Raw genomic sequence first — 57,671 nt, 5'->3', positions numbered from 1 at the left:
TGCATGAGTTGGGCGAACGCTGGGCGAGTCACGCTTTGGAATTAGGCCCTGGTTTGGCGACTTTAAACTATCTCGCGACGACATGCCGCAAAGAGCAAAAGCTGGATGTAGAGTTATCTGAAAAGCAGCAAGGCTATCGCGAGCTGAATATGCTGCTAGCAGATTTAGTGGAAGCGCAGATCGCCACTTACGAAAACGGCATTCTTACCTTTGCCAATGAAGACGCTCGTCGTTTCTCTAATGGTGAATGGTTAGAGACACTGGTTCACAGCACCGTCAAACAGATCCAAGATGATATGCCCACCATTCAAGACCACTCGCTCAATGTTCAGGTCTATCGTCAACTTGGCGAGCGTGAAGTGCGTAATGAGCTTGATGTCGCCTCTGTGGTTAACAATAAACTACACATCATCGAATGTAAGACGAAGGGCATGCGTGACGACGGTGACGATACACTTTATAAGCTTGAATCACTGCGTGATCTACTCGGTGGCCTACAGGCAAGAGCCATGTTGGTGAGCTTCCGTCCACTGCGTCACAACGATATTACCCGTGCAGAGGATCTTGGCTTAGCGCTGATCGGCCCAGATGAATTGAAAGATTTGAAAAAGCATCTCACAGATTGGTTTGCACAAGCAGGTGGTAGCGACGGGATCTAATTCCCGTTTTACTTGAAAGAGGCTCAACGGCCCACTTGCTTTTCAACCGACAAACAAAAACCCCGAAGCCATTGCCTCGGGGTTTCTTTATTCAATCAGCGTAATGCGATTACAGCATTTTACGTGCAGACTCAACAACCACTTTGATAGAGCGAGCTTCTGTCTCTTTTAGCGTTGCGTGATCTGGGATCTCTTTTTGTGTACGGTTGATGATAACACCCGCAACACAACCTGCGCGTAGGCCAGAGCTTGCACACATGGTCAACAACGTCGCTGATTCCATTTCAAAGTTCAGTACGCCCATTTCCTGCCACTCTTTCATCGAACCTTGGAAACGGCTCACTACGCGACCAGTAAAGGTGTCGTAACGCTCTTGACCTGGGTAGAAGGTATCACTTGACGCAGTAACACCGGTGTGAACCGTTGCGCCACTCTCTTGCGCAGCCGCTTTCATTGCCGTTGCCACGTCAAAGTCAGCCACTGCTGGGAACTCCATTGGCGCAAAGTGCAAGCTCGCACCATCAAGACGAACAGAACCTGTCGTTACGATCATGTCACCCACGTTAACATGCGGCTGGATCGCACCCGTTGTACCAACACGTAGGAAAGTACGCACACCCAATTGAGCCAACTCTTCAACCGCAATAGAAGTAGAAGGACCGCCGATACCCGTTGAACAAACAACCACTGGTTTGCCATCTAGCTCTGCACGGTACAAGGTGTACTCACGATGGCTAGCTAGAAATACTGGGTTTTCCATTTCTTCAGCAATTTTTTGTACACGCGCAGGATCGCCTGGGATGATCGCTAGCGTTGCACCGTTAAGATCTGCTTCAGTAACACCTAAGTGGAAAACAGCTTGAGACATAAGTCACTCCTTATTGCGGCTTACTTGAAAATAAGCTCAGATAAATTTGTAGGGGTCTAAAAATGCACTTTACTCAACCTCCTCATAACTTGGAGTGATCGTTGTCACAATGAAAGAATGTAACAAAAACTTATTACCTAGAAAAACCGGTTTGCATCACACTTTGTCTGCAATTTTCAGCCAAATTGCATAAGAAATGCCAACAAAAAGCCCGCATCATAAATGCGGGCTCTATAGATTCACACTGTCTATTATTCATTTGAGGAACGGAATCTTAACAATCGCAGTGCATTTAGTGTGACCAATGCCGTTGCGCCACTGTCCGCTAATACCGCCACCCATAGCCCGGTGATGCCTAGCAAACTGGTGATAAGAAACACCCCTTTTAGACCCAATGACAACGCGACATTTTGACGGATGATGCTCATGGTTGCGCGTGAGAGCTCTATCATGCTTGGCAACTCAACCAAGCGATTATGCGTAAGCGCAGCATCCGCCGTTTCAAGGGCGACATCGGTTCCTCCGCCCATGGCGATACCAATACTCGCCGCTTTCATGGCTGGCGCATCGTTGATGCCATCTCCGACCATGGCAACGGTTTTGCCTGCGGCAAACTGCTCCACATAGTGCACTTTGTCTGCTGGCAATAAGCTCGCTTGGTAATCAATGCCAATCTGCTGAGCGATGGCTTGCGCACTGCGAGGGTTATCACCTGTCAACATCACCGCAGAAACACCCAGTTTACCTAGCGCAACCACCGCTTGAGCTGCGTCTTTGCGCAATGTATCTTGCCATGCGATGAGCCCAATGGCTTCACTATCATGACGCACAATCACCACGGTTTTCCCTTGCCCTTCTAAGCGGACAAATTCTCTTTCTAATTGCAAGGAGAGAGGAAACTGGGCTCGCGAAGGGGCCACCAGCTCGACACTTTTGCCATCAACGAAACCGGAAACGCCCGCCCCGACTTGAGCCATTTTGTCTGTGGCTTCAGGAATGGTGTAACCCAAACTCTCGGTGTGATTAATCAGCGCGATCGCTAAAGGGTGACTAGAGCCCACTTCCACCGCAGCGCTCAAACTCAACAAGGTTTCATCGTCATGGAGGAACGACACCACATCTGTCACTTGCGGTTTGCCTTGTGTGAGTGTGCCGGTTTTATCAAAGGCAACCGCTTCGACTTTACCAAGCTGTTCTAACGCCGCGCCACCTTTGATCAAGGCGCCACGTTTGGCTGCCGCAGCAAGACCAGAAGTAATTGCCGCCGGCGTTGAGATCACCAAAGCACAAGGACAAGCAATCAGTAGCAAAGCCAAACCGCGATACACCCACGTTTCCCAAGGCTGAGCGAAAAACATTGGCGGTACGACGATCACGGCCAGCGACACCAACATCATTAATGGTGTGTACCAGCGGCTGAATTTGTCTAAGAAACGCTCTAGTGGTGCTTTGCGCGACTCCGCTTCTTCGATGAGATGCAAAATACGATCGATCGCATTTTCACCTTGTTTTGAGGTAACTTCGATACGAACGACTTTATCCACTGCCACCACGCCCGCCATCAGCTTCGCGCCAGAGGTATGCTCTGCGGGTACCGATTCTCCCGTCAACGCACTTTCATCAAAACTGGCCGTTGGGGTAAGGAGTAAGCCGTCCGCAGGCAAGCGAGAACCGGGCGCAATTTCAACCACATCGCCTAGCATCAACTCACTTGCCGCCACTTCCACTCGTTGACCATCGACAATTTTAATGCTGTTTTCCGGCACTAAGGCCATCAACGCTTGAACGCCACTTCTTGCTCTTGAGGCGGCGTACGCTTCCAATTTCTCACCAATTAAAAACAGCAATAAAACCATGGCCGCTTCCACGCTTTCACCAAGATAAAGCGCACCAATGGCCGCAACGCTCATTAGCGTCTCAATGGCGAAAGGGGTTCCGCTGCGCGCAAGGCGCACGGCTTTTTTCGCCACTGGGTATAAACCCGCTAAACAGGTTAGAACAAATAGACCATTACTTAATGGCTCGGAAACCGTCGCCAATAGAGCAGCGATAGCCATAGATAAGGCAATGGCTAAAATGTGCCAGTTGGCGTAAACAAAACCGAGCCAACCTTGAGGTTTCGGCGCCGCAGTTGCTTTCGCTGCCGATGAGCCAACAAGCGTGATTGGAAAGCCTGTTTTGGCCGCGACTTGTTCAATCTCTGTCAACAATGATGCAGAGGCGAAATCCACCACTAGCTTCTCGGTAGCAAACAACACTTTCGCCTGTTGAACTCCGGCCACACCCAAGACGGCTTTTTCTAATTTTTGAGCACAAGACGGGCAATCCATACCAGAGATGAGCCAGCTTTGTCGCTCCGACGCGCTTTGAGTTAAGGTCGCCTCTCGCCGTTCACTCTCTTCATTCGGCTCCGAGCTTGGGCACGCATCTGAGCTGCAGCAACTGTCTGATACCGATGAAATCGCGGTCATTTTGCTAGCCGCTAAACTCGGGCTGCAGCACGATACAGCAGCCGGTTTGGTCATGATTTTATTTGACTGACAAGCAGTATGTTTTGAGCACATAACATTTTCCTTATTGGTGAGTACAGCGTAAGCATAAACCTTAGAGTCAGCTCCAAGGTCAAGCGTTATTTCACTCCGCAAGGAATCGGCTATAAAAGTAAGCCCTCGTTAGAGGGCTCAGCGTCAGGAGGAAGGTTAAGATGAAGGTTAAACCGGATGCTTGAAGCAATCATCGAGACTTTGACCAATCGCTTTTAACACGTCGCGACGAGTGATCACCCCTACCAATTTTTTGTTGTCGACCACCGGATACATCTTCGGTTTGCCAACTTTCATCATGTCGGCCAGTTCGATGATCGACATGTCAGATGAAACCGATAACACATCATTGTGCATGCACTCACCAACGGTGTACGAATCTTGGCAGTGATAACTGGCTTTCACCAGTTTATCCAGCAAGTCTTGCTCTGAAAGGAAACCTATCACTTCTTCTTTTTCATTGATCACCGGACCACCCATGACCACGCTTTTCATGACTTTGTTCAATGCAGCACTTAAAGACATGTCAACGGTGAAGGTGACGGCTTGTAGGGTCATGTAATCTTTTACTTTGAGTGAATTCATCGCGTGCTCCTTTGCGGTGTCATTTTGCCCTTTCTTTAAGTGTCGTCTAATTTCTTGTTTTTACTAAATAGGAATCGGCAATTTTATGTATTGCCCCTGCCTATCAAGCGATTCTCGTCACTTGTAGCAAAAGTAAGACAAAGAAATGCACTCCCACCTACCCTAAATATTCACTATTGAGCTATATGTTAATCAAATGGTAGGAGTCGTCTGCATGGTAGAACAATCTATTTTTTCTCGAGTTATCGCCAACAACCCATCGGTTGTACATCACATTTTTGAAGCGCTACCTGAACCTACTTTTTTGATTGATGCCGAGGGTTACTATATCGAAGCATGGGGCGGTACCGATAGTAAGCGACACCATGACCCAGCCAACCTTATCGGTTTGAATCAATACCAAGTGTTACCGCGAGAAAAAGCCATATGGTTTTCCGATGTGATTCAACAGGTCATCCAAACGCAAAGACCTCAAGAGTTGGAGTATGAGCTGCATCCTAAAGATCTTGGTTGCTTTGAAGGAGTCGACGGCCCTACTGAGTTGCAATTTTTCAGCGCATTCGTCATTCCTCTAATGGGCGAGAAAAAAGTGCTTTGGACCGTGCGTAACATCACTGAATACAAAATGGCGCTGCGGCGATTAGAGTCTCAACAACTGGAGTTGGAACGACTTTCCTGCCTTGACCATCTTACCCAACTCTTCAATCGTTACGCGCTAGAGATTCATCTCCCCCATGCGCTCTCCAAGGCTGCCCAATCTGGCCACAGTGCCGCGCTGTTTATGGTCGATATTGATTGCTTTAAAGATCTCAATGATACCTTTGGCCATTTAACCGGTGACAAAGCGTTGAGAATGGTTGCCATGACGCTCAAGCAGTGGAGTGGCGAGCAAGGTATCGGCTTTCGTTATGGCGGCGATGAGTTCCTGATTTTTATTCAAGATATCTCAAAGCAAGCATGTGAACAGAAAGCGAACGAACTGCAATCGGCGGTTGCTCGGTTAGCGATTCCCAATCCACAATCACAAGTGGCCAATGTTCTCACCGTGACCATTGGCGTTCAGTTTTACCCTTCGCTCAGCGAGCAGTGCCAAGATCTTGAACAGTTCATTTCCAAAGCCGACAAAGCGCTCTTCAACGCGAAGAACACCCAGCGCGGCACCATACAGTTCTTAAGTGCATAGACATCGACAGACAAACCTCTAGGCCGGGGCTTAAGAGAAAAGCGAACGCTAACGGTTGGAGACAAAAAAAGAGAGCCGTTTGTTTGGCTCTCTTTTGGGTCACGCGTCTATTGGGGTAGTCACGTTGCGTTAAATCATTGGCCTGATTTCAGGTAAATCAGTCTTTCAGTACTTTTACGGTGTAGCGGCCATCTTTCTGGCGGTATAGGCCGTGGATGTCGGTCTCGAAGCCTGGGTAATGCGCGCCGATTTCACACAACATTTCCAAGAAATCCAGTACTGGACGAGAACTTTCTGTCACCACTTCACCTGGTAGTACTAGAGGCACACCTGGAGGGTAAGGAAGAATCATGTTGGCACTCACGCGGCCCACCATATCGTTCAGCAAGATCTCTTCAGTTTGACCACGAAGCTCTTGTTGCCAAGCCGCGTGTGGTGTGACTTTCATCTCTGGTAGCACATCGAATGCTTTGTACATCAACTCTGGTAGACGGTACTTACGAGTCAGATCGTGAATACCTTGTGCCAGCTCTTGAATACGCATGCCTTCGTAGAACGCTGGATCTTCACGGTACAGCGCAGGCAACATAGTGCGAATCGTTAGGTTTAGATCGTAACCACGTTTGAACTCAGTCAAACCACGTAGCAATTGCATTGCTTTTGATTTGTCGATACCAATTGAGAACAAGAACAACAGGTTGTAAGGGCCTGTTTTCTCTACCACAATGCCACGTTCATCAAGGTACTTGGCCACCAATGAAGCAGGAATACCACTGGTTTCCAACTCACCATCTTTGCTCATTCCAGGAGTGAGCAAGGTGATTTTGATTGGGTCAAGATACATGTGGTCATCGTCCATGTTCTTGAAGCCGTGCCAATCTTGGTTAGGGTCAAGCTTCCAACATTCGGTTGTCTCAATGTTCTCTGGTTGCCACACATCGAAGAACCAACCGTCACTTTCACCTTTTAAGCGTTTGATCTCTTTACGGAAACGAATCGCACGGTCAATCGAATCTTGCATCAACTTACGACCCGTGTTGCCACGCATCATTGCTGCCGCGGTTTCTGTTGATGCCACAATGCCATATTGAGGCGAGGTGGAAGTGTGCATCATAAAGGCTTCGTTGAACGACTCACGGTCAAACTCACCTTTTACATGAATCATTGACGCTTGAGAGAACGCTGCCAACAGTTTGTGAGTGGACTGTGTTTCGTAGAACACTTTGCCTGGCATCGCTTCGCCACTCATGCCGCATTTGCCTTCGTAAATACGGTTGAAGTTAGTGTAAGGCACCCACGCACTGTCGAAGTGGATGTGTTTACAGTCGAGAGACTCTTTGATGAATTGTGTGTTGTACAGCAAACCATCGTAAGTTGAGTTGGTAATCACCGCGTAGCTTGGCGCGCTCGCACCTGGTGTTTTAGCCACTTTTTCTGCGATCACTTCACGGCTGAATTCACTTTGTGGAATACCACCAAGAATGCCGTAAGCGTTACGGGTTGGGCGGAAGTAAATGGGTGTCACGTCCGTCATCATCATTAAGTGAGTCAACGACTTATGACAGTTACGGTCAACCAGTACCGTGCTGCCCGCAGGCGCTGAGAACATGCCGACAATTTTGTTTGATGTCGAAGTACCGTTCGTCACGATGTACGATGCGTCTGCGTTGAACGTACGCGCAATGTACTCTTCCGCTTCTTTATGTGGACCTGAATGGTCAAGCAGTGAGCCTAGCTCTGGCATCGAAATCGACACGTCCGCTTTGAAAGTATTTGGACCGTAGAAATCGTAGAAAATACTGCCGACTGGGCTTTTCTGGAAAGCAGTACCACCCATATGACCTGGAGTACAGAAGGTGTATTTGCCTTCTTCCACATATTTAAACAGCGCTTTGGTGAATGGCGGTGTAATCGCGTCTTTGTATTCTTGTGTTGCTTGGTTGATCTTGATGGCGATGTCATCTGCCATGCCCAACGCGTATTCAAAGAAATGCACGTTTAGGCGTAGATCGGTCAGCGAAATATCCAGCGTTGATTGCTCGTTAGCAAACGCGTGTACTGGCAGTTTTTCGTTGATTTGGCTAATACGCTCACAAAGCTCAAGCGAGTATTTATCCCAGTCAAACAGCACACCACAAATGCGTGGGTTCATTTCGATCATCTTGATCAAATCTTTGTCATCCACTGGATAAACAACTTCATAACCGGCTTTTTCAAGTGCTGCGTGCAATTGGCGAACTGGCTCTTCTTTAAAGAACACACCCATGTGGTTCAAGATAGCGAAAATATTCATTTGGACATCTCCAAGACGAAAAAGGGCGCTCTCTGTGATGGTTCACAGTGAGTAAGACGAGCGCCGTGATGAAATTAGGAAGCGCTGGCGTGGCAGTCCGCCAGCGGAATCAATCAGTGTTGAGCCGAAGCTTCTTCAGGATGGGCAGCCATGTATTGGGCCAAGCCTGTTTTCTTGCTGTAGAACATCAAGATGATGAGAGACATGATGAAGGTTGCGGTGAGGGTTGAACCCTCTGCACCGGCTAGGGCAACCATACAGAACAAGCTGGCAATGCCCGAGAACAACATCACGAATGTATTGCGAGTTGTCATACCTTCGAAGCGAATCAAGTTAATGCTTGAGTAGAAGTAAGGCAGCATAGTGAGTAGTACTGCGTCAGTGGTTAATTGGTTAAACATATCTGAAGCGTGAGCCGTTTCTGAACTGAAGAACATCAGCACCAACATCAACATCGTCATCATGCTAGAGGCGATAACCAAACCTTTCTTAGGCACGCCGTTTTTGTCGGTTTCACCAAACACTTTAGGGAAGTTGCCGTCGTTTGCGGCACGTTTACCCGCTTCGCTCACCAACATCATCCAAGAACCAAGAGAGGTGAAACACGCCAACGCAGTAAACGCAGAGACAAATGGCGCTGTCCAGCTACCGAACAGTTCAGTGGTCGCCAACGCAAATGGTGCACCGGATGCAGCCACTTCAGAAGCTGGGAACATACCGCTGATCATTTGAGTAGAAAGCACGTAAATCACACCGGCAATCGCAGTACCTAGCATGGTCGCAAGTGGTACCGTGCGTTTTGGGTTCTCAACCATGCCTGATGATACCGCCGCAGATTCCACACCCACGAAAGACCAAAGACAGATAAGTACCGCGGTGATGATCGCATGGCCATCGCTACCTGCAGAAACGTTCCAGTTCTGGCTGTAAATTGCGCTGTCGAAGTGCGTCCAACCAAATAGCGCTGTACCTAATACAGGCACCAAAATCAGCACCAAACCAACAGTACAGAGTCGGCTTACCCAGCTACCACCAAGTAAGTTAACCAGCGTGAACACCCAAACAGAAGCGATGGTCGCAAGGCCTGCTGGAATCGGGTCATTCAGTACTGGGAAGAAAACCGATAAGTAAGAAACACCGGTAATGGCAATGGCTAAGTTACCAATCCAGTTCGCGTGGTAGTAAAGCACGCCCGTTTGGAAACCAAACACCGGTGACACCTCACCTGCATACGCAATAGGGCCACCCTCTTGAGGGTTTTTGGTTGCCAAACGAGCAAACACGAATGCCAGGCTCAATGCACCAACAATACAGATCGCCCAACTAAAAATAGAGATAGAACCTACACTCGCCAGTGTAGAAGGAAGTAAGGCAATACCACTGCCCATCATGTTACCAGCCACGACACCTGTACAGGCAATTAGGCCGATTTTCTTAGCATTAGATGACATAACATCTCCAACTCGATTCAACTTAAGTTACAAAACTCAAACGAACAAATAACCGCAACGCGAAGCAACCTTGTCGCTGCTCTTTTGATGTTATTAACGCGATAAAGAGAAAACGTTCTCCGTGACCCCGTTAATGTTCGAAGTGGAGATTACGCCCAAAGCAGATAAAAAAAATAAACTTACGATTATCAATAAAATGATGAGACAAAAATGAGTTTCTTGATATCAAGGTGATAAAGGACAAACATATAAACCAACATTTTCAGATAGTTAAGAAAAAACCTAAAAACATAAACTCATGACAATAAAGTTATCAACCTGCTCTTTCATTCGCCCTCAAGCACATCAACTTGCGATTGAGGGGGAAGTTGATAATGCGTTGATAATGCGTTGATATCGAATTTATCCAGCGAGCGCACCCTCGCGCTATTGAAGCCGAGAAGCGAGGAAGCAAGTAAAAGAGTAAAAGAGAGTAAGAGAGTAAAAGAGAATAAGAGAGTAGACGATGGAACAAGACGTGCAACTCACAATGAGGTTCACACACAAAGAAGGAAAAGATAAGAAAATGAAACGCTCTCAGACACAGCGATGTCTGAGAGCAAAGGTGAATGGCAAACCCAAACTGGGTTGTTACATCAAACGCACCACCGAAGGATGCACTGAGCGATACATGGCGTAGTCAATCGATTTTAGATTTGACTGAAATACCAGCCTCTCACACAACAAATAAGTTTCTAGTGACGTGTCCATATAAAAAGCTTCGCTGTAACCATCACTAGCACCATCAAGATCACCCCGCAGTTCCGCGTGTTTGCCTTGCAGTACATAAGAGAGCACCGACTCACGCAATTGCTGCGCTTTGGCTAAATACCGCTCAGCCGAGGGCAGATCTTCATCCACCGTCGCTTGCAGCGCTAACGCTTCGTAAATTCGGGGTTGAACCACCGCATCCAGTGCATCACTGGCGTTTTGCAATTTGCTGCTCAACAATAAAATGCGTTCTTGGTTTAGCGTCGGCATGTCAGACAAGGCTTGCTGAACATGGTACGCAATCAGGAGCTCGGCCTGAACGTAATGATTGTTCGGCTCTAAGTTAAGCACCTGTTCAAGCAAATCAATCCCCTTTTGTACCTGCTGCCGATCAGAGAGATTGAGGTAATGATTCGCTCGCACATACAAGGCCAACGCCGCTGGCTGCTTAGGAAAATCCACCAGTAAAATCTGCGCTTGTTGCTCTGCATTTGGCAAGCGTAACGCCTGCATAATATCGACTTCCGCTCGGTGCAAAACCGACGAAAGATGCGATGTATCCAAAGGGTATTGGCGGCTAAACAACACCGCGCCCGAGGAGTTGTTTTTTAACTCCAGTTCAATAAAGGCGTGACCGTCTTTATCGCTCACTCGAACCATGATCGATTTACCCGGCAAAATGCCAGAAGTAAACGCGGTTTTACTCAACATCACGCGATAGTCGGTCACTTGAGTGATGTCGGCCATCAGCTTCTGTGCAATACCATCGGCCAGATCGTGACTTAACGCTTGGGCATGATAATCATCTTGAAACATGAATTCGATCAGATGGGTATCCACCACTTGCGTAATGCGCACTTGTGATTGTTTGATGGTAAAAAAGCCCATGGCAATGATCACCAAACCAATCCATAGCGCATTGAATGCATTCACGCGCCAACGAGAAATATTGGGCCGCTTCGGCTTTTTCTGTTGCTGGCTTTGACACATAGCGCGTGTGAGTGGCCCTGCTGGAAAAACCATTTCATTTGCACTCGGGGCTTCGGCTTCTGGCGTCACGATCGATGGCTCAGTGATTGTCGGCTCCAGCAAATCAACCTCAGCAGGTTCTGCCTGGCGCAACAAATAAGGATTGGCCGTTAGGCGCTCAACATTGGCCACCAGCTTGTAACCGCGCTTTGGTACAGTAACCACGTAGCTGAGATTTTCTTCTCGCCCATCACGCAGTAACTTGCGGAGTTCAAAAATGGATTGCGTCACCACTTGGTCGGTGACAATGGCCCCATCCCAAACGTGCTGGATCAGTTCCTCGCGACCAAACACTTCTCCAACGTGTTCAGCAAGGAAATGCAGTAAATTTATTAGACGTGGCTCGACGGAGACTTCCCTATCTTGTCGATACAGCTTGTTCTCATCAATGCACAAAACCCAGTCATTGATTTGAAAATAGATTCCAATCATAGAACGCTCTTTGTATCAGGCAGATAGCATTGGATAAAGAGCGGTTCTCTCACCCAATGAGGGCGAGATTATAAGCCCGATACGCCTGTTCGCCTAAGAATGATAGCCGCGAAAAACGTAAACTAAGTTTCGCGGTTTAATCAGGCAAAAAAGAGATGTAGCGCAAAGACGGGAAGAGAAAAGGCTTAGCTGTTGCTAAGCCTAAACAGATTACGGTCGAACGTTGCTAAACGTGACTTTGATTTGCGGCGCCGCGCTATTGGATGATATCGATTCAACGCTGACGGCATCTCCTGAAAAATAGTAAGGGTTCAAGTTGTCAGCCCTTTGCGCTGACATCGCGTAATACAAAATGGCGGGCTGTTTTGCTAAAGCTTGGCTTGCAACGTACCCAACGAGTGCATGTTCAAATTGATGATAAGCATTGCCCCAATGAAACGCTTTGGTACTTTGCGGATCTAGCCCAACGCCACCGTGTTTTGGATCCACCCAAATTTGCAGGTAACTCGGTAAGGTGTAATACAACACTGGCTTTGGCTTACCCTCCAGCATCGACACCGTGAGCGCAGCTTGATCTAACTCTGCCCATTCCCACGAGGAGATGCCATTACTGTCAGGTCGGCCACGCCAAGTAGAGATGTCATGCCCTTGCCAACGCGCTTTCAAATCATCCGGAATCCAGGCTGCAATATCAGGCCAATAAGGAACGTACTCCGCGCGTTGCAAGGTCACTTGCATACCTTGTTTACCGAACGCCTGCCAATCAGATCGGTTCAATTTTTCACCAGCCAGATACGTCATCCAATACGCTTTAATGGTGTGACCGAAGTCATTGTGTTTCGCCTCTTGCATCATCATCGCTTTGTGATGAATCGCCCCATAAAAACGTTGTTCCTCTTTGGAGTGGTACTGGTTAACCATAATCTCGGTTAACCAAGAAAGATCCTTCAACCAGCGCGTTTTGTGCGGCTCTGGCAGTAAAGGGGCCACCAACAATAAGTAGCCATTAATTTGGTCAAGCTGCGCCACCAACTCGCGTTGTTTGGCACTTTGCTCATCACCATCGGCCAGCACCCAAGCGAGACCTTGCCCATCTGACAATCGGTATTGGTCAAAAATAAACCGCTGCTGCTCTACCAATACGGCTTGCAATTCTTCATCGCGGGTTAGGTAATAAAGCATCGCCAAACCCACCAAAGCATACGCTTGATCTTGCGATGTACGTTGCTGCCACGCCAAACCTGGTTTGCCTTGCTCTGTATAGCTGACAAAACCACCATGCTCTTGGTCTCGCAGATGGCGAATCAGATAGTCAGCCCCTTGCTTGGCCAGTTTTAGCGCTTCAGTATCGCCCGTAAGATGGTACAGCACGCTATAACCATAGATCTGTCGCGATTTCATTCGCGTGTAGTCCCTCGTAAAGTAGGGAGAAATCCAACTTCGATCTAACTCCGGACAAACACTGTCCCGCTTTAATACCGAGCCATCATCACAGCGAAAGGTTGGGAAATTGCCCACAGGTACACCCTGCGCGCTTTCCATCATCCAATAAGGCGCGAGCCCCTGCGCGGCATGCGTTAGCCATTCCTCACCACTGGGCAAAGAAAGAGGCTGAGAATCAGCGTAAACACTTGATGTATTCACCACAAGGCAAAGCGCAAAAGAAACTTTAGACAACACTTTGTTTTTAATCATTTTTATTACTCAACAACTGAACGAGAGCTGACTATAGCCAAGACCACCTGCACATATCATTGCCGTTGTCACACTCTGGCATGCTCAGTAAATACAAGACAAAAAAAGCCCAGCCGCTATGGGCTGGGCATATCTTCAAAAGAGTGATTCAGAATGACATCAAACTATAAACTTATTCAACAGGGCATCTTGCTGGCGCACGTACACCGTTTGCTGCGCCATGGCGTCGTTCGATTGAGCCGCCAACTGAGACACTTCGGTTGAAAGATCTTTGATTCTCACCGTATTGCTGTTGATCTCTTCCGCAACAAGGCTTTGCTCTTCTGCGGCAGAGGCAATTTGCAGGTTCATATCAGTAATGCGTTGCATGATCTCTCGGATCTCTTGTAAGGCTTGATCTGCTTGCTGTGCGTGCGTCACTGCCACATCCGTGGTGGCTTTACTCTCGCCCATCACAGAAGAGACTGAACTCGCCCCTGCTTGCAACTGCTCAATCATGCTGCGAATTTGCGTAGTGGATTCTTGCGTGCGTGACGCCAACGTACGAACTTCATCAGCCACCACCGCAAAACCGCGTCCCGACTCACCTGCACGTGCAGCTTCAATCGCAGCGTTTAGGGCTAAGAGGTTCGTTTGCTCGGCAATTTCATTAATCACTTTCAAGATGGTTTCGATATTGGTGGTCGCGCTTTCTAAGCCCTGCACTTCCTCTACCGCTTGATCGATTCGCAGTGACAGTTGGCTAATGGCATTGGTCGTATCACTGACCACTGTCGACCCGGCCGACGTCACTTGATCTGCTTCTTTCACGGCATGCGCCGCGCTTTGTGCATTGTTTGCCACTTCAAGCGCCGTGACCGACATCTCATGCATGGCTGTCGCCAGTTGTTCAAGTTCTTGAAGCTGACTACCAACCGCGGAAGAAGCTCGCTCAGCCCCCATCACCGACATTTCGGTTCCATTGAGAATCTCGGCACTGATCGCTTTCGATTGAATCACCTGCTGCTGAAGATTTTCAGTAAAGCGGTTAAAACCACGCGCCATTTCCGCAAATTCTGGATCAGTATTGGTATCAAGGCGCTTAGTTAAATCGCCATTGCCACTGGCAATATCCTGAATGGCGGCGTTCAACGCTCCCAAAGGACGCATTAACGCTTTCATTAACACAGAAAGAGCCAGAACACTCAGCACCACTGCGATTACCACATAGATCAAAGAGCTGCTGCGCATTTCGCTGATCGCTGAATAAACCGTCGACTCATCGAGCACAGCGCCAACAAACCAACCTTCGCTGCCAACCTTAGTTAAACGCACGAGATAGGACACGCCTTCTTTTTCAAAGCGTTGCTCTCCTTCTTGAATACGAACCTGAGGAAGATAACTGGATACATTCTCACCATTTTTGTTGACATCTGGGTGCGCAATAGTGGTGCCGTCTGGGGTAACAATAAAGAGATAGCCCGCATCAAACAAATTGGTTTGATTGACTAATTTTGCTAAGCCACCTAAATCCACGTCGTAAAACAAGCTACCAATGAACTGCCCCTGAGATCGCACTGGGGCACCGATAGAAATCACCACTTGTTTTGTGGTTGAGTCCACATAGGGCTCTGTGACGACTAAACGATTTTGTGCTTTTGCCTGTTGATACCAAGGGCGAGTTCTTGGGTCATAGCTGGATTCCACTTCCCATGCGTCGTCATTTTCAACCACCAAACCGTCACGCTCGTAGCCAAGCCCCACGGCGATAAAACCTTGTTTTACCACGGAGGTTTCAAGCACATCCGCCACATAGCCTTGATCAAGTGGCGAAAGCTCAATAATTTCTTGCGTAGATTTTGCCAAAGCGCGTTTACTTTCCATCTGCGCACTAACGGCATCTCGCACCCCTTGCTCCAGCTCCATCAGGCTGCTTTCAACCAATTTTTCGACTTTGTCTTTGACCAATAGCGATTGTTGAATGGACAGCAATACGATACTGATAAGCAACAACACAGAAGAAGCCAGTATGACTTTTTGACTAAACTTCATAACTTACCCCATATAACAGACACTTAGAAAACCTTGTTATCGGCACCAAATGCAAAAGATTTAATAACCAGACATAAAAAACAGTAGGAATAACAAACAAAAGCGACGGAATGCGACAGAAATAACCTCTTCGCCTATAAACTCTGAACCTATGGCCTCTTTATCGTAGATAGAAAAAACCCAAGCACAAAGCTTGGGTCTGTAGACGAGAGCGTCGAATTACTTGGCTGAGCAGTTGCCCTTGATCGCCATTTTTGTTTTGTAAACGTCAGATTTACCCGTTGACTCATCGACAACCACTAAATCCGCACCGCCAACAAATGCCCCCATTTTGATGTATTGCTGAACAAAATAGAGACGTCCTTGCTCAGTAAACAAGGTGACTTCATTTGGAGAAAATTCAGATTCGGTACTGACAATGTGCTCTTTATCGCCATCCACTTCGTGGTAGAAGAAAACACCCGGTGCCGTTTCACCAATGCATTCACCATCAATATGCACATCTTTTTTCAGTGCACCACCAATGCCAGATTCTGGACGATATACATAAACGCCCGCTTTCCCTTCGGTTGGCGCTTCAAACTGTTTCGCTTGATCGGAGAGTTCAGAATCAACCATAGGTACTGACGCACAACCAGAAAGTACTGCTAGTACCGCTGAACATAAAATGATTTTAGTTTTCATAAAGTTACTCTAGCCAAATAAAGCTGGAGAATAGCTTATGCAATCAATCCATAACAATTTCATATTTTATAAATGAGACGCATCGCAATTATTTATAAAATAATCGACTAAAAAAACAACAAACAACCCAAATTTGTTCAACAAAAATATTGGAGAACAAGATAAATCACTACGCCATTCGCTAAAAATTAGCGCAATACACTAACTAACTCTGGCAATCACATCGTAAACAAAGCTGTTTTTCCCTGCTTTTTTGGCTCGATAGAGTGCTTCATCCGCTTGACGAAACGCCTTGCGATAATGTTTAGGCTGATGCGGCGCCCCGCCACAACTGAAGGTGATCGGGCTACGTAAACCAAACTCAAACGTCGCGATCTCTTGCTGCAGACGGAAAATCTTGTCCTCTATGACGTCAATCTCTTGCAGATAAAAAGCCATGAGAAACTCCTCTCCTCCCCAGCGACAAGCCACGCCATTGCCACCAACACAGCTTTCAATTTTCTGCGCCACAATCTGCAACACCTTGTCACCAACATCGTGCCCATAGCGATCGTTGATTTTCTTAAAATCGTCGATATCGAGAATCACAATCCAATGCACTTGGTTTGAGTTGATGAGAAACTCTTCAATATACAAACGGTTAGGTAGTTGAGTGAGTGCATCCGTTACTGAGAGCTGCTGCAGTTTTGCATTGGACTCTTTGAGCAACGCCATGGTTTGCCTGCGGCCAGAATCGTAAAAGTAGGCGATAGCAAACAAAGTAAAATAGATGACCGTTAAGTGGATAAAGCTGATGTTGTCGAAAGGCACTGCAGTCCAGTTCGGCATTTGGCTAAAACAGATCCAAGCGATGACAGCAAAATTGAGTACGCTAAACGTCGCCCCTAAGCGATAACCGACAACAAAAATGGAGATCACCGGAATGCTTAAAGTAAATGCGAGGGCAAATTCCTCATTTCCCGTATCAGCGATATAAAGCAAGCTGATCACCATCATCACAACCACCGCAATGATGCACGCTAGACGGGAACGCCGATTATCTTTAAGCAAATAGAAGCCAACCAAACAGCCCAACACACCTAGGCCATCGAGCAAAATCATCGGAGGAAAAGGGACAATAAAAATGTTGTAGTAGAGAAAAAACGAAAATATCGCCGTTAAAAAAGAGAGTGCAATAAAAACAAATGAGCTCTCCCTAAAATCTTCATGCCAGCGGCTTAGATTAAGCCACTTCTCAATTACTCGAATGATCACGCGTACGTCCAGGTTGTTACATCAAGCTAAAGTAGTTAAGCCAATAATCTACTCAACTTGATGCAACATTCCTATTAACCGTGCAAAATTTGTCGAAAATTCAGAAAAAACTCAATCGTTGCACTGGTGTTTGGTCGTTAACCCGCAGCAGGCAAATCCAACAACATGCTTGCCACAGAGAAATAGATCATCACCCCAATCGCATCTGCAATGGTCGTGATTAATGGGGCACTCGCAGAGGCTGGATCAAATCGAAGTTTGCTGAGCAGAAACGGCAGCAACATGCCCACCACGGAACCAACAATCACCACAATCTGCATGGTGATCGCCACCACAAGCGCGATGTGATACCCCCCTCTCACAAAACCCAGCAGTGACACCGCACCAGCCATAGTGATACCAAGAAGAGCGGCAATGCAAAGCTCTTTACTGAGCATTTTCGCCCAATCTTTCGCCATCACTTCTCCTGTTGCTAGCGCGCGTACCATTAAAGTGGCCGATTGCGAACCCGCATTACCGCCACTGTCGATAAGCAAGGGTAAGAAAAACACGAGTGCCACATGGCTTTGGATGATCTCTTCAAAATAAGCAATCCCAGCGCCTGAAAAAACGTTGCCGAAAACCAGCAGCACCAACCAGAAAACGCGTTTGCGATACATCATCGAAATAGACGCATCTTTCAAGTTAGTGTGAGTATCGATGTGCACAGCGTGGCCGCCACCAACGTTTTGTGCGTTCGCGTTATCGATTTTTTGTGTCTGTAATAGAGTCATGGTTATCTCTCCTGAGTGTCGCTCAGGACAAAGAAACCCACGCAGTCACCTCCGCCCTTTCATCGGACGAAAAGTTGTACGCATGACATGTCGTCGCTTATTGTTCTAGACGCGACAAAGCATCTAAGGAAAATCAATAAACATATCGTTCCCGCGGCAAACGGCCGAAGGCATATATCAATAGAGAGATGGTATTAACGAGGAAAAGCAGTATTCGCTTATGCCAATGGGTATCGACTACCCAGCACAAGCTAACAGTGTAGATTGGCAGGCTAGCAGAAAACCGTTGGCATTTTCGAAGGCTCGAAAAAACCATTTTGTGATATTCGACTACTCGACGAGTCCATAGGTTTCTGTTGTACCTCAATAAATGAAAAGGAAACGATGAGTGCTGCCCATCGCGCTTTAAAAACGAGCGGCATGCTATTTTTTGGACGCAGCAAAGTCAAGATGAGCAGGCCGCTTTGACACCATCGTGACATTGCTAACAAAGCCCGGACAATCCAAATAAAGGGAAAGATGACCAAAACGAAAAAGCCCCAGCACCATGAGATGCTGAGGCCTTAGAATAAATGGCACGCCCTGTAGGATTCGAACCTACGACCACATCCTTAGAAGTGATGTGGTTTTATGGTTTCAAACGATAACACAAGATTAACCAACAAAATAAAATCAATCACTTACAGCAAACCCAGATAGTAATCATACTACTTAAGATTACATACAACTACACTAAATCACTTCCTTACTTGACTAGTTACTTGACTAACTTTACTGTTAGTCAAGTTGCGCTAGTTCGTGAGTTGAGGTGATGAAATGTTAACTGTAAAAGAGATAAAGGGATTACAGCCGAAGAAAAGTCCATATTACGTGTGGGACAAAACAGGAGAACGAGGAAAAGGTCGGCTCGGAGTTCAAGTCATGCCCTCAGGTTCAATCAACTTCAAATTCCGCTACTTCAAAGGCCCTAATAATGCTCAGTTTATACCTCTCGGGAAATTTCCAGGTATGACCCTTTCCCAAGCTCGTGACCTTTGCAAAGAATATAGTGACCTATTATCTCAAGGAATCGATCCAAAAACCGAACGAAAGAAACAAGCCGAAGAAAAAGCCAAGGAAGAGCGTGAACAAAAAGAATTAGGAACGTTTGAGCAACTCATCAATTTTCATACGCAGCACAAAAAAGATAAAGGTAACCGCTCATATCAAGACGAATATCAAAAAATCGTTGCCAACGTATTCCCTTATGTCGACATAAATAAAAAAGCTAAGGACTTTGAAGCCGAAGATTTTCTCGACGCTTTAGCAATCCCTATAGACCAAGGTTACGATTCGAAAAGCAACAAAATCCGTTCAATTCTTCATGCTGCTTTTAACTTTGCTTTGGAGTATGACAATGACCCCAAATATCGCAATCGAGGCGCAAAATTCGGAATAAAAAGCAACCCTATATCTAATATCCCAACACAATTCGAAAAAGTCGGAAACCATTACCTGTCATGGAAAGAAGTAATTCACCTTCTTTATGACATGGAACATCGGTATGACGATTTAAACCTCGCATATCAAACTAGGCAGGTATTAAGGCTTTGTTTCTATCTCGGAGGACAGCGCCCACACGAAGTAGTAACGATTAAGTGGGCGAATATCAATTTTGCTCAAAGAACAGTTCTAATCACTGAAGCTTTCCAAAAAACTAAGAAGAACCACATGGTTCCACTCACTGAATCTGCGATCAAAATACTAGAAGAAATTAGAGAACAAACAAGCAGTACTAATAGCCCATTTGTTTTCTATAAGAAAACAAATACTGATGAACATATGCCAACTAACACAATTGCTCAAGCGCTAATTACGTACAAAAAAGTGACAAAAGTGAGGTCGTTTGTCGCTAGAGACTTTCGTAGAACGGTAAAGACTTTAGGTGGCGAAATCAAAATCTCAAAAGAGTATCGTGACCGTATACAGGGACATGCCATTAATGATGTGTCAGGCAGACACTACGACATGTACGAATACATCGATGAAAAGCGTTCAGGGCTAGAGAAATGGGAAGAGGCGCTCAATTCACGCCTTGAGGATTATAAGCTCATATACTTTGAGAAAGAGCTTCCTTGGAAGAAGGAGAACCTAACCTCCTAATACAACTAATTTTATCTACGAAACCGCCAAAAAAGACTCGATAGCTCAGCCACTGTACCAAGCCTTTGCCCTTTTCGAATTACAGGCGTGGCTGACAACTAACAAAGCGAGCGGTAGCTTGACCATCCCCAAAAATATCAAAACAGTCGTGCAATAACTTGCACGACTGTGAGGCTTTTCTTTAAATACTGATTTATTTTTTTGTCAATTGAATCTTCTTGACGGTCTTTAAGACACCGTTAAATATCTTATCTCTTACGCTTTCATTGATATCAGTTGGTAGCGAGTTTCCGACAGAATCAATCACCGCCCTTGCCGTCGATTCGAACTCATCAAGCAATAAGCGAACCTTTTCTCGCCTAATGTTCGGGACGTTCATAGTGTGAAAGGTATCTTCGAAATGGCGCGGTTGAAGTTGGTGCCACTTCCATTTTCGACCACTAGTACCACGTAAGCTCATTGCCATCTTGATCTTACGCTCACTCAAACCACGCCCACCTGCCAGTGGATGTGCCGAAATAATGTCATACAGTGGTGCAAGCTGATATCGACCAGATGCGGCTATACTTACAGAGAAATTCTTTCCATGCCCGTCAATGGCAGCTAGTAGCCAAAACAATATCTGAGAACGTGCAAAAGTAACGGTATCGTTGATTTCGTATGAGTATCGCAAAATATCAATAGATTCTTCTATGCCGATACCACCGTCAATTTCATATTTTCTAGCTGAGGGAATCCCTTTTGCCTGGCAAAAATCCTCATGGGGCAAGCGCAAGTAATAGCTGTTATCAGAAGATAATTTTCGGTCAAATCGCTCAACAGACAAGGCACGAACATCACCAGCACGAATAATGTCACAGTTTGCCGTTTGAATGCCGAACGCCTTTGCTAGCCTCATACAAATCAACTCATTATCTACACTAGCAGACAAATCAATAACATTGTTCTGAGAAACAATTTCACCTATTGGCAGCTTGATAATATGCGTAGTTGGAGTCATTCCCTGTGGTAGCATCCATCTTCCATCGTGAAACAGTAAGGCTGTCTTTTCCTGCGCTCCCGCTATCGAAATCCTAAAATCATCTTCCTCTTTCAGCATCCCCAGAGGAGCGCCCTCCATATATCCCTTTAGGATTCTAACCAATTCCTTATCGGATAACGCCTTTGCGGTTATAACTCGATGATCGTCTACATCAAAGCCTTCTGGAACTAGCGTGATAGCACCTACAGCATCTCGACCAACCTTAGCTAGTAGGTCAAATGGCTGTTTAGTATCTGCTTTATAGCGAGCGGCTATTCTATCTCGTATCTGCTGATTATCTGGCAGTAAGTTATCAAAGAAGTTAATAACCTCACTGCCAGTATACGCACCCTTCCTGAGAGGCATAGAAAGCGAGATAGGGCGACTATTTGGTGCTGAAATCCAGCCCGAATCGTAAGTGAAAACATGTGCGCCGTTTGTGCGCTTTTCAAGTACCCCAACCTTCAAGCCATTCATGTAAGCATGAAGTCGACTCACCATTCGTCAACAGCCCCTTTAGTTTCAGTAATGTGCTTGCCTTTAGGCACAATATGCATTTCTAGCCCATTGATAGACAGGAGCTTGAATAATGTGTCTATCGTAGATTTTTCAGGATTGCTTTCAAAATTTGATACCGTTGCTTGCCGCAGACCAAGATCTGTTTGCTTTAGGCCGTTGTCCTTTCGGGCTTCGCGTAACGCATTGCCGAGGGCTGTCGGTGTGTTAACTAGCATTATGATACCCTTAGTTAGATATGGAGATAGCGTGCATTATATACCCCATAAAGTATATTTCGCAAATATACCCTACGAAGTATATTAAAGCAATATACTTCACAGAGTATATTTGACATTTATACTCTAAGCAGTATATTAGCAGAAGTTAGTCAGAAATCTGTCCAGAGCACATATCATCCAAGAGTTTTAAGTAAAACGACTTAGTGAAATAGACCAGTCGTAAATAGCTCAACTACATTGTTTGCGATATCTGGTGTAATGCTAAAACTCAAGAGCGCACTATCGTTCGCAACTCAGAAGAGATCCTTCTTAGTTGCCTAAATCACCTTTGCCCCAAACTTTCTTAGGACTACATTGGTACACCGTTAGTATGGCTGCAAAACACTCTGAGCCAATCCTCTTGAAATAAACTAGCGTGCTTGAGCATACCTATTGCATAGACTCATAGTTTTCATGTTGCATTCGCACTATATGCATTAGTGAGAATATGTATTAATAATCGGTTTAACACGTAATGTTAGATTTTTCAGTGAATAATTTTCTCTAAATCACAATGATTTAGTTGTAACTGATTGATAAAAATGCAAAATGGCGAGCATAGAAATGAAGCTATTGGGCTAGTCGCCCGAGTATTAAATTTTTGAGGTTTATATTGAAAGTCCTAAAACAAGAAGCATGGGATAAACTACCTTTCCCTGATTGGAGAGCAAGGTTTTTTCTTGAGTGTTTTTCTGAATCTCTATCAGTGGAAACACCACATTTTCATCAAGCCAAGATGATGGGTGTACTTGACTTAGCAAAAGAAGTATTAGAAAACATTAAAGTTTATGAGGAAAATGACAAGGGCAAAGGGTATTTAACTTCATCATTAAAAGAACTTAAGTTAGCTCTTGAGCGAGACGTTGTATCCAAAAGTATTTTTGGTGATATTTTAGATGTTTTCGATGATTGTGCCAAAAACTTTAGTTCTGATAAATTTTCTAGATCGCTTATTATTCAATTAAGTATTCTATGTAAAAGAATTATTGAACAGCATGATTTGTACTTTGATACGATTAAGGCACTCTTAATTGAATCTATTTGTGATAATCGTGATATAAGTGAAAAGGGAAGAATTACAGAAGAAATATACTCATTAACAAGAGCATATGTTACATTTCTTTTGAGTTCTGGGTACTCTCCAACATATTTATTTAATAAGACACAAGTGCTTACTAGAGTGTCCAATTATAATAACAGAATATATAAAGACCAAGTTGATTTTTTCTTTAACTCTTTGGACTGTAAGGTTAGACCGTTTAAGGTATTTTTTGGCATTAAAACCAATAAAAAAGAAACCATTAAGAAATACACTCCAGTTAAAGGGGTTAAGATATTAGATAGTATTCCTGATAAGCACTATACAATATCGACAAAGACGTTTTCAAAATTCTCCCCTGATTTTTATTTTCAAATATCGATTGAGACTTTAGATTATGTTGGTGCATCGCTATTAGCTAATGAAAAAATAGAATCCGAAATTGATCTTTTAAAAACATTACTATCTAAGACTAACTTATCAATCCACGATAATTGCTATGTTGATTATAAAGCTAAAGGGCATACTTACCAACGTGATGTTAATGTCAAGTTGTTAAACAGCTTATTAACTTACGATTTGAGGAATAGTCAATTTAATCAGTATGTTAACTATGATTTTAGAAGCCGATTTGAAATTTCTTCTCAGAAAAAAATTGAGGGTGTTCTTAAAAACTTAAGACAGGTTAAGGAATCCGCACGTTTAGAGCAGAAATTGTTAAGTTTATGGATTGGCCTTGAGTCACTATCTTATTCAGGGGATGAGAAAAGTATAATAGCCTCCGTAATTAACTTCTTGCCAAAATTATATGCAATACAATCAATAAGGCAACGTGTAGAATATGTTCTTATACTGCTGGAGAGTTATCACGTTAGCATTCCAGATACGGTTAAAAAACGTCATAATATTAATGATGATATTTTTTCTAGGAAAATTTCATTGGATGACTTCTACAAAATAGTAACTTGCGAGTCAAGTGCTAAAGAGGTATGTGCATCAATCATTAGTTTAGATTTTTTATATTTTAGGTTTTTCGCTCTTTATAACATTGTTTCCAATAAGAAGGAGATAAGAAAGAGAATTAGTTATACCCGAGAGGATATCGAGAAACAATTATACAGAATATATCAAAAGAGAAATAATATAGTACATGTTGGGTTTTCTGATAGTTTAAGTCACTATGCAATAAACCACCTGTCGGATTACGTAAATACTCTTCTCTTAATTGTGCTTGACACAGTGAAAGGTGCAAATTATTTATCTAACTTAACCTTGGACGACGTAATTCTTTCGAATCAATTAGTTGTTGATAATAAAATAAAATCTATTGATAAGAATCCATTTGATAAAATTGGCGACTTAGAGTTTTCTGTGATTATTTAATATGACAAATAATCAAGATTTCAAGGTGCCTTTCAACCTTTTTTAAACGATTTAGAGCAAGAGGCCAATCACATTCTGTCCAAACACGAGTTTGGATTAACTGACTAAGTAGAGCACTGGTCACTCTTAATAGAAAAGCTACAGAGCTAAGCTCTGTAGCCTAGCTAACTCTGCACCAATAGATAGGTCACTCTGAACAGGTGGGGAAATAGGCACTACAGAGCTTCTAGTGAGATCAATACAAAATTAATCGTTATCAGTATTATCAAGAACACTGTTCTCGTAAATTTATAAATAAAATCGCCATTAATTTTTTGTTTTTTGTTTTTTGTTTTTTGTTTTTTTAATATGAAAAAACAAGTTATGTTTGAACACTGTTCTGAAAATTTTCAGTCCTAAACTTACCTATTTACATCCCTAAAATAATACTAGTCACCCTTATGGATAAGGCTTTCTGGAAAAATAAATTGCTTTAGTTATCCCTAAAAATCCGATGAAGAACAAAGCGGATTTTTTTAATGCACGAAAAACCGCTTTACGTGCAAACCCCAATGCACGAAAGTTCACTTTACGTGCGAAGAAATAAAAAATGTCACACGAAGCACTAAAACTGCCGTTTGCGACACAGCAATTGCGCTCTGCGACAACGAAAAAAAAATCAACAAGAGCAAGTTTTGCTCATTTGTTTTTAATTTTTCGGTCTTGCTCCTTATATTAAAGCTATAACCGTTATAATAGTTATAACAGTCATAATAGTTATAACATATTTTTTTGAGGGAATGTAGATTTAATTTGGTCCTTGTATGACAATAAAATTTGAAAGCCTATTTTAAATATAAATAAATCATACCGAAAGAGTGCTAAATCATAATATTAACTCATAACATACTGTCACGAATAAGCATGCTATTTTAATAGCATGCATTAACAAAATAACACCATTTAAATCTCAATTATCAACATATTTTATTTTTTAATTTATAAACAGCAGTGCGAGATATACCCAGGGTCTTCGCAATCTCATTCATTGTTATGTTGGGGTTTACTTTTCTTTCTTCAAGTAACGCTTTTAGACGATCACGTTTCTCAATATCCATATTTGTTCCTTTGATAACTCCCGTTTCAATTGGAAATGAACAAACAATCATAAAAGCTTCGTATCTGCTAATACAATTCAATAACGTCATCGACTTTTGCATATTACTAGATGTTTCTAACCAAATGTCGGCATCTTTCAATCTCCATAAATTGCCTTCAATTTCTCCACCTAAAGATCTAGCAATTTCGACAATCCAATCTTCGTAACTAGCCCTATTAATTTCGAGATCTTTAATCATCTCATAGGCTCCCCCTCTGGCAGGATAGTTGTCACTGTTAAAATTTAACCAGTTTGGGTGGTAATGAGTGAGTTTTGAATCGCATTCCAACAGAAAGAAAAGAAGCCATATTGAAGAAGCTACTGCCTCCTTATTCAATGTCTGTAAGCCAAGTAGCAAAAGAGGAAGGTATTAGCACAGCCACCCTGTATCATTGGCGGCAGCAACTTAGACGTTCAGGAGCCGCTGTGCCAAATAGTCATACTTCATCAGAGCAGTGGTCTGCTCAAACTAAACTCGCCATTGTCGCTGAAACTTACTCGATGACGGAGAATGAACTCAGTCAGTATTGTCGCGAGAAAGGCTTGTTCCCTGAACAAGTGCAAGGTTGGCGAAGTGAGTGTATGCAAGGGTTTATGTCTGCCAAAGAGCGTGAGGCTGAAGCCAAGAAACAAGCTAAAGCTGACAAACTTGAAATTAAAGAGCTGAAAAAAGAGTTACGCTTTAAAGAAAAAGCGTTAGCGGAAACGGCGGCGCTATTGGTGCTTCGAAAAAAGCTGAGAGCCTTTTACGGGGAAGAGCCAGAGGAAGATTAACCTCAACCGATGAAAGGCAATACTTGCTCACTCTTATCCACGATGCCAAGCGAAGTGGCTGCCGTCTAGAGTACGCCTGCAATGAAGTTCAAATCGACTTGAGAACGTATCGACGCTGGTATCAGCGAGGTGAAATACGGACAGACAAAAGACCGACCTGCGTTAGACCTGTGCCTGCTAACAAGCTATCACCGCAAGAGCGCAATGCGATTATTGAGGTGTGCAACCGCCCTGAATACGCAAGTTTACCACCAACTCAAATTGTCCCGACGTTGCTTGATAACGGTGAGTATATTGCTTCAGAGTCGAGCTACTATCGGGTTTTGAAAGCAGAAGGTCAGCTTCATACCCGAGGTCGTCAGCGAAGTCGACAAAGGCAGGCCAAGCCAACAAGTTATACGGCAACAGGTCCCAATCAGGTGTACACATGGGACATTACGTACTTGCCATCTGTGGTTAAGGGACAGCACTATTACCTCTACGTGATTGAAGATATCTATAGCCGAAAAATCGTTGGCTATGATGTCTACGAATGTGAATGCGGTGAGTTAGCGTCACAGTTATTGCAGCGGACGCTGATGCGCGAGCAATGCTTTAATCAGCCACTGGTACTTCACTCGGACAATGGTGCGCCAATGAAGTCACTGACGTTCAGAGCGAAAATGGATGAGCTTGGTATTACTTCATCATACAGTCGCCCGAGAGTCAGTGATGATAACCCGTATGTTGAGTCGCTGTTCCGCACAGTGAAGTACATGCCTAGCTGGCCAACAAAAGGCTTTGAACAACTCGATGCAAGTCGTAGTTGGGTTGAGGCGTTCGTACGTTGGTACAACACCGAGCACAAGCACAGTAAGTTAAATTACGTTACGCCATCAGAGCGTCACAGTGGTAAAGATAGCGAGATTTTAAGACGTCGTTCGGATGTGTTGTCGGTAGCAAGAGAGCGACACCCAGAGCGTTGGTCAGGCAAGATAAGGAACTGTGAACCCGTTGGTGAGGTTCATCTAAATCCAGAAAGAAAAGCCGCTTAATAACTAAGCGAATGATGACAACTACCTTGAAAAACGCCGGGCTTTTGGGTAATAACTTTTGCTAAACTCTAAAATCACTTTTGCGTAACCTGTCCAATCAGGTTCAGTTTTATCCATTTGATTTAACCGACTAATTGCCATCCGAGGTTGCACTGAAAATAAAGCTAACCATCGGTATAGTAGTTCTGCTGTAAGTGTCAGTTCCCCTCTCTTATAATCATTCAGATTACATTTCTCTGATTTGTCGTTGGAGTATCGATAAACAGCAGAAACCAACCTTCGTGTAGCTTTCTTATATGCTAAGGCATTTCGAGAAGAATGGTGTTCTCGACAGAAGCCCCCTCTGGCAGGATAGTTGTCACTGTTAAAATTTAACCAGTTTGGGTGGTAATGAGTGAGTTTTGAATCGCATTCCAACAGAAAGAAAAGAAGCCATATTGAAGAAGCTACTGCCTCCTTATTCAATGTCTGTAAGCCAAGTAGCAAAAGAGGAAGGTATTAGCACTGCCACCCTGTATCATTGGCGGCAGCAACTTAGACGTTCAGGAGCCGCTGTGCCAAATAGTCATACTTCATCAGAGCAGTGGTCTGCTCAAACTAAACTCGCCATTGTCGCTGAAACTTACTCGATGACGGAGAATGAACTCAGTCAGTATTGCCGCGAGAAAGGCTTGTTCCCTGAACAAGTGCAAGGTTGGCGAAGTGAGTGTATGCAAGGGTTTATGTCTGCTAAAGAGCGTGAGGCTGAAGCCAAGAAACAAGCTAAAGCTGACAAACTTGAAATTAAAGAGCTGAAAAAAGAGTTACGCTTTAAAGAAAAAGCGTTAGCGGAAACGGCGGCGCTATTGGTTCTTCGAAAAAAGCTGAGAGCCTTTTACGGGGAAGAGCCAGAGGAAGATTAACCTCAACCGATGAAAGGCAATACTTGCTCACTCTTATCCACGATGCCAAGCGAAGTGGCTGCCGTCTAGAGTACGCCTGCAATGAAGTTCAAATCGACTTGAGAACGTATCGACGCTGGTATCAGCGAGGTGAAATACGGACAGACAAAAGACCGACCTGCGTTAGACCTGTGCCTGCTAACAAGCTATCACCGCAAGAGCGCAATGCGATTATTGAGGTGTGCAACCGCCCTGAATACGCAAGTTTACCACCAACTCAAATTGTCCCGACGTTGCTTGATAATGGTGAGTATATTGCTTCAGAGTCGAGCTACTATCGGGTTTTGAAAGCAGAAGGTCAGCTTCATACCCGAGGTCGTCAGCGAAGTCGACAAAGGCAGGCCAAGCCAACAAGTTATACGGCAACAGGTCCCAATCAGGTGTACACATGGGACATTACGTACTTGCCATCTGTGGTTAAGGGACAGCACTATTACCTCTACGTGATTGAAGATATCTATAGCCGAAAAATCGTTGGCTATGATGTCTACGAATGTGAATGCGGTGAGTTAGCGTCACAGTTATTGCAGCGGACGCTGATGCGCGAGCAATGCTTTAATCAGCCACTGGTACTTCACTCGGACAATGGTGCGCCAATGAAGTCACTGACGTTCAGAGCGAAAATGGATGAGCTTGGTATTACTTCATCATACAGTCGCCCGAGAGTCAGTGATGATAACCCGTATGTTGAGTCGCTGTTCCGCACAGTGAAGTACATGCCTAGCTGGCCAACAAAAGGCTTTGAACAACTCGATGCAAGTCGTAGTTGGGTTGAGGCGTTCGTACGTTGGTACAACACCGAGCACAAGCACAGTAAGTTAAATTACGTTACGCCATCAGAGCGTCACAGTGGTAAAGATAGCGAGATTTTAAGACGTCGTTCGGATGTGTTGTCGATAGCAAGAGAGCGACACCCAGAGCGTTGGTCAGGCAAGATAAGGAACTGTGAACCCGTTGGTGAGGTTCATCTAAATCCAGAAAGAAAAGCCGCTTAATAACTAAGCGAATGATGACAACTACCTTGAAAAACGCCGTAGGCCTGTTCCATTTGTTTTATCATTTCCAAGTTGCTTAGCTCGAACTTATAAAAACGACTTTGCTTATCCTCTCGCTTTTCTTCATTTGACCGAGCATCGATATACCACTTTTTCTCAACAATCCATCTAAATGCAGCTCTCTCTGTAACATAAACCTCATCTTTATCTTCAGGTATACCAAAGTCAGTTCTTACTTTTTGCTTGTCCACCTCTGACAACGAGGGGTGGAGTTTTAAGATCAAAGGTAACCTTAAGTTCCACAACTTATCTTGAGCTAAAGCCTCATGATCATGCTGCCTAGACTCCTTAGATTCATGTTCTTCAACCACATTCCTAACACGAGCAAAATGGAAGTTTTTAAATTTATTCTTTTTGACTTCTGAACGATCAAATGCTCTGAACATCCAACTGGTTCCATCATACATAATTGCCAACGGAACCAAGGTTCTAGTTTGATGATTAGAGCTGTTTTCAGAAAGATAGTTGCAGGAAATCGCATACTTACCCGATATCGCCCTAGTAATCATAGCGACTTCATTGGTATTCATTTGGTTGGGAAACTTGCCAATCTTTTCATAGGCAAGCTCAGTCACACCGAAGATCTTGTTGCTATTAAATCCATTGGCAAGCATGCCAAGCGCCAATTCACCATCTATATCTGTCAATGGTTCGAAGGATTTCCTGATAATCGTATTCGTTTTTTGAGTTTTGTTGTTTGGCCTACGTTTGGAGTATTCAGTAAGAACTCGGGAAGCGGCTGCTTCTGCAATTCCAAACGCATCTTTAAGATCAGCCCGACTAACACGCCCTGTAAAAAACAACTTAAAGTCAATATAAGCTAAACGAGCGTTAATAGAGGTTGTCTCTGATGTGATGTCTGCTTGAGAACTGTTTTCCATGATGCGTATCCATTGTTCAATCTAGCCAAATCGTAGCAAAAAAATTATTACGTGTAATTACAATACACAACAAATACATAAAAAGATCATTGACACGTATCATTTCGATCTATCATAATAATCTCAATCGGTATAATAGGTTATTAACCAACCAAAACCACTAGGAGATAGCTGTGCAAGATCAAGGTTTCAAATCACTAAGACAACTAAGTGCAAGCGATAAAGAATTTTGTTTCGAGATGATCTCTCATATCACATCGAACCTAGACTTGACCGAGACACAGTTGTCTCAATTGAAGACGGCTTACCGAGCAATCGGATCCTACTTGGCAAACCAAGGGGGCGAGCTAGCGGAATGCCACATTTATGCTCAAGGTAGTGTTGGTATTGGCACATCCGTAAAACCGATTGATGAAGACTCAGACATGGATATAGATCTGGTGCTCCACTTACCAAGTCAGCACTATCCAACCACTACTGATGAAGCCAACGAGCTACTCTTCAATTTGATACGAGTGCTGAAAGACTCTCAACGATACGGTGACAAAATAGAGAATGTGCCAAAACGCAGATGTGTCACTCTGCAATATGGAGGTATCGAAGGCCAGGGGTTCCACATGGACATCACCCCTTGCATGCCTGAAGATATGGATTCGCCAAACCATAAGAGCAAAGTAAGAGTTGCAGACATCAAGGATGCCAATAGTCCTTCTCATCCATACGGATATAGGAAGTGGTTCCGAAGCGCGTGTAGTAAAGAGATTCGCTGGAATAGAAAAAGCAACTACAGATCTAATAGTGATATATATGCGGGGACAGTAGAACCATTACCTGGTCAGGGTCGAAAGACTGTACTTCAGATTGTAGTTCAGCTTCTCAAGCGACATAGAGACATGTGGAAACAAAATAAGCAGAACGTTTATGGCGATTGCGCTCCAATAAGCATAATTATTACGACTCTAGCAGGTCTAGCTTATGAAAAGTGCTCAAACTCTAACAAGGAGTACCAAAACCCATTTGATCTGATGTTAGATGTACTTGAAGAAATGCCAAACTTCATTTCCCATCAATATCAGTCTAACGGTACTGTAAAGTACACTATTCGCAACCCAGCACTTCCTACGGAGAATTTTGCAGATAAATGGCATGAGAAACCGATGTTACCCCAAGCATTTAAAGCGTGGTATACGCAGGTTACTGAAGACCTAGCAAAACTACTTGAATTAGATCAAGGGCTTGATAAAACCATTGAGCGTTCAAGAGAAATGTTTGGTTCTCAAGCAGCAAGAGGCATCCAAGCCAAACTTGCGGACACTCTGACTGAACGACGAGCTAAAAATCGTGCGGTAGTTTCTTCTATTGGCTTAGGAGTATCCAATGCAGCCACTGCCACCCCCGTTCCTAAACACAACTTCTACGGTGATGTATAGATGTGCCATCACCTTCAAAGGCAGCTTAACGCGCTACAAAAACGTTACCATGGTGGCAAAGGTAGAATACTCAAAGGTAAAACAGGTCTAAAACTGGAATGGAGGCAAGTACTACAACCTTCTCGACTTAGCCGAGAATACCTAATTCTTGTTAAATGGGCTGGGTTAGGTTGTATTCCTGAGGTCGAGGTGTTGTCCCCGAATCTAAGAGATCTAGCAGGAGGGAAGCGCTCACCTCATGAGTTCTTCTCAAAAGAGAATACTAAACCCTGCCTAATGTTTAACAACGGTAGCTCCAAAGACTGGGTGCCTAGTATGTTAATCGCTGAATCAATCATCCCATGGACGCAAGAATGGCTGTGGTACTGGGAGCTTTGGTTATCAGATGGAGAATGGCGTGGTGGTGGTGTTCACCCTGGTGAACTAACTATTGAGCAATATATGGATCAAATCAACAACTCTCACCATCAACCAGCAAACAAGGGAAAGTAATGAACCTTTTGACTTACATCGTTGTTCAGACCATCAACTGGCTATTCAGAAAGCGCTCTCCTGCCTTATTAATTTTCAGGACAGGAGCCTATTTCTTCCCGATAACATTGATGGGAGGCGTAGCATTCAATGTTCAATACGTAACAGCTAGCCAACTCATTAGCCTTGACGTTGCTGGCTCTGATGTCCCTGCTCTACTCGTTTCTATCGGTTTTTATTTCAGTATACTCCTAATGGCAATTGGGCTAGCTTGGGAGATAGTCCGCTCAGTTATAGAACACCGACAATTGGCTAAACAAATTGTATTCGCTATTGAGCAAAGAGGACTCGTAAACACATCTGACACCCCTCTATCAGAGCACGTTCAGAAAAAATACAAAGGCCGAAATATTTCCAATACAGTAATAGATATCCGAGACAGTCTTGCTAATGGCACAGTAAGCCAACCCAAATTAGCACTTAAGAAATTCCTCAATCTAGAGCACTCTATAGAAGAGCGAAGAAATAGTGTTGCTGCTGAAGATTTTCACATTGTTTATGGTGGTTTAGTTCCTGTTCCTTTTGCTTTCCTATCAGGATATTTGTTGGATGATGAGTCTCATATTGAAGTGCTCGACTGGGACCGACAACTATCAAGCTGGAAAGAACTCGATCCGATTAGTGACGACAATGAGAAGTTTGAAAAGACAATAAAGCATGCTGATAGCAAAGAATCTATCGTTCTTGCTGTATCTTTCTCTTACCCTGTTGATGAGAAAGCTATTGACCTCTGTTTCCCAAAGATGCCACAGATACATTTGAAACTGAGGGAAAAGCGTTTTGATAATCACTGGTCAAGTAAAAAGCAAAGTCGTTTAGCTTATGATTTGATCCAAGAAGTTAAAAATCTCATGGAAGAAGGCTATAACGATATACACCTCGTATTAGCTTCTCAAAACAGCGTAGCATTCAAATTTGGTCAAGCGTACGACAGACGGAACCTTCCTCACATTACGATTTACCAATACGAAAAAGATAACAAAATCCCTTACCCATGGGGAGTATCAATTACTAACTTACCCCACGCAGAGCCATCTATTAGACTGACCGAGTTTAATGATGACTTAGAGCAAGCCGTATAAGAGGTCTTTATATGTCTTCATTTCAAGTTCTTATGCCTTTCGCTCGCAGTAACAGTTCAAACCGAATAGTGGGGATTGAGCAAGTGGAGCGTGGCGATGATTGCAACTGTCATTGTTTATCATGTGGAACCCCAGTTACTGCGAGGTTGGGAAATATCAACCAATGGCACTTTGCACACCGTACCGATAAAAATACAACAAGTTCTGAGTGTGAATTCTCCCCCGTTACTGCATTGGCTCTGATTATAAGGCAACAGCTCCCAACTCTAGTTAACTTTGATTTAGATGAGTGGGATTTTAATGATGTGCAATGGGAGGTTGAATGTACCAAATTTGGAGTTCAAGTTGATGCATTCACTAAAGACTTAACCTCTAACATATCGGTAGTAATGGATATCCCTTTCGAGAGCAGTCCCCATTTATTACCAGAAGCAGTACCTCACGATATCGACATTATCCTGAGAGTAAATACGCATAAGTTAGCTAACGATCTTTACCCAACTAAAAGTCCTATCAGGCTTCTTAACTCTGAAGGTGTTTTTAGCTACCTTTTAAAGCACTGGGAAGAACTTGTCGAAATGCTTCGTTGGCCTCAGTCAACCATAGAACAACCATGTGAAGATACAGAGGTTGCAGAAAACAGTATAAAGACCAATGATCCTATCTGCCTATGCTGTGGTGAGAAAACAGCAAGATATGGACGAGGGCTTCTTTGTGAAGAGTGTGTTTGGAAAGAGGTTGGTAGCCAATTTAATTCAATCAGTGAGATGGTTGTGTTTTATAGGAAAAACTCTAATTAAATAGATCAATCAGCCTCACAATGGGGCTGATTTGCATTTTTAGTCTCAAATACGTAGCCGCGAGAAGAATGCGAACTTATGTATTCATTACAGATGATTACATTAAGCTTCACGCTTACTTGACTAGTTACTTGACTAAAAATAGCAGAAACGAAAAAGGGCGTAGCAAGTACTAACCTGCTACGCCCCGAAATAAATGGCACGCCCTGTAGGATTCGAACCTACGACCACATCCTTAGAAGGGACGTGCTCTATCCAGCTGAGCTAAGGGCGCGCTACAGGGACAGGATTATACGAGTTCATTTCGGTAAATCAACGGGTTTTCTTAACAAACTGAATCAAATGGCTAAAAAAAGGGCGTCCACATTAAATATGCTTAAAAACGACCCAAAGCAAACGTTTGCGTATAGATATTTATTTGATCATTTGCGACAATACGCGCCAAGTTTTTGCCATTCGTATTCTTAAGGAAAGTCATGACTGCTCAAAATATCGATGGAACTCTCATTTCCCAAACTGTTCGATCCGAAGTCGCTGCTCGCGTAAAAGCTCGTGTAGCTGCGGGATTACGTGCGCCTGGCTTAGCCGTTGTGTTGGTTGGCGAAGATCCAGCGTCTCAAGTTTACGTTGGCAGCAAGCGTCGCGCGTGTGAGGAAGTGGGCTTTGTCTCTAAATCGTTTGATCTTCCCGCTTCTACTTCAGAAGAAGAACTCCTGGCGCTGATCGATGAGCTCAATAATGATGCTGAAATCGACGGTATTCTGGTTCAACTTCCTCTTCCAGCGGGGATCGACAGCACGCACGTTCTAGAAAGCATTCATCCAGAGAAAGATGTGGATGGTTTCCACCCGTACAACGTTGGCCGCTTAGCGCAACGCATCCCTAAACTGCGTTCGTGTACACCAAAAGGCATTATTACGCTGCTTGAGCGTTACAACATCGCACTGCGTGGTAAGCATGCGGTGATCGTGGGTGCATCAAACATTGTTGGCCGCCCAATGACACTCGAACTTCTGCTGGCGGGTTGTACCACAACCACCTGTCACCGCTTCACTAAAGATCTTGAAGGTCATGTTCGCCAAGCTGATGTGCTGGTGGTTGCGGTCGGTAAGCCGAATTTTATTCCTGGTGAATGGGTTAAAGAAGGCGCGATCGTGGTCGATGTCGGCATCAACCGCCTTGAATCGGGTAAGCTGATTGGTGATGTGGAGTATAATAAGGCTCGTGAACGCGCCAGCTTCATTACTCCAGTACCCGGAGGTGTTGGCCCAATGACGGTGGCCAGCCTCATCGAAAACACCATGCTTGCTTGCGAGCAATACCACACCAAATAAGTCCTCTTCGGTGGGGAATATCATGACCTGCCGAGACTCAAACTGGTTAAAACAGGCGGTTCCTGTTAGACTTTGCCGCCTGTTTCATCGCCCCTTTTGAGGTCTTCATGGCGTATCAATGCCCCTTATGTCACCTTGCATTAGAGCAAGCAGAGCGCACGTTCAAATGTTCCAACAATCATCAATTTGACCTAGCCAAAGAAGGTTACGTTAACTTGATGCCTGCTCATCACAAACGTTCGAAAGATCCCGGTGACAACAAAGAGATGATGCAGGCTCGCCGCCGCTTCCTTGAAGGCAACCATTACGACCCAATGCGTCAAAAAGTGGCGCAACTTTGCCGCCAATACCTGCAAGGTACGCCGCACCGCCTACTTGATATTGGTTGTGGTGAAGGTTACTACACCGATGAAGTCGCTAAAACCTTGGTCGCGCAGCACCCAGAAGCCAAAACGTTTGGCTTGGACATTTCCAAAATCGCCATTCGTTTCGCAGCAAAACGCTACCCTAACGTTAAGTTTTGTGTCGCTTCAAGCCATCGACTCCCTTTTGCAGACGAAGCGTTGGACGGCATCTTACGCATCTACGCACCATGCAAAGCCGAAGAGCTGGCGCGATGCATTGCTGAGAATGGCGTTGTGATCACCGTGACGCCTGCAGGCCGCCACTTGCTGCAATTGAAAGAGAAGATTTACACCGAGCTCAAACTGCATAGCGAAGAGCCAGAGCAAATTGATGGATTTACGCTCGAACACCAAGAAAAGCTCAATTACGTAATGGACTTAGCAGGCCAAGATGCGTTTGATTTACTGCAAATGACCCCATTTGCTTGGAAAGCCAGCGATGCTCTTCGTGACGAGCTAAAGTCCGCTACACTGTTCCAGTGTGAGGCCGATTTCATGTTGCGCGTTTACCGCAAAACGGCAAAATAACCAGACAAATCAATAAAGAGAATTATTCTCATTATTATTGAAGTTCTAGACCGCCTCCATTACACTCTGCGACGTTTTTAATGGAGGCAGTATTATGCGATCAACTATTTCTCTTCTTCTGGCGTCAATGATGCTGAGCGGCTGCGCTAGCCAAGCGCTCACAAGCGATCCCCTAAGCTTCTACGACTATCAGCTTTACTCGCCAGAAGGCACTGCCCTTTCACTGCAACAATTACCTCAATCGGTTCAAAATGCGGATGTCATTTTAATTGGCGAATGGCACACACATTCGGGTGTTCACCGCTTCCAAACCGACCTGCTTAAAACGCTCAGCGCGCAACACCGCGTCGCTCTGTCTATGGAACAATTTACCCGCGATAAACAAACCATCGTGAACCAATATTTGGCGGGTGAGATTGGTGAGCAAGTGCTTATCCAACAAGGCAATGCGTGGCCAAACTACGAAAGTGATTATCGACCTTTGATTGAACTGGCCAAATCCAAACAGATGGATGTGATTGCCGCGAATGCACCGAAAAGCACCGTACGTTGCATTGGCCGCCAAGGTTTGGCTTACCTCGATAAGCTAACCCAAGAAGAGCGTGGCTTTTTGGCGAGTGAGATCAACACCGGTGAAAGCGAATACAAAAGCAAGTTCATGGCGTCAATGCACCACGGCAAACCAGAGCAAACCGAAAAACAGTTTGCTGCACAAGTGACTTGGGACGAAACCATGGCGGAATCTATCGTCAACTACCATCAGCAAAACCCCAACACGCAAGTTATCCATGTCGCAGGAAAATTTCATATTGAGCAGGGCTTAGGCACCGCTCACTCGATTCTGCGTCGTGATCCCTCCTTAAAGGTTGTGGTGATCTCTCCGGTATCAACCATCGATGAGCAAGGCAGCGATTACCAGTTGCTGGTTCTGGAACCGCCGGTACGTTATGTGCAAAAAAGCAATCAAATGAAGGCGTTTCAGGATTTAAAAAAACGTAATGACGATCTGACCTGCAAATAGCGCGATTATTTCCAACTCCCATCTCACTTAGGCCTGTTTTTTGCTTGATTAAAAAAGCGGCAAAACAGGCTTTTTTTGCACAAGTTTTCTCCAACGCCGCCGATAGAGTATTTAGGATTCGCTTAGGAGATGGTTATGAATCCAGTCGGTTCAAGACCTGTCGAGGCATACGCTTCAGCACAGAAACAGACAGCTAACCCAAATGCGGCAAAGGAAAGTGCCCCTGCTCCGCTGCAGGTAGAACAAAACAAAGTGACGCTTTCTGAAGAAGGGAAAGCGCTGCTTTCTGCGCTCCAAGAGCTCGATAAAGAGAGCAAAAAAGTCGAAGCGGAAAGCAAAACCGTGGGCGACAAAGTGGAATCCTTCACCTACGGCGCGTTAGGCATGGACCATCCTGACAAGATAAAAGAGGAAGATGATGGCTCCTATTCCGCAGGGCAATATCTTTCTGCCGCTGCCACTATTGGTGGTTTGTTAATGATTTTGGTGTAATTTTTACACTTATCCTCTCTAATGGGGGTTGAACATTGTCGGGAGCCTGCGCATTTTTCGCCACGACAAAATTCATTGGTTGAAGCATGTAGAACAAATCGCTATTTATATATCGATTCTTTGCTGGATGCAGAGGTGAAATTCACTGAAGTGGAATAGCAAGGATTGGTTTTAGCAAAAAAATGATAGCGCACAGTCGCTATCCCCAAATCGCTTTAGCCCATGAATTTCAACTCCCTTACTCAAAAGCTCACTTCGGTGAGCTTTTTCTTTAGCTCTATCAGACGCCATCATTGCTCGCTCGAGTTTGTCACAACACTTTATTTTTACTGATTTTTTTCACTTTCATGAAGTTTTTATGTCTGCAGCAAAAGTGTCACAAAGCCGTGCTGTAATGGCGCCGCTTTTATAAATAAGGGATAGACAATGAAGCACCTGATCAAACCCGTTGTTGCCGTTGTAGCAACTTCTACGCTCTCTTTTAATGCACTTTCCGCAGAAATTAAAAACGTCATTTTGATGATTGGTGATGGCATGGGACCACAACAAGTTGGCCTATTGGAAACCTACGCCAACAACGCACCAAATTCCATCTATCAAGGCAAAACCACCGCACTTTACACACTTGCTCAAGAAGGCGTTATCGGATCATCGCTGACGCATCCAGAAGATGCGATTGTGGTGGACTCTGCCTGTTCTGCAACCATGCTGGCGACCGGCATCATGACAGGTTCAGAAGTGATCGGCATCGATTCGCAAGGAAACAGCGTCGAAACCGTACTCGAAAAAGCCAAACGTATGGGTAAAGCCACCGGCATCATTTCCGACACTCGCATGACGCACGCGACTCCTGCTGCCTTTGCTGCCCACCAGCCTCATCGCTCTTTGGAAAATGAAATTGCCGCTGACATGCTTGCCACCGATGTCGATGTGCTGCTGTCGGGCGGTTTGCGTCATTGGATTCCAAAGTCGGCAAACGACAAAGGTGAAATCTATCAACAGTTACAAGCCCTAACTCAAGGTGACGTTGCATTAAAATCAAAACGCAAAGACGATCGCAACTTGCTGACGGAAGCGCAACAAGCGGGTTACTCTCTGGCATTTAATAAAGCCATGCTAGAGCAAGCGCAAGGGACGAAACTGCTGGGTCTTTTTGCTAACTCAGCCATGTACGATGGCATCACCTACAGCCAAACCAAAGGTGACGCAGAGCGCAAAGAACCAACCCTGGCAGAAATGACCAGCAAAGCATTAGACATCCTAGCCAAGGACAAAGACGGTTTCTTCTTGATGGTTGAAGGCGGCCAAATCGACTGGGCTGGCCACAGCAATGATGCTGGTTCAATGCTGCATGAAATGATCAAGTTTGATGAAGCGATTAATACGGTTTACCAATGGGCCAAAGATCGTGATGACACCTTGATTATTGTCACGGCGGACCACGAAACTGGCTCTTTTGGTTTTAGCTACTCAGGCTATAATCTGCCAAAACCAGAGAAACGCCCAGGAAAAGCATTCGAAAATCGTGATTACGCGCCGAACTTTAACTTTGGTGCTTTCGATATTCTCGATGGTTTGTACAACCAAAAAACCAGCTACTATGGCATGCTTAGTGCGTTTGAAAAGTTGGATAAAAATCAGCAAACCGCGGCAAAACTAGCAGAAATCATCAATAAAAATAGTGATTTTTCGATTACCGCAGGCCAAGCAGAAAACATCCTGAAAAACAAACCCAATCCCTATCGTTTGGCTAACCACAGCTATCTTGCAGAGGAAACCGTGCCAGCCATTAACGACTTTGATGCGTTTTTCCCATACAACGACAGAACCAACCTGATCGCTCGCGAACAAGGAACAAAACAAAACATCGTTTGGGGTACTGGTACACACACTCATACGCCAGTAAACGTGTTTGCTTGGGGACCGGCAGAAACCATTCTCCCTGTGTCACGCATTTTGCACCACTCTGAGTTGGGTGAATTCATTAAAAATCAGGTGAAATAATCGTTGCCTAACGAGTTAAAAAGCCAGTCATTAGAAAAAGAAAGCGCCACTTGGCGCTTTCTTCTTCTGTCTGTGTCTGATTGTTAGGTCTTTAGTCAAAGGTTGACGGCTTCCTGAATAGTCGCCAGTATGTAACGCTTTTCAACCCTAACGGTGCCCTTCCCGCTATGTGTGAAATTTTTGCCAAGCAGCCCAAAGAAAATTACCAAACCATTACACGTTCGATCCGAATAGACGGACACGCCACCAGCGTCAAACTGGAAGCCAGTTACTGGGATATTTTACAAGAGATTGCTGACGCTCAGCAGTTAACCGTGCCGAAGTTCATCAGTACCGTCTATCGCGAAGCACTTGAGCACAATGGTGAAGTCTCAAACTTTGCCTCGCTGCTGCGTTGCGCCTGTTTGATGTATGCTCGCCAACCCACGAACGTCATCGAGGTGGCGCGCCAAGAGCTCACAAGCAGACAAATTTAAATGTAATACTCACGTACTACCAAAGGTTGGTTTCTCAACATTATTCTGTCGCCTCGCAATGAGGAACCACCATGACCAAAATGATTCACAGCATGATCCGAGTGAGCAATCTCGACAAATCGATCGCTTTCTACCGTGATGCTCTAGAGCTCGAGATCAAAGACCAATTTGTTTTCGATACATTCACTCTGACATACCTCGCCAACAAAACCACCGGCTTCGAGCTTGAGTTGACTTACAATCACGGCATGAACGAACCCTACACTCATGGGACAGGCTACGGTCGCCTTGCCGTGTGCGTCGAAGACATCGAACTCGCTCATAAACGCCTGCGCGATTTAGGGATCGCACCCAGTGATGTGAAAGCGATGGATCACAACCAAAAACACCTTGCGACCTTCTTCTTTATCACCGACCCAGACGGATACAAAATCGAGTTTTTGCAGCGCCAAGGCTGCTACCAATAAGCATCACTCGAATACGATTTTCGGCTTGAGTTTAGGGTTAGACATTACTTTAAAAATTCGTTAGGAGTAGCCATTTTCGCGATGGCCTAGACTCCTGTGCCCTAAATTCAGCCTTTTACGCCAACATCAACACACAATGTTTGAGTTGGCTCATAACAAAGAGGACCAAACACAATGATTCATGTTACCGCGGCTTTTGTTGCCCAAGCTGGCAAAGAGACCCAACTGCATTCCGTATTAACTACCATGCTCGAGCCCACTAGAAACGAGCAAGGCTGCCTTCGTTATGTACTTTTAAAGGACAAAAACGATGCCACCAAATTCCTTTTCCAAGAATTATTTGCTGATCAAGCTGCTTTCGATTTCCACTGCGACCAGCCATATTTTCATGCCTTGCTAGCAAAGCTTGATGGCTTGTTGGCACAAGAGCCTGAGATTACTTTCTTCGAAAGTGCAGAAGTCGCGTAAAGCGAGTGCACGCACAGCTCAATAAGCAAAAAGGCACGTTCTCGTGCCTTTTTGTCTCTGCATCTTAGCCAGTACTTAGTAATCTGGATTCTCAATGACGTGATCTTCCCAATCTTTCACATCAATTTCGTAAACCACTCGGTTACGAATGCTCTGCCCTGCTGCATGCATGGCTGACTTAGAACCGGTAATAAGAGGATGCCACTCTGGCAAAGGTTGGTTTTCTGAAAGTCGGCGATAAGCACAGGTGCGCGGTAGCCAATGAAACTCTGCGATTTTGTCCTGAGTCAGCTTTAGGCAGTTTTCACCTGAAGAAAAACGATTTGGGTAATCTTTGCATGAACAGGTTTTACTGTTTAGCCAGCTACAAGCCACATTGGTGTAAAAGACTTCATCGGTCTCTTCGTCCATTAATTTGTGCAAACAGCATTTTCCGCAACCATCGCAAAGTGACTCCCACTCTTGCTCTGTCATCTCTTGCAAAGTTTTTGATTGCCAAAATGGTGTGCTCATAGGACTTCTTCTTACTTTCTACTGCGGGAGCCGTTTTATACTCCTGCGGGCCTCAAAGTGCAAGGGCAAAAATTGTCCATTCAGTTCATCGTAAATTTCTGCTACTATCGCGCCCCTTGATTTTTGACAGGTAACTAAGATGGATTGCAGACTCGGTTGTGGCGCTTGCTGCATCGCCCCAAGTATCTCTTCCGCCATTCCAGGAATGCCAAACGGTAAACCTGCCGGTGTACGCTGCATTCAACTCAACGAACACAATCTTTGTAAGCTATTTGGCCAACCGGAGCGGCCAAAAGTTTGCCATGAGTTCAAACCGTGCCCTGTGGTTTGTGGCACAACCAATCAACAAGCGCTCGACAATATTACCGAGTTAGAGCAGCTTACTTAATCGCTGCCCAACTCTCTTAGGTAAAGGTAGATCGTGTCACGCGAAATACCTAAGTGGTTTGCTACCATCAATACCGCATCTTTGTATTTGAAAATCCCTAAGCCTTCTAAACGGGTAACTAACTCCCGGTTGCGTTTGGATGGCGTGATAGTCTCGTTAGCCCATACCTCTGATTGAACAGTTTCGATTGTGCTGATGATGGTCTCATCAATATTGCGCGCGAATGTCTCTGGTGAACGCGCACCAGCGCAACACTCGTTTTGTTGTTGCGGTATCATTGAACGCAAGAAATCTTGCATTGGCACATCCATGTCCACGTTAATACACAGCAATCCGATCGGTTTATTTCTAGGATTGCGAACTATCGTCGTAATGGAATGCAAGGTCTTTCCACTCGACGTTTTCGTTAAATACGAGTCTGAAACGTCATTGCCCTCTAACAGCTTCATTCTTGCTAAGTTGGTAATCGGTGCACCTTCACCCCGTTCAGTAATGTGACCATTGGCAATTTTGATAATTTCCGGAGCTTCCGCATCAAGGCTGTGAAGAACGACTTCTGTATGCTCACCATACATGCGTGCAATACCATCCACGACGTTCTTCATTGAATTCAAAATATCTAAATCACTTTTAGTGAGTTTCTTAAGCTGCAATGTTACTTCCCTTAGCAAAAACGTTGAGGCTAGGCTGACATAATATCGATAATAGATTTGTCAGTATACGGCATTCCGAGCCTAACCATCGAGCCTACATTTCTTATCGTTTGTTCAACTTCGTTACCTACTATACCTTGATTCTTCACGCTGTGGTTACCCATAGCCATCAAATATGAGCGTACTGCGGTGGTAGAGGAAGTGCAGACTTTCATCGCACAGGACGATTTCGCCCCATCACATACCATGCCCGAACTGTCGCTAATCACATTCTGAATCGCATAACATGACTGTTCAAACGAACCTCCCGCCAAATATACTAGCGCCATGGAAGCTGCGGCACTGGTGACCGTATTACCACAAAACGCCGATAGCGGTGGGTAGTAAGATTTAATGTAAATCGCACCTAAATGACTCATGATTAACGCACGTGCTAATTGCTCTTCAGTACTTTGGAAAACGTCTGCTGCAATGACCACTGGTATGGTAGCCGCGATACCTTGGTTACCACTGCCAAAGTTACTCATGGCTGGTAGCGTAGCGCCACCCATACGAGCATCCGAGGCGGCAGAGGTCATCATTTGGATACGGCTCATCAAATCATTACCAAGTAACCCCTGCTCAATATTACATTTTAATGTACGACCGATCTCCAACCCATAACCATTGTCGATACCCTCTTGCGCTAATGAGCTGTTGAGCTCGGCCGCTTGTAGGATAAATTTGATCTCTTCAAAAGGCGCTTTAAGTGCAAAGTCGTAGATTTGTTTGATAGAGATGTCCACTCCTTCACAAACCGACCCTGTTGAAACTCGCTGCTGTTGGGGGGCATCAAATGTCACTTTGCCATTGTGAGTGATCTGAATAATATTGGTGTGCCCACCACTGATTGTCACTGAAACAATGTCATCTCCGGCACTCATGGTGACGCTACAAAAGATAAATTCTTGGGTATCAATGCGCGCAACGCTAACGCGCCCTTCATCAATCAATTGTTGAGCAGCAGTCACATTGTCTTGATTAATATGGGCAAGAACTTCCAATTCGGCATTGGGGTCGCCAGCCAACGCACCAACAGATGCGGCAATCTTTAGACCAATTTTTCCGGTTCCAGGGACATAAACTCCCATTGAGTTTTTAAATAGATTGTCAGAGACACGGACCTCTATCATCTCTGGGGTCTGGCATCCAAGCTCACGTTTTGCAACTGCTGCCGCGTATGCAGCAGCAATGGGTTCTGTACATCCGAGTGCAGGTTTTACAACTTGCTTAATGATTTGGATATATTGGTTCCATTGCTGATTCATGTTTTTTCTCCGTATTACTTTTTGCAAGCAATCGCTTCAACTTCAATCAATACGCCTAGCGGAAGATCTTTTACCGCAAAGCAGCTGCGCGCAGGACACTCTTTATTAAAGAACTCAGCATAGACTTTGTTAAACTCAGCAAAGTCACTGATGTTCGCCAAATAACAAGTTGTTTTCAAAACTGTGTCAATGCTACCACCGCCTGCTTCTAAGACGTGTTTTAGGTTCGTCAAAGATTGATGACTCTGAGCAGTAATGCCCCCCTCAACTACTTTGCCTACTGCACTATCAACTGGCAGTTGACCAGACGTAAAAATCAAGTTTCCGTAAGCAGTGCCGTGCGAATAAGGGCCAATAGCAGCTGGAGCACACCCTGAAGCAATCAATTCTTTCATGTAAATCCTCACATAATTTTTAGTTTTAATAAAAAAACTCTTAAGTAATCTTTCATTTCAAAGCTATTCTTTCAACTACATTCGAATCAAACAACTACCACAGATCACATAAATCGATCTTTTTTCAGATTTTATTGAGTGATTTTACCGAGATCTCAAATTTATCTGAATTTTACACAAAATAATTGTTGTTGTTCTTTTTCTCAAATAGATTTGAGAAAAGTTCATACTAACAAAGAGACAACGACAATGAGCGTTACTGTACCTACACAAACTCTTCCAATAACCAAAGAACCTCCTCACGTTAAGGCGGGAATGACCTTAGAAGAATGGAAAGCTGCAACCAAGTTTGACAGCACAGACTGGGGTTGGGTAATCATGAGTATCGGCATGGCAATCGGTGCTGGTATTGTTTTTCTGCCTGTAAAAGTTGGTGTACTGGGCATTTGGGTATTCCTTGCTTCGGCAGTCATTGGTTACCCTGCCATGTACTTATTCCAACGATTATTCATTAACACCTTATCGACATCACCAAAATGCCAAGACTACGCTGGTGTCATTTCAGGGTACCTAGGAAATAAATGGGGGGCTCTGTTGGGGATCCTCTACTTCATCATGCTGGTAATTTGGGTGTTCGTTTACTCCACAGCAATCAACAATGACTCAGCCTCTTTCCTGCATAGCTTTGGCATCACTAAGGGGCTATTGTCGGAAAACCCACTATATGGCCTTGCTTTGGTTTGCGCTTTAGTGGCCATCGCGTCACGTGGTGAAAAGATCCTATTTAAAGTGAGCACCGGCTTGGTTTTGATCAAGTTATGTACCGTTGCCCTACTTGGTGTGATGATGATTGAAAAGTGGGATTTTGCTAATGTCGGTACTGTACCTGCGGCAGGTGCAGGTTTGAAAGACGCCATTGAACTATTGCCCTTCACTCTAACCTCAATCTTGTTTATTCAAAGCTTGAGTCCAATGGTTATCTCTTACCGCTCTAAAGAGAAATCAATTGAGGTTGCACGTTTTAAAGCGATGCGTGCGATGAAGATTGCTTTTGGAATTCTGTTTGTCACCGTGTTCTTCTATGCAATCTCTTTCACCCTTGCGATGTCTCACGATCAAGCAGTAAAAGCAGCTGAAGAGAACATCTCTGCATTAGCGATGGTCGCACAGGGCATGGACGGTACAACATTGAAACTGCTTAGCTTAATGTTGAACATTTTCTCTGTTATGACGGCGTTCTTTGGTGTGTACCTAGGGTTCCGTGATTCTTGTCAAGGTCTTGCAATGCTGGCTCTTAAGAAAATCATGCCTGAAGAGCAAATTAACCGTAATTTGGTAACCAAAGGCATCATTCTATTTGCTATTTTGATGGCTTGGGGAGCTATCGTGTTGAACTTGCCTGTATTGAGTTTTACTTCAATATGTAGCCCGATTTTTGGTTTGATTGGCTGTTTGATCCCTGCGTACTTGGTGTATCAAGTTCCTTCACTGCATAAATACAAAGGTGCTTCACTCTACCTAATCATTGCGACAGGTATTCTACTGTGTATCTCACCTTTCATCGCATTTAGTTAACCCTCCCTCTAACCTCGGTTATTCGTCTTCATGATGATGACCGAGGTTTTTCTTTTAACTCATTTGCCACCTATTTTTTCAAAGTCAAGAAATCAGCAGTTACCCAGTTGAACTGAAGCATTTAGATTAGTAATTCTATGCAGACCTATACTGTGTCTAGAAAATAATACAAATACGATATGGGAAATAATACAGATTACTATTTGTGCAATTGAGTTGAAATTTTAGTCTATGATTTAGCGAGGAAAAATCACAGAGTTTAATGCTATTTTCCCTAACATGGGTATGCCTTATACGATAGCGATCAACCGAAACTAAAGAGATCTTTTCTCTCAACGTTCGCATGGTTGATTTTCGGGTTTCATTTTATAAAACGCATCACAACTTTGTAACTTGGTCACAAATGGTCACAGAGCACTTCATTGAACTGGGTTATAGTTTTGTTATTGACTCTCTGCCACGCAACACTATGACCTCACCTGCCTCATATCGAATTATGCTTGTCGAAGACGACTTGGAACTCGCTGAGTTGATCAAAGATTTTCTACAAAACTATGAATTTCAGATTGATATCGTCTCGGATGGCTTTCATGCCGTCGATGCAATCTTGTCAAACCAACCTGACTTGGTGATTCTCGATATTATGTTGCCCGGGCAAAGCGGAATGGAAGTGTGTAAAGCGATACGCAGTAAGTACCATGGCATGATTTTGATGCAAACGGCCCTAGATGACGACATAGACCAAGTCATGGGATTAGAACTGGGCGCAGATGACTACATCGTGAAGCAAGTAAAACCAAGATTACTGCTGTCGCGCATTCGCGCGTTGCTGCGTAGACACGAACGTTTGACGACAGAAGGCAGCAAAGATGACTTGCAACTCGGCCCTTTGGTGATTAATTTGCAACACCGCAGTGTCACATTGCATCAGCAAGCGCTCAAACTGACCACCTCTGAATTTGAACTGCTGCTGCTCTTGGCTCGGCACGTTGGCCAAGTGGTGTCACGCGATGACATCGCACAGCACATTCGTGGCTTTGAATATGACGGATTAGATCGCTCCATCGATCGAAGAATTTCTCGCCTACGGCGCACCCTCAATGACGATCCCAACGAACCAACCTTAATCAAGACCATTCGCGGCGTTGGTTACCAGTTGTGCGCCTCTTCTTGGGAGACTTCACTATGATTCGCGCGTTTGCCATCTTATGGTTGGCGGTGTTTGTACCGACCACTTTGTTGATCATCCCCAGTGGCGTAAACCCGGTTTTAAAACTCAACGAGCAGTTTTCCGAAGATTTCTATAAACCGATCTATCGGGTGAACTTCGAAGTGTTGTCCAAGAAACTCTTGCAGCAACCCACGACTCAGTGGCAACAAACCATCGACCACTATGCCAAAAGCTTTGCCTATCCTGTTAAGCTCCAAACGTTGGCAGATTACCAAGCCGATAAAGCCATCTATGCTTCACTACAACAAGGCCAAGTAACGTTTCTTTATGCCGACCCAATGGCGCTCTTACAACGAGTTGGCGACAGTGACCAAGTGCTGTATATCGCTCTTAACGAGTCCACCGAGCATGCCGTGCTCAATCAGGCCAAGGGGACACTCTCATTAGCGATTGAAGATCTGCGTCAACTGCCTAAAAGCGAGTGGCAAAACACGCTTGCACAGACCAACGCCAAGCTCCCTATCCACATTAGCTTGACGAACGAAACGCAACTTAGCGAGACGGCCAAGCATACTTTGTTGAACTCCCCCAACGAAATTGTTAGTTATATCAATGATGAGGGACGCGTCGAGCTGCTTGCCCCCATCGATGATGGCTTGTGGTTGCGCGTCCAAGATAACTTGTCGCAAGCCGTACAACTCAAGTTGAGCACCACCATCGCGCTGATGTTCTTCCTACTGATTTCTCTTGCTTTGATTTTGTGGGTTTATCCACTTTGGCGTGACTTAACTCGACTGGTGGCAACCGCTACCGAATTTGGCCAAGGCAAACTGTCACAACGGGCGCGAGCTTCCAAGCTCTCGGTGGTTTCTCAACTCAGTGACTCCTTCAATAACATGGCCGACAATATCGAGAGTCTCATTGCTCGGCAGCGTGAGCTGACCAACGCGGTCGCGCATGATTTACGTACGCCATTGTATCGACTGCGCTTTGCGATTGAGATGCTTGAAGATCCTCACACCAGCGACGCGCAAAAAGAGAAATATCAACGCGCAATGCACACAAGCATTGATGATCTCGACCATCTCATCAACCAAAACTTACTGCTCTCTCGCTACAATCGGATTGCCGATATCACCCATTTTTCACAATGCTGCTTTGCTAGGGAATTGCTCAACGAAATCGATGATTTCAAACTTCAGCATCCCGATCTCGATATCCAGTTTTACTGTTCGCCAGAGTTAAAACAACATCGCATGTTCATCGACAACAAAGGTTTGATGCGCGCGGTGAAAAACCTTCTTACTAACGCAAGCCGATTTGCTCAAAACACCATTATTGTCTCGTTTAAATACAGTGGCACCGCATTTCACATCACAGTGGAAGACGATGGTCAAGGTGTGCCTGATGAACATGCAGAACGCATTTTTGAACCTTTCACTCAGCTTGATAACCAAGCACGCAGTAGCGAAAAAGGCCATGGGTTAGGATTGGCGATTGTTAAACAAATCATGCTTTGGCACAAAGGCAACGCGAAAATGGTGTCATCTACTTTGGGTGGCGCTGCGTTTGAACTGCAGTGGCCTGAACTGCACCCGAATACTACCGAGAATGAATTGTGACCAAAATGGACACAATTCGTCCATAAAACACCAACGATTTATCGATGCGGTGAATGCTAATTTTGAATGGCTTTCAAACGTCATTCACAAGGAATTAGCATGCAAGTTTCCCCAACACACGCAGCAATACTACTTAGTACGATTGCCGTACTCGCTTCTTCATATAGCCTGGCAGAACCGGACCCATTTGATCCCGGCTTCAGCGGCACCATCAGTATTAATATTGGATTTGGCCAAAGCCAATCGCAAAACAACACCCATGAAGATAATGAAATCACCGCCGATCTCACCAACCAAGGCAAGAAGGTATCGCAAGCGTCTCCATTTTTTCTTGGCCGATTGCAATACAGCTTTGGCGACACGTTAGTCTTTCTTGGCAATAGTGAAGAGCAGATAGCAGAAGCGCAATTTCAGGCAGAATTGGGCGTTGCGCATCGGTTCAACAACGCCATGATCCTCACTGCCGCACTCTTTGGGAATGTCCCTAGCATGGAAGAGGTCTGGCGTGACCCTTATCTCACTGGTCAAAAAAGGCAAACAACGGAGCAAACCGTCGGGGGCGTGAGATTCGCTATGGACATCACCAGCCCTTTGCCTATCAGTTTAAAATACGCTGTCGCCAGCAGCGAAGTTGAAGACGACGACATCGGCCTCTCACAAGGATTAACCACTGAAGCTCGTTCACAATTAAAGCGTGCCAGCGACTATCAACGCTTTGGCGCAGAGATCTCTTTTCCTTTGAGCCAGTCGTTTGTACTGTCCCCTGCGTTTTACTACACGCTACGCGACGCCGATGGCGATGCCAAAAGCAATCAGTTATTGACCGCACAGATGTCGTTTCTTGTCGCCCAAGGCAGACACAGTGTTATCACAACGCTGAGAAATAGCTCTGCCAGTTTTGATGCAGACAACCCCGTTTTTTCTCGCAAGCAAGATTACGAGAGCTTTGGCTTTTTCTCCGTCTACAGCTATGCCGATCTTTGGGGCTGGCGAAATACCCAACTGAACGTCATGGCGGGTTATCAAGAGTCGGATTCTGATATCGATTTTTACGACAGTGAAGAGGCCTTTCTCTCCACTGGCATTAGCTACAGTTTCTGATCCGGAGGACTTAAGATGTGTAACTTACTCAAAATCGTCTTGATAGCCACACTGCTGTTCCTCGCTGGGTGCGATGTTGATGATGCCGCCGATGCTAACAAGTACACTAAACCAACGGTCAACGCGGGATCCGACCAAGTACATACGTTGCCGATCAACACCATTACCTTACACGGCTCAGCGAAAAGCTGGCCTAAACTGGTGTTCTCTATTAAGACCAAGCAATGGCGACAAATTTCTGGCCCACAGAGTCTAACCATTTTAAACGCTGACAGCTTTACGGCCACACTGCTCAACCCGACCGTTGCAGGAACGTACATCTTTGAACTTTACGCCAAAGACAGTGGTGATCGCTCCAATACGGACCAAGTTAAGATTGTGCTGCGTGAGTCTCAACCGGTTGTCGCAGCGCGAAAGTCATTAGGCTATGAAGACGACTACCAGCAGCTTTGGCAAAGCGTAGCGACAAACTATCCGCAATACGATCAAATTCAAGATGAGTGGCAGCAGCTTTATCAGCCTTATTTGATCAAAGCGGCACAGGCGCAAAATGAGGAAGAATGGCAGGCGTTGGTTGCCGAGATATTTGCCGTTCTCAATGGGCCAACACTGACAACACGGCAAAGCCACAAACTTGCACGCACTCGCCCTGATACCACTTCGATAATATGGCATCAAGAAAACGGCATTGGCACGATTGAATTCAATACGCTTGAAGAGGCGCTACTGCTTCCATTCTCACAGCAGCTTGATGAAGCAATTGAGCAACTTAAAGGAACCAGCGAAATACGTTTAGCCATTAATGATGCCAATACGTTGGACACGCAGAAAATGTTGGCGCTAATGGAAAAGTTCACAACGAGTGACACGACTCTCTGTCTGAAAAGTAGTAAAGATCGAGATGAATGCCTCTTGCTCACAAGAAACCACAGCTTGTCCGGCGTTATGGTGTCAATGAATCGGGCAAAACATACCCCTAACCTCTCGACTTTAGCGGACTATTTCGATTCTCAGCAAAATGGCGAAGAGCAATTCGACTGGATTCCTCCGTTTGTGTTCGATTCACGCTGGCAAGTCGATACGATGCGTTAACCGCAAGCGGTCAAAAAAGCGTATTAACCGAGAGAAAAGATGGATTAAAAAAGCGATGCTGTTATCAGCATCGCTTTGGTGTTAGTTGAGTTTGTGTCTACCCAATAATGAATGGGAGAGCGTAGTTCCATCCACCAGCTCAAGCTCCCCACCGACGGGAACACCATGAGCAATTCGACTGGCATCCACTTTATGCTCTCGACAGAGCTCTGCGATGTAGTGCGCGGTCGCTTCACCTTCCACGGTAGGGTTGGTCGCTAAGATCACTTCTTTGATATCACCGCGACGTAGCCGATAATCGAGGACATCGAGGCCAATATCACTAGGTCCAATACCATCAAGCGGTGATAGATGCCCCATCAACACAAAGTAACGCCCAGAAAATTGTCCAGTGGCTTCCACGGCGGCGATATCGGCAGGGCTTTCGACCACACACAATAATCCATTTTCTTGGCGTTTTGGGTTGTTGCAGATATGACAAACATCTTCTTCGGTAAAAGTACGGCACTCATTACAGTGGCCAATTTCCGTCATGGCATGACTTAATGCATCCGCAAGCTGCAGGCCGCCTTTTCTGTCTCGCTGTAACAAATGAAAGGCCATACGCTGTGCTGACTTGGGGCCAACCCCAGGCAAACAACGTAAGGCCTCCATCAATTGTTCCAGCATATGGCTGGTACGCATAGTTAACCTTTTCGATTAAAACGGCATTTTCATGCCTGGTGGTAGTTGCATACCGCCAGTGATTGCTGCCATTTTCTCTTTTTGAGTTTCTTCAACGCGGCGTGCTGCATCGTTAAATGCTGCTGCGATCAAGTCTTCAAGCATCTCTTTGTCATCTTCCATCAAGCTTTCATCGATGTTGACACGACGAACGCTGTGGCTACCAGTGATAGTGACTTTCACCAAACCTGCGCCTGATTCGCCGACCACTTCCATATTTGCGATTTCTTCTTGAAGCTTTTGCATGCGTTCTTGCATTTGTTGGGCTTGCTTCATTAGGTTGCCCATACCGCCTTTACCAAACATGTTTTTCTCTCTGGTTGAATGAGGTGTTTCACTATGGATGGGGTCGTTTGTCGAACATTTCAACCCCGCGAATAAATTCAGACAGGGCGAACACTGTCTCTGTCCAGTTCTGCACTGAATCGGCGCAGTATAAACTGAACATTACTGTCATTTTCCAAGCTGTCGAAAGCCTGTTGTAACTTTTGCTGATAAAGTCTTTCGCGCAACTCTAGGGGCGTCTCACCTTGATCTCCGACTTCAACAGAGAGATGACAAGTTTCCCCAAGCGTTTCGTTGAGCGCTGAAAGCAGCTCTTTTTGCGCTTTATCAGTATTTAAATGTTGTTGATGGCTACGCAGCGTCAAAGCGATGGTTGAACCATCTTTGTTAAACGCCGAGTTAAGCGCTAACTGTTCCACCAGTTTTGCCGTTTCGAGCTGGGTGATCAGTTTTGCCCATTCACTCTGCTCAAGCGATTCTGCAACGAGTTTTTCCGCCATTTCCGGCGTTTTTTCATGCTCAAGTGCGCGTTTAATTTCCGTCGGTGTTAGCTCTTTGCTCTTAGACTGCACCACCGGCTGACTTGGACGCCATTGATAGGGTTCATCCTCTTTTACTTCAGGCTCTGACGGTGCAAGGCTTTGACGTGGCGACACCTGCGCTGCAGTTGCCTGCTTTTGCGCGACTCGATCGAGGACCGACTCTTTCTCCGCAGATGCCGCTTTAGACTTTTTTGAGCCACCATTTTGCGCCAACCCTTGACGTTGAGAACGCAATTGGTGACGCAAACCGGTTAAACCACCAGAAGCAGGACTTGTGCTTTCAGGCATTTGCTGTGGCGCTGGTTGAGGCTCTTGCTGCGATGCGGCGGCATCCTCATAGCCATAACCCATTGGCGGCATGTCATCCATAGGTGGATAATCGGCATAATCCATCGGTGGCGCATCATATTGAGGTGGCATCTCTGTCTGAACAGGCTGAGGGGCCACAGAGCTTGGGGCATTAATTGATGAAGCCGGACGCGATGGCGCGTGACTGACCGCTTGAGGACGTTCTGCGGGAGTAGCCCGATCAGAGCTTGGCTGTGCGCTCATCGCAGCAGCCGTTTGTGCTGGTGCCGTGCGCGCTTGAGGAGCGGCACTTTGCGTCGCCGGCGCTGACGCTAGATTCGCACCTTGCGCAGAAATGATGTTCGCTTGCGATATATCCGCAGGACGAAATGCCATCATACGCAGCACAATCATTTCCATCCCGATACGCCCATTTGGCGCCAAAGAGAGATCTTCACGCCCTTTTAAGGCGATCTGATAAAACAGCTGAACATCTTGTGGCGACAGTGCGCGACTCAGCAGTTCAATTTTTTCCGCATCAGGCTGCGCTTTGTCTAGGCTTGAAGGCAACAACTGATACATGGCAATGCGATGCAGCTGAGTCGCCAATTGTTGCAACAAACCATCCCACTCCGCACCATTTTGCGCGAGCTGCTGGATCTTATCCATCGCCACTTGTGGCTGCTTGCTGCTGATGGCTTCTAAGAGATGGATGGCTTGGTCGGTGTCAATGGTGCCTAACATATGGCTGACCAGATCGGTTTCAATCTGACCATTGCCTAACGCAATTGCTTGATCGGTTAAGCTTAGGGCATCACGCATACTGCCATCGGCAGCATGCGCGATCATACCGAGCGCACGTGCTTGAGCGGTAACACCTTCTTTCGCCAAAATAAAATCGAGCTGTTGATGGATAGCATCAACCGTGATCGGCTTAAGGTGGAACTGCAAACAACGAGACAAAATCGTCACAGGAAGTTTCTGTGGATCCGTCGTTGCCAATAGGAATTTCACATACTCTGGCGGCTCTTCTAAGGTTTTGAGTAACGCATTAAAAGAGTGACGCGAGAGCATGTGCACTTCGTCGATCAAGTAAACCTTGAAACGACCGCGCGCTGGTTTGTATTGAACGTTGTCTAACAGTTCACGAGTGTCTTCAACTTTAGTACGCGATGCAGCGTCAATCTCCAGTAGATCAACGAAGCGCCCTTCTTCAATCTCTCGGCAAGTATCACACTGTCCACAAGGCGCAGAGGTGATGCCCGTTTCGCAGTTGAGGGCTTTGGCAAACAAGCGACCAATCGAGGTTTTACCGACACCTCGTGTGCCACTGAACAAGTAAGCATGGTGCAGACGATTGTGCTCAAGAGCATTTTCTAGGGCAGTCAGCACATGGCCTTGCCCCACCACTTCTTTAAATTGACGCGGACGCCATTTTCGCGCTAAAGCTAAATAACTCATTGACTTAATTAGTGTCCTTCGAATTCACAGATGCTGTAAACGTTAAGGCCAAGACCTTCCAAACGCTTGTCGCCACCAATTTCAGGTAGATTGATAACAAACGCTGCATGCTCAACCACACCGCCAAGCTGACGAATCAGTTTGGTTGTCGCTTCAATGGTGCCGCCTGTCGCAAGCAAGTCATCAACCACTAAAACTTTGTCACCTTCAACAATCGCATCCGTATGGATTTCCAGTGTATCAACACCGTACTCAAGTTCGTATGATTGTGCGATGGTGTTGCGAGGCAGTTTACCCGGCTTACGTACAGGTACAAAGCCCACACCTAATTGCAACGCAAGCGGTGCACCAAATAGGAAACCACGCGCTTCAGTACCCACCACTTTGGTGAACCCCATGTCTTTGTACTTATCAACCAACAATTGGATGGTTGCCTGGTACGCCTGAGCGTCTTCTAGAAGGCTGGTCACATCGCGAAACAGGATACCTGGTTTCGGGTAATCTGGGATGCTTTTAATACTGGCTTGGATCTGTGCAATGGTGTTTGTAGTCATAATATCGATTTACTTAGATTGGCTCATCGCCCTCTCTTTTTGTCACGCTATTATGAGGGCTTAGAACAGGTGGAACTCATCGTTACAGGGCTGACGTCGAACATTCTCTGTAACGCTAAAAACAAAATGCCCACTCGAAGAGTGGGCGCACTTTTCTTCCCAATTCTAGTCAGTTTCCCGTCGCGCGGCAACCGAGTCGCTCACAGGGAGGCGGACAAAAATGCCAAGCAAAACGATTAAACCAAACATTAGTGCAATCTTTAGCCACATGAGTGGCGCGATCCAGATAGAAACAGAGAAGCTCAGCAGAATAAACAAGATAGCACGCTGTTTAACGCGACGCGTCACAGCACGATTTTGTTGCCAATTGTCCAGTACCGGACCAAAGGTTTTGTGGCTGTGTAACCAATGATGAAATCGCGGGCTAGAACGTAAAAAACAGGCGCTCGCTAGCAGGATAAAAGGCGTGGTTGGGAGCAGAGGAAGGACAATGCCTGCAATACCAAGGCATAAACTGAGTCCACCAACTATATTGAGAAATAAACGTCGAATACGGATGGTGAACTCCCGATATTAATGCTTAGAAACCCGCGTAACCGTTAAGTACACGAATCCAGGTTAATGTCGCAGGTAAAGTTGGAATTAAAAGAACTGCGATAAAACCAAGAAAATAAAACAGATTATAGGGCTCTTTAAAATCTTTGTCTGCCATGATGCTTCTACTCTTGTGCTGATAACTTTCTTTACGTTTTCTACCCCAAAAGAGTTAACCAATGGTTAAGAAAATGGTTCATTATTGTTTTCGCCGCCAATATACCGCAAAGCCAACGGTCTAAACACCGAGCAAAAGTAGGGGTAATTGATAAATTTGCGATTTTGTAGAAAGAAAACCAACACCATCTAAAGAAAATAGAGGAATCAACAAACAAAAGAATGGAGAAATGGAAAGCCGCTCTATTGCCAAGTCACCCTCACGCGGACAAGAATATCGCCGCTCATGGCGGCGATATTACGTGAAGTATCGTCAGCTCACTTTACTGCCTTTGATAATATTCAAACTGAAGCTGGCGGAGCCTAAACAGCCTAGTGTCAGTTGACTGCCGCTACCTATATTGAGATCACGGGTGATGAAGTTTTTTAAACTGTTGTGACCTAGACGGTTTCCAGCAGCAATATGCTGATTGATGAACCCCGTTGACCACTGACTGTCTAGCCCCGCAGGTAAAATTTCAACACTTCCATCCACCAAATCCGCAATGCCAAATAGCGCATTAACCGGGCACGCACAATCCGAATAACGAATGCCCCGCTCTAGGATTTCGACAATATCTTTTAAGTCGGCGCTAAAGCTTTTTAGATTACGTAAGTAGTCATCAAACAAAGCGCGTATCAACAAGGCAGTGGCGACACCTTGCTTTTCTACTGAAGCCGAATCGACGAGGTAAAACGCAAACTGGCCATTCATCAACCAACGGTAATCAAACACGAGCGGCATCATATCGGTCGATTGCAGCAACTTATAAGAAAACTTCCAATCGCCCTGCGACGTATCTTTGTCTGGCAGCAAAGCGTGGAGTAAGTCTCTTGCCGAATTGGGGTTATCTTCCAAATAGTTTAAATGCCAGTGAAGCTCCTGCTCATCGGGCAACTCTCCGCCGCCATCGACTCGAAACCACTGGCTGGAAAAATCGCGTTGATCCGACATATGGTTCATCGAATCTTCCAATGTATTCTCAATCGCTTCCGCTAGGTGTTGATAATCTCCAATTGGTTTGGGTAAGAAATCTTTAATCCCAAAACGCAGCGCTTTGGCAACATCGGACATCTCTCCTGTTGCGGAAACCACGATCAAAGGTAAGGAGGGGTACTCGAGACTGACCTCCTCGACAAATTCTATTCCGTCTAACACGGGCATGGACAAATCACATAATACGATATCAGGATCGCATTCACGTAACTGCTGAAGGGCTTGCAAACCGTTTTCTGACTCAACGACTTTATATCCCTGACTTTCGAGATAGGCACTGGTAATTCGGCGAAAGATCGGATCATCATCAACCAGTTGTATTAACTTTGGTTGTACCGCTTCCCTTGCCGAGGTCATTGCCGTTTGACTGTGAGTCTTGTACATAGCTTCACCTCACACACTCAGTCAAAGTGGTTATCAATGTTATTATTTTTGTAGTTTACTTATCACAGACGGGCCACTTCCTGTGCTCTGCACCCACTCTGCTCTGTAATAAAACGTAGCTGTAAAAAGCCATTTATACAAATATTCCACTTTATATCAGAGTTTGCTACTAGATGTATGCTGATCACAAATCGTGCGACCTGTTGACATGAAGCAAACTTTCATCGCAAAGTTAGCGCTAAATTAGGCCTATTTGGTAAATAGATGTGTCAGGAAATATGAAATTAGACGATCTCAACCTGTTCAGACTCGTTGTTGAAAATGGGAGCTACACCGCAACTTCACGTAAGACCATGATCCCCGTGGCGACCATCACCCGACGCATACAAGCTTTGGAAGATGCGGTGAATTTGCGCCTT

Annotated in this window: 50 protein-coding genes and 1 tRNA gene (2 of these 51 cut by a window edge); 25 read left to right on the top strand and 26 right to left on the bottom strand. The window is 45.1% G+C overall.

The window, feature by feature from the left end; all coding sequences use genetic code 11:
- Positions 1-659: the 3' portion of a DUF1887 family protein gene (locus AOT11_RS11790; protein ID WP_017422035.1), read on the top strand. The gene continues 502 nt to the left of window position 1, outside the view; the window shows 659 of its 1,161 coding nt (coding positions 503-1,161); its start codon lies beyond the left edge, outside the window; its stop codon occupies positions 657-659.
- A 109-nt stretch (positions 660-768) separates the two neighbouring features.
- Here the strand turns inward: AOT11_RS11790 and udp are convergent, their stop codons facing one another.
- The 3 genes from udp to AOT11_RS11775 all read right to left on the bottom strand — a co-directional run bounded on the left by udp (position 769) and on the right by AOT11_RS11775 (position 4,655).
- Positions 769-1,527 (bottom strand): uridine phosphorylase, encoded by a 759-nt coding sequence (udp, locus tag AOT11_RS11785; RefSeq protein WP_017422036.1) that lies wholly within the window; start codon positions 1,525-1,527, stop codon positions 769-771.
- Between the two features lie 251 nt (positions 1,528-1,778).
- Positions 1,779-4,091, bottom strand: a complete 2,313-nt coding sequence (locus AOT11_RS11780) for a zinc/cadmium/mercury/lead-transporting ATPase (RefSeq protein ID WP_017422037.1) — start codon at positions 4,089-4,091, stop codon at positions 1,779-1,781.
- Positions 4,092-4,238: 147 nt separating this feature from the next.
- Positions 4,239-4,655: a CBS domain-containing protein gene (locus tag AOT11_RS11775; protein WP_017422038.1), complete on the bottom strand. Its 417-nt coding sequence runs from the start codon at positions 4,653-4,655 to the stop codon at positions 4,239-4,241.
- A 196-nt stretch (positions 4,656-4,851) separates the two neighbouring features.
- On the opposite strand from AOT11_RS11775, the gene AOT11_RS11770 reads away from it, so the two are divergent.
- Entirely contained in the window at positions 4,852-5,838 is a 987-nt protein-coding gene (locus AOT11_RS11770) for a sensor domain-containing diguanylate cyclase (RefSeq protein WP_017422039.1), read from the top strand.
- Between the two features lie 157 nt (positions 5,839-5,995).
- Here the strand turns inward: AOT11_RS11770 and AOT11_RS11765 are convergent, their stop codons facing one another.
- The 8 genes from AOT11_RS11765 to AOT11_RS11730 form a co-directional block, all read right to left on the bottom strand.
- Positions 5,996-8,131, bottom strand: a complete 2,136-nt coding sequence (locus AOT11_RS11765) for a lysine decarboxylase CadA (RefSeq protein WP_011079948.1) — start codon at positions 8,129-8,131, stop codon at positions 5,996-5,998.
- Positions 8,132-8,244: 113 nt separating this feature from the next.
- The gene (gene cadB, locus AOT11_RS11760; protein WP_017422040.1) at positions 8,245-9,582 is read right to left on the bottom strand and encodes a cadaverine/lysine antiporter; all 1,338 of its coding nucleotides are present in this window, start codon (positions 9,580-9,582) and stop codon (positions 8,245-8,247) included.
- A 630-nt stretch (positions 9,583-10,212) separates the two neighbouring features.
- A complete protein-coding gene (gene cadC / locus AOT11_RS11755; protein WP_017422041.1) occupies positions 10,213-11,793 on the bottom strand; it encodes a lysine decarboxylation/transport transcriptional activator CadC in 1,581 nt (526 codons plus the stop codon).
- Positions 11,794-12,003: 210 nt separating this feature from the next.
- Positions 12,004-13,488: an AGE family epimerase/isomerase gene (locus tag AOT11_RS11750; RefSeq protein WP_017422042.1), complete on the bottom strand. Its 1,485-nt coding sequence runs from the start codon at positions 13,486-13,488 to the stop codon at positions 12,004-12,006.
- 159 nt (positions 13,489-13,647) lie between these two features.
- Positions 13,648-15,519, bottom strand: coding sequence for a methyl-accepting chemotaxis protein (locus tag AOT11_RS11745; protein WP_017422043.1), 1,872 nt, complete (start codon positions 15,517-15,519; stop codon positions 13,648-13,650).
- A gap of 219 nt (positions 15,520-15,738) precedes the next feature.
- On the bottom strand, positions 15,739-16,203 hold the full coding sequence (locus AOT11_RS11740; protein WP_011079944.1) for a DUF2846 domain-containing protein: 465 nt from the start codon (positions 16,201-16,203) through the stop codon (positions 15,739-15,741).
- A gap of 201 nt (positions 16,204-16,404) precedes the next feature.
- Positions 16,405-17,457, bottom strand: a complete 1,053-nt coding sequence (locus AOT11_RS11735) for a GGDEF domain-containing protein (protein ID WP_017422044.1) — start codon at positions 17,455-17,457, stop codon at positions 16,405-16,407.
- A 137-nt stretch (positions 17,458-17,594) separates the two neighbouring features.
- A complete protein-coding gene (locus AOT11_RS11730; RefSeq protein ID WP_017422045.1) occupies positions 17,595-18,230 on the bottom strand; it encodes a magnesium transporter in 636 nt (211 codons plus the stop codon).
- Positions 18,231-19,046: 816 nt separating this feature from the next.
- Between AOT11_RS11730 and AOT11_RS11725 the strand changes: the two genes are divergently transcribed.
- Positions 19,047-20,372 carry a tyrosine-type recombinase/integrase gene (locus AOT11_RS11725; RefSeq protein WP_017422046.1) on the top strand — a complete coding sequence of 442 codons (1,326 nt, stop codon included), beginning with the start codon at positions 19,047-19,049 and terminating at the stop codon, positions 20,370-20,372.
- Between the two features lie 193 nt (positions 20,373-20,565).
- Here the strand turns inward: AOT11_RS11725 and AOT11_RS11720 are convergent, their stop codons facing one another.
- Together AOT11_RS11720 and AOT11_RS11715 are read right to left on the bottom strand one after the other, a co-directional pair.
- A complete protein-coding gene (locus AOT11_RS11720) occupies positions 20,566-21,894 on the bottom strand; it encodes a type II toxin-antitoxin system HipA family toxin (RefSeq protein WP_017422047.1) in 1,329 nt (442 codons plus the stop codon).
- Complete coding sequence (locus AOT11_RS11715) at positions 21,888-22,127, bottom strand: helix-turn-helix domain-containing protein (RefSeq protein WP_017422048.1); 240 nt, start codon at positions 22,125-22,127, stop codon at positions 21,888-21,890. Before AOT11_RS11715 ends, AOT11_RS11720 begins: the two co-directional genes overlap by 7 nt.
- A 655-nt stretch (positions 22,128-22,782) precedes the next feature.
- Between AOT11_RS11715 and AOT11_RS11710 the strand changes: the two genes are divergently transcribed.
- Positions 22,783-24,591 (top strand): hypothetical protein, encoded by a 1,809-nt coding sequence (locus AOT11_RS11710; protein WP_017422049.1) that lies wholly within the window; start codon positions 22,783-22,785, stop codon positions 24,589-24,591.
- Positions 24,592-25,547: 956 nt separating this feature from the next.
- Here the strand turns inward: AOT11_RS11710 and AOT11_RS11705 are convergent.
- Entirely contained in the window at positions 25,548-25,928 is a 381-nt protein-coding gene (locus AOT11_RS11705; protein WP_049798924.1) for a helix-turn-helix domain-containing protein, read from the bottom strand.
- Between the two features lie 74 nt (positions 25,929-26,002).
- Here AOT11_RS11705 and AOT11_RS11700 point away from each other — a divergent pair.
- Together AOT11_RS11700 and AOT11_RS11695 are read left to right on the top strand one after the other, a co-directional pair.
- Positions 26,003-27,537, top strand: a protein-coding gene (locus AOT11_RS11700) for an IS3 family transposase (RefSeq protein WP_392396600.1) whose coding sequence is annotated in 2 segments (ribosomal slippage) — positions 26,003-26,465 and positions 26,465-27,537 — 1,536 coding nt in all. Because the reading frame shifts where the segments join, the coding sequence is not laid out codon by codon here.
- 401 nt (positions 27,538-27,938) lie between these two features.
- A protein-coding gene (locus AOT11_RS11695) for an IS3 family transposase (RefSeq protein ID WP_399462816.1) occupies positions 27,939-29,473 on the top strand; the annotation gives its coding sequence in 2 pieces (ribosomal slippage) (positions 27,939-28,401 and positions 28,401-29,473; 1,536 coding nt in all).
- Here the strand turns inward: AOT11_RS11695 and AOT11_RS11690 are convergent.
- A complete protein-coding gene (locus AOT11_RS11690; RefSeq protein WP_017420538.1) occupies positions 29,470-30,414 on the bottom strand; it encodes a BrxR family helix-turn-helix transcriptional regulator in 945 nt (314 codons plus the stop codon). The genes AOT11_RS11695 and AOT11_RS11690 overlap by 4 nt on opposite strands.
- A 173-nt stretch (positions 30,415-30,587) precedes the next feature.
- Between AOT11_RS11690 and AOT11_RS11685 the strand changes: the two genes are divergently transcribed.
- From AOT11_RS11685 to AOT11_RS11670, 4 genes are read left to right on the top strand one after another with little or no spacing between them, the layout of a single operon-like run.
- Positions 30,588-31,844 (top strand): nucleotidyltransferase domain-containing protein, encoded by a 1,257-nt coding sequence (locus AOT11_RS11685; RefSeq protein ID WP_017420539.1) that lies wholly within the window; start codon positions 30,588-30,590, stop codon positions 31,842-31,844.
- Positions 31,845-32,336: a type II CBASS E2 protein gene (locus tag AOT11_RS11680; RefSeq protein ID WP_017420540.1), complete on the top strand. Its 492-nt coding sequence runs from the start codon at positions 31,845-31,847 to the stop codon at positions 32,334-32,336.
- Positions 32,336-33,457, top strand: coding sequence for an SAVED domain-containing protein (locus AOT11_RS11675; protein WP_017420541.1), 1,122 nt, complete (start codon positions 32,336-32,338; stop codon positions 33,455-33,457). The genes AOT11_RS11680 and AOT11_RS11675 overlap by 1 nt, the downstream gene beginning before the upstream one ends.
- 11 nt (positions 33,458-33,468) lie before the next feature.
- The gene (locus tag AOT11_RS11670) at positions 33,469-34,257 is read left to right on the top strand and encodes a competence protein CoiA family protein (protein WP_017420542.1); all 789 of its coding nucleotides are present in this window, start codon (positions 33,469-33,471) and stop codon (positions 34,255-34,257) included.
- Between the two features lie 197 nt (positions 34,258-34,454).
- Here AOT11_RS11670 and AOT11_RS11665 read toward each other — a convergent pair.
- A tRNA-Arg gene (locus tag AOT11_RS11665) sits at positions 34,455-34,531 on the bottom strand.
- Positions 34,532-34,733: 202 nt separating this feature from the next.
- Here AOT11_RS11665 and folD point away from each other — a divergent pair.
- From folD to AOT11_RS11625, 8 genes are all read left to right on the top strand, one after another.
- Positions 34,734-35,591: a bifunctional methylenetetrahydrofolate dehydrogenase/methenyltetrahydrofolate cyclohydrolase FolD gene (folD, locus tag AOT11_RS11660; protein ID WP_011079917.1), complete on the top strand. Its 858-nt coding sequence runs from the start codon at positions 34,734-34,736 to the stop codon at positions 35,589-35,591.
- 107 nt (positions 35,592-35,698) lie between these two features.
- Positions 35,699-36,523 (top strand): 23S rRNA (guanine(745)-N(1))-methyltransferase, encoded by an 825-nt coding sequence (gene rlmA / locus AOT11_RS11655; RefSeq protein ID WP_017420544.1) that lies wholly within the window; start codon positions 35,699-35,701, stop codon positions 36,521-36,523.
- A gap of 94 nt (positions 36,524-36,617) precedes the next feature.
- Positions 36,618-37,544, top strand: a complete 927-nt coding sequence (locus AOT11_RS11650; protein WP_017420545.1) for a ChaN family lipoprotein — start codon at positions 36,618-36,620, stop codon at positions 37,542-37,544.
- A 135-nt stretch (positions 37,545-37,679) separates the two neighbouring features.
- Positions 37,680-38,036, top strand: coding sequence for a hypothetical protein (locus tag AOT11_RS11645; RefSeq protein ID WP_026050312.1), 357 nt, complete (start codon positions 37,680-37,682; stop codon positions 38,034-38,036).
- A 426-nt stretch (positions 38,037-38,462) separates the two neighbouring features.
- Positions 38,463-40,040: an alkaline phosphatase gene (locus AOT11_RS11640; protein ID WP_017420547.1), complete on the top strand. Its 1,578-nt coding sequence runs from the start codon at positions 38,463-38,465 to the stop codon at positions 40,038-40,040.
- A gap of 167 nt (positions 40,041-40,207) precedes the next feature.
- The gene (locus tag AOT11_RS11635) at positions 40,208-40,516 is read left to right on the top strand and encodes a ribbon-helix-helix domain-containing protein (RefSeq protein WP_017420548.1); all 309 of its coding nucleotides are present in this window, start codon (positions 40,208-40,210) and stop codon (positions 40,514-40,516) included.
- A gap of 71 nt (positions 40,517-40,587) precedes the next feature.
- Positions 40,588-40,983, top strand: coding sequence for a VOC family protein (locus tag AOT11_RS11630; RefSeq protein WP_017420549.1), 396 nt, complete (start codon positions 40,588-40,590; stop codon positions 40,981-40,983).
- A 174-nt stretch (positions 40,984-41,157) separates the two neighbouring features.
- Positions 41,158-41,451 carry a putative quinol monooxygenase gene (locus AOT11_RS11625; RefSeq protein ID WP_017420550.1) on the top strand — a complete coding sequence of 98 codons (294 nt, stop codon included), beginning with the start codon at positions 41,158-41,160 and terminating at the stop codon, positions 41,449-41,451.
- A 75-nt stretch (positions 41,452-41,526) separates the two neighbouring features.
- On the opposite strand, the gene AOT11_RS11620 is transcribed toward AOT11_RS11625, so the two are convergent.
- Complete coding sequence (locus AOT11_RS11620; RefSeq protein ID WP_011150868.1) at positions 41,527-41,964, bottom strand: YcgN family cysteine cluster protein; 438 nt, start codon at positions 41,962-41,964, stop codon at positions 41,527-41,529.
- Between the two features lie 139 nt (positions 41,965-42,103).
- Between AOT11_RS11620 and AOT11_RS11615 the strand changes: the two genes are divergently transcribed.
- Positions 42,104-42,352, top strand: coding sequence for a YkgJ family cysteine cluster protein (locus AOT11_RS11615; RefSeq protein WP_011079907.1), 249 nt, complete (start codon positions 42,104-42,106; stop codon positions 42,350-42,352).
- Here the strand turns inward: AOT11_RS11615 and AOT11_RS11610 are convergent.
- Genes AOT11_RS11610 through AOT11_RS11600 form a run of 3 tightly spaced genes read right to left on the bottom strand, consistent with a single transcriptional unit; the run spans position 42,349 to position 44,707 of the window.
- Entirely contained in the window at positions 42,349-43,005 is a 657-nt protein-coding gene (locus tag AOT11_RS11610) for a helix-turn-helix transcriptional regulator (RefSeq protein ID WP_017420551.1), read from the bottom strand. The genes AOT11_RS11615 and AOT11_RS11610 overlap by 4 nt on opposite strands.
- Before the next feature lie 29 nt (positions 43,006-43,034).
- Entirely contained in the window at positions 43,035-44,312 is a 1,278-nt protein-coding gene (locus AOT11_RS11605; RefSeq protein ID WP_017420552.1) for an L-cysteine desulfidase family protein, read from the bottom strand.
- A gap of 14 nt (positions 44,313-44,326) precedes the next feature.
- Complete coding sequence (locus AOT11_RS11600) at positions 44,327-44,707, bottom strand: RidA family protein (RefSeq protein WP_017420553.1); 381 nt, start codon at positions 44,705-44,707, stop codon at positions 44,327-44,329.
- Positions 44,708-45,022: 315 nt separating this feature from the next.
- On the opposite strand from AOT11_RS11600, the gene AOT11_RS11595 reads away from it, so the two are divergent.
- The 5 genes from AOT11_RS11595 (at position 45,023) to AOT11_RS11575 (ending at position 51,268) form a co-directional block, all read left to right on the top strand.
- On the top strand, positions 45,023-46,282 hold the full coding sequence (locus tag AOT11_RS11595) for an amino acid permease (protein WP_017420554.1): 1,260 nt from the start codon (positions 45,023-45,025) through the stop codon (positions 46,280-46,282).
- Positions 46,283-46,751: 469 nt separating this feature from the next.
- A complete protein-coding gene (locus AOT11_RS11590; RefSeq protein ID WP_026050310.1) occupies positions 46,752-47,471 on the top strand; it encodes a winged helix-turn-helix domain-containing protein in 720 nt (239 codons plus the stop codon).
- Positions 47,468-49,075 carry an ATP-binding protein gene (locus tag AOT11_RS11585; protein WP_223848408.1) on the top strand — a complete coding sequence of 536 codons (1,608 nt, stop codon included), beginning with the start codon at positions 47,468-47,470 and terminating at the stop codon, positions 49,073-49,075. The genes AOT11_RS11590 and AOT11_RS11585 overlap by 4 nt, the downstream gene beginning before the upstream one ends.
- 66 nt (positions 49,076-49,141) lie before the next feature.
- Complete coding sequence (locus AOT11_RS11580) at positions 49,142-50,176, top strand: DUF2860 family protein (protein ID WP_017420557.1); 1,035 nt, start codon at positions 49,142-49,144, stop codon at positions 50,174-50,176.
- Between the two features lie 15 nt (positions 50,177-50,191).
- A complete protein-coding gene (locus AOT11_RS11575; RefSeq protein WP_017420558.1) occupies positions 50,192-51,268 on the top strand; it encodes a PKD domain-containing protein in 1,077 nt (358 codons plus the stop codon).
- Between the two features lie 81 nt (positions 51,269-51,349).
- On the opposite strand, the gene recR is transcribed toward AOT11_RS11575, so the two are convergent.
- From recR to AOT11_RS11540, 6 genes are all read right to left on the bottom strand, one after another.
- Positions 51,350-51,952, bottom strand: a complete 603-nt coding sequence (gene recR, locus AOT11_RS11570) for a recombination mediator RecR (protein ID WP_011079901.1) — start codon at positions 51,950-51,952, stop codon at positions 51,350-51,352.
- A gap of 15 nt (positions 51,953-51,967) precedes the next feature.
- Positions 51,968-52,297, bottom strand: coding sequence for a YbaB/EbfC family nucleoid-associated protein (locus AOT11_RS11565; protein WP_011150874.1), 330 nt, complete (start codon positions 52,295-52,297; stop codon positions 51,968-51,970).
- A 77-nt stretch (positions 52,298-52,374) separates the two neighbouring features.
- Positions 52,375-54,567: a DNA polymerase III subunit gamma/tau gene (dnaX, locus tag AOT11_RS11560; RefSeq protein WP_017420559.1), complete on the bottom strand. Its 2,193-nt coding sequence runs from the start codon at positions 54,565-54,567 to the stop codon at positions 52,375-52,377.
- 8 nt (positions 54,568-54,575) lie between these two features.
- A complete protein-coding gene (gene apt / locus AOT11_RS11555) occupies positions 54,576-55,121 on the bottom strand; it encodes an adenine phosphoribosyltransferase (RefSeq protein ID WP_011079898.1) in 546 nt (181 codons plus the stop codon).
- Between the two features lie 165 nt (positions 55,122-55,286).
- Positions 55,287-55,679 carry a YbaN family protein gene (locus AOT11_RS11550; protein WP_072603452.1) on the bottom strand — a complete coding sequence of 131 codons (393 nt, stop codon included), beginning with the start codon at positions 55,677-55,679 and terminating at the stop codon, positions 55,287-55,289.
- A 466-nt stretch (positions 55,680-56,145) separates the two neighbouring features.
- On the bottom strand, positions 56,146-57,252 hold the full coding sequence (locus AOT11_RS11540) for a response regulator (protein ID WP_011079896.1): 1,107 nt from the start codon (positions 57,250-57,252) through the stop codon (positions 56,146-56,148).
- 278 nt (positions 57,253-57,530) lie between these two features.
- Here AOT11_RS11540 and AOT11_RS11535 point away from each other — a divergent pair, with 278 nt between their 5' ends.
- A protein-coding gene (locus tag AOT11_RS11535) for a LysR family transcriptional regulator (RefSeq protein ID WP_011079895.1) crosses the window boundary here: on the top strand, positions 57,531-57,671 show its 5' end (the start). It continues 735 nt past the right edge of the window; the window shows 141 of its 876 coding nt (coding positions 1-141); it begins with the start codon at positions 57,531-57,533; its stop codon lies off the right edge, out of view.

The organism is Vibrio vulnificus NBRC 15645 = ATCC 27562, assembly GCF_002224265.1.
In the GTDB taxonomy this organism is placed as follows: Bacteria; Pseudomonadota; Gammaproteobacteria; order Enterobacterales; family Vibrionaceae; genus Vibrio; species Vibrio vulnificus.
The sequence above is the reverse complement of the archived record's forward strand: the minus strand, read 5'-3'. Positions and strand labels throughout refer to the sequence as shown.

Bases quoted from the DNA above. Each gene is read 5' to 3' on its own strand.
- AOT11_RS11605 (WP_017420552.1), bottom strand. From the start codon at position 44,312: ATGAATCAGCAATGGAACCAATATATCCAAATCATTAAGCAAGTTGTA.
- AOT11_RS11620 (WP_011150868.1), bottom strand. From the start codon at position 41,964: ATGAGCACACCATTTTGGCAATCAAAAACTTTGCAAGAGATGACAGAG.
- recR (WP_011079901.1), bottom strand. From the start codon at position 51,952: ATGCGTACCAGCCATATGCTGGAACAATTGATGGAGGCCTTACGTTGT.
- rlmA (WP_017420544.1), top strand. From the start codon at position 35,699: ATGGCGTATCAATGCCCCTTATGTCACCTTGCATTAGAGCAAGCAGAG.
- AOT11_RS11640 (WP_017420547.1), top strand. From the start codon at position 38,463: ATGAAGCACCTGATCAAACCCGTTGTTGCCGTTGTAGCAACTTCTACG.
- AOT11_RS11750 (WP_017422042.1), bottom strand. From the start codon at position 13,488: ATGATTAAAAACAAAGTGTTGTCTAAAGTTTCTTTTGCGCTTTGCCTT.
- AOT11_RS11745 (WP_017422043.1), bottom strand. From the start codon at position 15,519: ATGAAGTTTAGTCAAAAAGTCATACTGGCTTCTTCTGTGTTGTTGCTT.
- AOT11_RS11770 (WP_017422039.1), top strand. From the start codon at position 4,852: ATGGTAGGAGTCGTCTGCATGGTAGAACAATCTATTTTTTCTCGAGTT.
- AOT11_RS11740 (WP_011079944.1), bottom strand. From the start codon at position 16,203: ATGAAAACTAAAATCATTTTATGTTCAGCGGTACTAGCAGTACTTTCT.
- AOT11_RS11635 (WP_017420548.1), top strand. From the start codon at position 40,208: ATGTGTGAAATTTTTGCCAAGCAGCCCAAAGAAAATTACCAAACCATT.
- AOT11_RS11765 (WP_011079948.1), bottom strand. From the start codon at position 8,131: ATGAATATTTTCGCTATCTTGAACCACATGGGTGTGTTCTTTAAAGAA.
- AOT11_RS11575 (WP_017420558.1), top strand. From the start codon at position 50,192: ATGTGTAACTTACTCAAAATCGTCTTGATAGCCACACTGCTGTTCCTC.
- udp (WP_017422036.1), bottom strand. From the start codon at position 1,527: ATGTCTCAAGCTGTTTTCCACTTAGGTGTTACTGAAGCAGATCTTAAC.
- AOT11_RS11690 (WP_017420538.1), bottom strand. From the start codon at position 30,414: ATGGAAAACAGTTCTCAAGCAGACATCACATCAGAGACAACCTCTATT.
- AOT11_RS11590 (WP_026050310.1), top strand. From the start codon at position 46,752: ATGACCTCACCTGCCTCATATCGAATTATGCTTGTCGAAGACGACTTG.
- AOT11_RS11615 (WP_011079907.1), top strand. From the start codon at position 42,104: ATGGATTGCAGACTCGGTTGTGGCGCTTGCTGCATCGCCCCAAGTATC.
- dnaX (WP_017420559.1), bottom strand. From the start codon at position 54,567: ATGAGTTATTTAGCTTTAGCGCGAAAATGGCGTCCGCGTCAATTTAAA.
- AOT11_RS11720 (WP_017422047.1), bottom strand. From the start codon at position 21,894: ATGGTGAGTCGACTTCATGCTTACATGAATGGCTTGAAGGTTGGGGTA.
- AOT11_RS11675 (WP_017420541.1), top strand. From the start codon at position 32,336: ATGAACCTTTTGACTTACATCGTTGTTCAGACCATCAACTGGCTATTC.
- AOT11_RS11540 (WP_011079896.1), bottom strand. From the start codon at position 57,252: ATGTACAAGACTCACAGTCAAACGGCAATGACCTCGGCAAGGGAAGCG.
- cadB (WP_017422040.1), bottom strand. From the start codon at position 9,582: ATGTCATCTAATGCTAAGAAAATCGGCCTAATTGCCTGTACAGGTGTC.
- AOT11_RS11585 (WP_223848408.1), top strand. From the start codon at position 47,468: ATGATTCGCGCGTTTGCCATCTTATGGTTGGCGGTGTTTGTACCGACC.
- AOT11_RS11725 (WP_017422046.1), top strand. From the start codon at position 19,047: ATGTTAACTGTAAAAGAGATAAAGGGATTACAGCCGAAGAAAAGTCCA.
- AOT11_RS11580 (WP_017420557.1), top strand. From the start codon at position 49,142: ATGGCTTTCAAACGTCATTCACAAGGAATTAGCATGCAAGTTTCCCCA.
- AOT11_RS11780 (WP_017422037.1), bottom strand. From the start codon at position 4,091: ATGTGCTCAAAACATACTGCTTGTCAGTCAAATAAAATCATGACCAAA.
- AOT11_RS11730 (WP_017422045.1), bottom strand. From the start codon at position 18,230: ATGACTCTATTACAGACACAAAAAATCGATAACGCGAACGCACAAAAC.
- AOT11_RS11595 (WP_017420554.1), top strand. From the start codon at position 45,023: ATGACCTTAGAAGAATGGAAAGCTGCAACCAAGTTTGACAGCACAGAC.
- AOT11_RS11630 (WP_017420549.1), top strand. From the start codon at position 40,588: ATGACCAAAATGATTCACAGCATGATCCGAGTGAGCAATCTCGACAAA.
- apt (WP_011079898.1), bottom strand. From the start codon at position 55,121: ATGACTACAAACACCATTGCACAGATCCAAGCCAGTATTAAAAGCATC.
- AOT11_RS11650 (WP_017420545.1), top strand. From the start codon at position 36,618: ATGCGATCAACTATTTCTCTTCTTCTGGCGTCAATGATGCTGAGCGGC.
- AOT11_RS11705 (WP_049798924.1), bottom strand. From the start codon at position 25,928: ATGATTAAAGATCTCGAAATTAATAGGGCTAGTTACGAAGATTGGATT.
- AOT11_RS11775 (WP_017422038.1), bottom strand. From the start codon at position 4,655: ATGAATTCACTCAAAGTAAAAGATTACATGACCCTACAAGCCGTCACC.
- AOT11_RS11625 (WP_017420550.1), top strand. From the start codon at position 41,158: ATGATTCATGTTACCGCGGCTTTTGTTGCCCAAGCTGGCAAAGAGACC.
- AOT11_RS11600 (WP_017420553.1), bottom strand. From the start codon at position 44,707: ATGAAAGAATTGATTGCTTCAGGGTGTGCTCCAGCTGCTATTGGCCCT.
- AOT11_RS11680 (WP_017420540.1), top strand. From the start codon at position 31,845: ATGTGCCATCACCTTCAAAGGCAGCTTAACGCGCTACAAAAACGTTAC.
- AOT11_RS11715 (WP_017422048.1), bottom strand. From the start codon at position 22,127: ATGCTAGTTAACACACCGACAGCCCTCGGCAATGCGTTACGCGAAGCC.
- AOT11_RS11565 (WP_011150874.1), bottom strand. From the start codon at position 52,297: ATGTTTGGTAAAGGCGGTATGGGCAACCTAATGAAGCAAGCCCAACAA.
- AOT11_RS11645 (WP_026050312.1), top strand. From the start codon at position 37,680: ATGAATCCAGTCGGTTCAAGACCTGTCGAGGCATACGCTTCAGCACAG.
- folD (WP_011079917.1), top strand. From the start codon at position 34,734: ATGACTGCTCAAAATATCGATGGAACTCTCATTTCCCAAACTGTTCGA.
- AOT11_RS11670 (WP_017420542.1), top strand. From the start codon at position 33,469: ATGTCTTCATTTCAAGTTCTTATGCCTTTCGCTCGCAGTAACAGTTCA.
- cadC (WP_017422041.1), bottom strand. From the start codon at position 11,793: ATGATTGGAATCTATTTTCAAATCAATGACTGGGTTTTGTGCATTGAT.